49 protein-coding genes (1 of these 49 running past the window's edge) are annotated in these 57,671 nt (G+C 73.7%); 35 read left to right on the top strand and 14 right to left on the bottom strand.

Going from position 1 to position 57,671, the window contains the following annotated elements; translation table 11 throughout:
- From ACYVJE_RS19065 to ACYVJE_RS19030, 8 genes are all read left to right on the top strand, one after another.
- Window positions 1-52 carry the final stretch of a peptide ABC transporter substrate-binding protein gene (locus ACYVJE_RS19065; protein WP_461145513.1) on the top strand. Its footprint begins 1,568 nt before the window's first position, so only the last 52 of its 1,620 coding nucleotides appear in the window; its start codon lies beyond the left edge, outside the window; it ends in the stop codon at window positions 50-52.
- 117 nt (window positions 53-169) lie between these two features.
- Window positions 170-1,096: an ABC transporter permease gene (locus ACYVJE_RS19060; RefSeq protein WP_459157192.1), complete on the top strand. Its 927-nt coding sequence runs from the start codon at window positions 170-172 to the stop codon at window positions 1,094-1,096.
- A gap of 1 nt (window position 1,097) precedes the next feature.
- Complete coding sequence (locus tag ACYVJE_RS19055) at window positions 1,098-2,063, top strand: ABC transporter permease (RefSeq protein WP_461145559.1); 966 nt, start codon at window positions 1,098-1,100, stop codon at window positions 2,061-2,063.
- 84 nt (window positions 2,064-2,147) lie between these two features.
- A complete protein-coding gene (locus tag ACYVJE_RS19050) occupies window positions 2,148-3,086 on the top strand; it encodes an ABC transporter ATP-binding protein (RefSeq protein WP_461145558.1) in 939 nt (312 codons plus the stop codon).
- Window positions 3,079-4,080, top strand: a complete 1,002-nt coding sequence (locus ACYVJE_RS19045) for an ABC transporter ATP-binding protein (protein WP_461145512.1) — start codon at window positions 3,079-3,081, stop codon at window positions 4,078-4,080. The genes ACYVJE_RS19050 and ACYVJE_RS19045 overlap by 8 nt, the downstream gene beginning before the upstream one ends.
- Before the next feature lie 131 nt (window positions 4,081-4,211).
- Entirely contained in the window at window positions 4,212-5,279 is a 1,068-nt protein-coding gene (locus ACYVJE_RS19040) for a TNT domain-containing protein (protein WP_461145511.1), read from the top strand.
- The gene (locus tag ACYVJE_RS19035) at window positions 5,276-5,584 is read left to right on the top strand and encodes a hypothetical protein (protein WP_459157188.1); all 309 of its coding nucleotides are present in this window, start codon (window positions 5,276-5,278) and stop codon (window positions 5,582-5,584) included. Before ACYVJE_RS19040 ends, ACYVJE_RS19035 begins: the two co-directional genes overlap by 4 nt.
- Before the next feature lie 277 nt (window positions 5,585-5,861).
- A complete protein-coding gene (locus tag ACYVJE_RS19030; protein ID WP_459157187.1) occupies window positions 5,862-6,722 on the top strand; it encodes an endonuclease domain-containing protein in 861 nt (286 codons plus the stop codon).
- A gap of 250 nt (window positions 6,723-6,972) precedes the next feature.
- Here the strand turns inward: ACYVJE_RS19030 and hisN are convergent, their stop codons facing one another.
- A complete protein-coding gene (gene hisN / locus ACYVJE_RS19025) occupies window positions 6,973-7,758 on the bottom strand; it encodes a histidinol-phosphatase (protein ID WP_461145510.1) in 786 nt (261 codons plus the stop codon).
- A 213-nt stretch (window positions 7,759-7,971) separates the two neighbouring features.
- Here hisN and ACYVJE_RS19020 point away from each other — a divergent pair, with 213 nt between their 5' ends.
- Together ACYVJE_RS19020 and ACYVJE_RS19015 are read left to right on the top strand one after the other, a co-directional pair.
- Window positions 7,972-8,646: a response regulator transcription factor gene (locus tag ACYVJE_RS19020; protein WP_459157186.1), complete on the top strand. Its 675-nt coding sequence runs from the start codon at window positions 7,972-7,974 to the stop codon at window positions 8,644-8,646.
- 3 nt (window positions 8,647-8,649) lie between these two features.
- A complete protein-coding gene (locus ACYVJE_RS19015; protein ID WP_461145509.1) occupies window positions 8,650-9,927 on the top strand; it encodes an ATP-binding protein in 1,278 nt (425 codons plus the stop codon).
- A 57-nt stretch (window positions 9,928-9,984) separates the two neighbouring features.
- On the opposite strand, the gene ACYVJE_RS19010 is transcribed toward ACYVJE_RS19015, so the two are convergent.
- The gene (locus ACYVJE_RS19010) at window positions 9,985-10,521 is read right to left on the bottom strand and encodes a GtrA family protein (protein WP_459157184.1); all 537 of its coding nucleotides are present in this window, start codon (window positions 10,519-10,521) and stop codon (window positions 9,985-9,987) included.
- Between the two features lie 70 nt (window positions 10,522-10,591).
- The gene (locus ACYVJE_RS19005) at window positions 10,592-13,177 is read right to left on the bottom strand and encodes a sigma-70 family RNA polymerase sigma factor (RefSeq protein WP_461145508.1); all 2,586 of its coding nucleotides are present in this window, start codon (window positions 13,175-13,177) and stop codon (window positions 10,592-10,594) included.
- 301 nt (window positions 13,178-13,478) lie between these two features.
- Between ACYVJE_RS19005 and ACYVJE_RS19000 the strand changes: the two genes are divergently transcribed.
- Both ACYVJE_RS19000 and purE read left to right on the top strand, forming a co-directional pair.
- Entirely contained in the window at window positions 13,479-14,663 is a 1,185-nt protein-coding gene (locus ACYVJE_RS19000) for a 5-(carboxyamino)imidazole ribonucleotide synthase (protein WP_461145507.1), read from the top strand.
- Window positions 14,664-14,746: 83 nt separating this feature from the next.
- On the top strand, window positions 14,747-15,265 hold the full coding sequence (purE, locus tag ACYVJE_RS18995) for a 5-(carboxyamino)imidazole ribonucleotide mutase (protein WP_459157181.1): 519 nt from the start codon (window positions 14,747-14,749) through the stop codon (window positions 15,263-15,265).
- Between the two features lie 52 nt (window positions 15,266-15,317).
- Here purE and ACYVJE_RS18990 read toward each other — a convergent pair whose 3' ends face one another.
- Window positions 15,318-16,043 carry a TIGR03089 family protein gene (locus tag ACYVJE_RS18990; protein WP_459157180.1) on the bottom strand — a complete coding sequence of 242 codons (726 nt, stop codon included), beginning with the start codon at window positions 16,041-16,043 and terminating at the stop codon, window positions 15,318-15,320.
- A 196-nt stretch (window positions 16,044-16,239) separates the two neighbouring features.
- Complete coding sequence (locus ACYVJE_RS18985; RefSeq protein WP_461145506.1) at window positions 16,240-17,700, bottom strand: LCP family protein; 1,461 nt, start codon at window positions 17,698-17,700, stop codon at window positions 16,240-16,242.
- A 757-nt stretch (window positions 17,701-18,457) separates the two neighbouring features.
- Here ACYVJE_RS18985 and rfbB point away from each other — a divergent pair.
- The 4 genes from rfbB to ACYVJE_RS18965 all read left to right on the top strand — a co-directional run bounded on the left by rfbB (window position 18,458) and on the right by ACYVJE_RS18965 (window position 22,736).
- The gene (rfbB, locus tag ACYVJE_RS18980) at window positions 18,458-19,453 is read left to right on the top strand and encodes a dTDP-glucose 4,6-dehydratase (RefSeq protein ID WP_461145505.1); all 996 of its coding nucleotides are present in this window, start codon (window positions 18,458-18,460) and stop codon (window positions 19,451-19,453) included.
- The gene (gene rfbD, locus ACYVJE_RS18975; RefSeq protein ID WP_461145504.1) at window positions 19,450-20,373 is read left to right on the top strand and encodes a dTDP-4-dehydrorhamnose reductase; all 924 of its coding nucleotides are present in this window, start codon (window positions 19,450-19,452) and stop codon (window positions 20,371-20,373) included. Before rfbB ends, rfbD begins: the two co-directional genes overlap by 4 nt.
- Window positions 20,374-20,571: 198 nt before the next feature.
- On the top strand, window positions 20,572-21,699 hold the full coding sequence (locus tag ACYVJE_RS18970; protein ID WP_461145503.1) for a glycerophosphodiester phosphodiesterase: 1,128 nt from the start codon (window positions 20,572-20,574) through the stop codon (window positions 21,697-21,699).
- Window positions 21,700-21,833: 134 nt separating this feature from the next.
- A complete protein-coding gene (locus tag ACYVJE_RS18965; RefSeq protein WP_461145502.1) occupies window positions 21,834-22,736 on the top strand; it encodes a glycosyltransferase family 2 protein in 903 nt (300 codons plus the stop codon).
- A 121-nt stretch (window positions 22,737-22,857) separates the two neighbouring features.
- On the opposite strand, the gene ACYVJE_RS18960 is transcribed toward ACYVJE_RS18965, so the two are convergent.
- Complete coding sequence (locus tag ACYVJE_RS18960) at window positions 22,858-23,406, bottom strand: hypothetical protein (RefSeq protein ID WP_461145501.1); 549 nt, start codon at window positions 23,404-23,406, stop codon at window positions 22,858-22,860.
- Between the two features lie 189 nt (window positions 23,407-23,595).
- Here ACYVJE_RS18960 and manB point away from each other — a divergent pair, with 189 nt between their 5' ends.
- Together manB and ACYVJE_RS18950 are read left to right on the top strand one after the other, a co-directional pair.
- Window positions 23,596-24,723, top strand: a complete 1,128-nt coding sequence (gene manB / locus ACYVJE_RS18955) for a mannose-1-phosphate guanylyltransferase (RefSeq protein WP_461145500.1) — start codon at window positions 23,596-23,598, stop codon at window positions 24,721-24,723.
- 10 nt (window positions 24,724-24,733) lie between these two features.
- Window positions 24,734-25,636 (top strand): DNA-3-methyladenine glycosylase family protein, encoded by a 903-nt coding sequence (locus ACYVJE_RS18950; protein ID WP_461145499.1) that lies wholly within the window; start codon window positions 24,734-24,736, stop codon window positions 25,634-25,636.
- Between the two features lie 171 nt (window positions 25,637-25,807).
- Here the strand turns inward: ACYVJE_RS18950 and ACYVJE_RS18945 are convergent, their stop codons facing one another.
- The 4 genes from ACYVJE_RS18945 to ACYVJE_RS18930 all read right to left on the bottom strand — a co-directional run bounded on the left by ACYVJE_RS18945 (window position 25,808) and on the right by ACYVJE_RS18930 (window position 29,535).
- Window positions 25,808-26,356, bottom strand: coding sequence for an NUDIX hydrolase (locus ACYVJE_RS18945; protein WP_459157171.1), 549 nt, complete (start codon window positions 26,354-26,356; stop codon window positions 25,808-25,810).
- Window positions 26,353-27,717, bottom strand: a complete 1,365-nt coding sequence (locus tag ACYVJE_RS18940; protein ID WP_461145498.1) for a coenzyme F420-0:L-glutamate ligase — start codon at window positions 27,715-27,717, stop codon at window positions 26,353-26,355. The genes ACYVJE_RS18945 and ACYVJE_RS18940 overlap by 4 nt, the downstream gene beginning before the upstream one ends.
- A complete protein-coding gene (cofD, locus tag ACYVJE_RS18935) occupies window positions 27,714-28,715 on the bottom strand; it encodes a 2-phospho-L-lactate transferase (RefSeq protein ID WP_461145497.1) in 1,002 nt (333 codons plus the stop codon). The genes ACYVJE_RS18940 and cofD overlap by 4 nt, the downstream gene beginning before the upstream one ends.
- Before the next feature lie 73 nt (window positions 28,716-28,788).
- Window positions 28,789-29,535 carry a site-2 protease family protein gene (locus ACYVJE_RS18930; RefSeq protein WP_461145557.1) on the bottom strand — a complete coding sequence of 249 codons (747 nt, stop codon included), beginning with the start codon at window positions 29,533-29,535 and terminating at the stop codon, window positions 28,789-28,791.
- Between the two features lie 959 nt (window positions 29,536-30,494).
- Between ACYVJE_RS18930 and ACYVJE_RS18925 the strand changes: the two genes are divergently transcribed.
- On the top strand, window positions 30,495-30,809 hold the full coding sequence (locus ACYVJE_RS18925; protein ID WP_459157168.1) for a WhiB family transcriptional regulator: 315 nt from the start codon (window positions 30,495-30,497) through the stop codon (window positions 30,807-30,809).
- A gap of 140 nt (window positions 30,810-30,949) precedes the next feature.
- Window positions 30,950-33,103 carry a hypothetical protein gene (locus ACYVJE_RS18920; protein WP_461145496.1) on the top strand — a complete coding sequence of 718 codons (2,154 nt, stop codon included), beginning with the start codon at window positions 30,950-30,952 and terminating at the stop codon, window positions 33,101-33,103.
- Here the strand turns inward: ACYVJE_RS18920 and ACYVJE_RS18915 are convergent.
- Entirely contained in the window at window positions 33,064-33,537 is a 474-nt protein-coding gene (locus tag ACYVJE_RS18915; protein WP_459157166.1) for a metallopeptidase family protein, read from the bottom strand. The genes ACYVJE_RS18920 and ACYVJE_RS18915 overlap by 40 nt on opposite strands.
- A 133-nt stretch (window positions 33,538-33,670) precedes the next feature.
- Between ACYVJE_RS18915 and ACYVJE_RS18910 the strand changes: the two genes are divergently transcribed.
- From ACYVJE_RS18910 to ACYVJE_RS18885, 6 genes are all read left to right on the top strand, one after another.
- A complete protein-coding gene (locus ACYVJE_RS18910; RefSeq protein ID WP_461145495.1) occupies window positions 33,671-34,048 on the top strand; it encodes a DUF3499 domain-containing protein in 378 nt (125 codons plus the stop codon).
- A 191-nt stretch (window positions 34,049-34,239) separates the two neighbouring features.
- Window positions 34,240-35,589, top strand: a complete 1,350-nt coding sequence (locus ACYVJE_RS18905) for a phosphomannomutase/phosphoglucomutase (RefSeq protein WP_461145494.1) — start codon at window positions 34,240-34,242, stop codon at window positions 35,587-35,589.
- A gap of 45 nt (window positions 35,590-35,634) precedes the next feature.
- Window positions 35,635-35,853 (top strand): Trm112 family protein, encoded by a 219-nt coding sequence (locus tag ACYVJE_RS18900; RefSeq protein WP_461145493.1) that lies wholly within the window; start codon window positions 35,635-35,637, stop codon window positions 35,851-35,853.
- Entirely contained in the window at window positions 35,850-36,935 is a 1,086-nt protein-coding gene (locus ACYVJE_RS18895; protein ID WP_459157162.1) for a hypothetical protein, read from the top strand. The genes ACYVJE_RS18900 and ACYVJE_RS18895 overlap by 4 nt, the downstream gene beginning before the upstream one ends.
- A gap of 109 nt (window positions 36,936-37,044) precedes the next feature.
- Window positions 37,045-38,298, top strand: a complete 1,254-nt coding sequence (gene manA / locus ACYVJE_RS18890) for a mannose-6-phosphate isomerase, class I (RefSeq protein ID WP_461145492.1) — start codon at window positions 37,045-37,047, stop codon at window positions 38,296-38,298.
- Between the two features lie 283 nt (window positions 38,299-38,581).
- Window positions 38,582-40,108: an amino acid permease gene (locus tag ACYVJE_RS18885; protein WP_461145491.1), complete on the top strand. Its 1,527-nt coding sequence runs from the start codon at window positions 38,582-38,584 to the stop codon at window positions 40,106-40,108.
- A 366-nt stretch (window positions 40,109-40,474) separates the two neighbouring features.
- Here ACYVJE_RS18885 and ACYVJE_RS18880 read toward each other — a convergent pair whose 3' ends face one another.
- Window positions 40,475-43,267 carry a hypothetical protein gene (locus ACYVJE_RS18880; protein WP_461145490.1) on the bottom strand — a complete coding sequence of 931 codons (2,793 nt, stop codon included), beginning with the start codon at window positions 43,265-43,267 and terminating at the stop codon, window positions 40,475-40,477.
- 337 nt (window positions 43,268-43,604) lie between these two features.
- Here ACYVJE_RS18880 and ahcY point away from each other — a divergent pair, with 337 nt between their 5' ends.
- Window positions 43,605-45,107 carry an adenosylhomocysteinase gene (gene ahcY, locus ACYVJE_RS18875; protein WP_461145489.1) on the top strand — a complete coding sequence of 501 codons (1,503 nt, stop codon included), beginning with the start codon at window positions 43,605-43,607 and terminating at the stop codon, window positions 45,105-45,107.
- A 45-nt stretch (window positions 45,108-45,152) separates the two neighbouring features.
- Window positions 45,153-45,800 (top strand): dTMP kinase, encoded by a 648-nt coding sequence (locus ACYVJE_RS18870; RefSeq protein WP_461145488.1) that lies wholly within the window; start codon window positions 45,153-45,155, stop codon window positions 45,798-45,800.
- 7 nt (window positions 45,801-45,807) lie between these two features.
- Here the strand turns inward: ACYVJE_RS18870 and ACYVJE_RS18865 are convergent, their stop codons facing one another.
- Window positions 45,808-46,278: an OsmC family protein gene (locus tag ACYVJE_RS18865; RefSeq protein WP_461145487.1), complete on the bottom strand. Its 471-nt coding sequence runs from the start codon at window positions 46,276-46,278 to the stop codon at window positions 45,808-45,810.
- A 259-nt stretch (window positions 46,279-46,537) separates the two neighbouring features.
- Here ACYVJE_RS18865 and mtrA point away from each other — a divergent pair, with 259 nt between their 5' ends.
- From mtrA to secA, 6 genes are all read left to right on the top strand, one after another.
- Window positions 46,538-47,215, top strand: a complete 678-nt coding sequence (gene mtrA, locus ACYVJE_RS18860) for an MtrAB system response regulator MtrA (protein ID WP_459160069.1) — start codon at window positions 46,538-46,540, stop codon at window positions 47,213-47,215.
- A 178-nt stretch (window positions 47,216-47,393) separates the two neighbouring features.
- Window positions 47,394-49,169 carry an MtrAB system histidine kinase MtrB gene (gene mtrB / locus ACYVJE_RS18855; RefSeq protein ID WP_459157155.1) on the top strand — a complete coding sequence of 592 codons (1,776 nt, stop codon included), beginning with the start codon at window positions 47,394-47,396 and terminating at the stop codon, window positions 49,167-49,169.
- Complete coding sequence (locus ACYVJE_RS18850; RefSeq protein ID WP_461145486.1) at window positions 49,166-50,932, top strand: LpqB family beta-propeller domain-containing protein; 1,767 nt, start codon at window positions 49,166-49,168, stop codon at window positions 50,930-50,932. The genes mtrB and ACYVJE_RS18850 overlap by 4 nt, the downstream gene beginning before the upstream one ends.
- A gap of 84 nt (window positions 50,933-51,016) precedes the next feature.
- On the top strand, window positions 51,017-51,784 hold the full coding sequence (locus ACYVJE_RS18845) for a ComF family protein (protein WP_461145485.1): 768 nt from the start codon (window positions 51,017-51,019) through the stop codon (window positions 51,782-51,784).
- Between the two features lie 483 nt (window positions 51,785-52,267).
- Window positions 52,268-53,077, top strand: coding sequence for a ribosome hibernation-promoting factor, HPF/YfiA family (gene hpf, locus ACYVJE_RS18840; RefSeq protein WP_459157152.1), 810 nt, complete (start codon window positions 52,268-52,270; stop codon window positions 53,075-53,077).
- Between the two features lie 194 nt (window positions 53,078-53,271).
- On the top strand, window positions 53,272-56,196 hold the full coding sequence (secA, locus tag ACYVJE_RS18835) for a preprotein translocase subunit SecA (protein WP_461145484.1): 2,925 nt from the start codon (window positions 53,272-53,274) through the stop codon (window positions 56,194-56,196).
- A 46-nt stretch (window positions 56,197-56,242) separates the two neighbouring features.
- Here the strand turns inward: secA and ACYVJE_RS18830 are convergent, their stop codons facing one another.
- Window positions 56,243-56,692, bottom strand: a complete 450-nt coding sequence (locus tag ACYVJE_RS18830) for an Rv3235 family protein (RefSeq protein WP_461145483.1) — start codon at window positions 56,690-56,692, stop codon at window positions 56,243-56,245.
- Window positions 56,693-56,835: 143 nt separating this feature from the next.
- Here ACYVJE_RS18830 and ACYVJE_RS18825 point away from each other — a divergent pair, with 143 nt between their 5' ends.
- Complete coding sequence (locus ACYVJE_RS18825; RefSeq protein ID WP_461145482.1) at window positions 56,836-57,288, top strand: HAD-IA family hydrolase; 453 nt, start codon at window positions 56,836-56,838, stop codon at window positions 57,286-57,288.
- Window positions 57,289-57,671 lie beyond the last annotated feature (383 nt).

Below are 57,671 nucleotides of genomic sequence, written 5' to 3'. Positions count from 1 at the left end.
CGTCCAGTTCGACATGAGCCTCGACCTGGAAACGGTGCGCCTCAAGGAGTGACGCGCGAAGCCGCGGGTCCGGTCGCCACCCCGACCGGGCCCGCGGTGCGCGCCCACATCGCGCCCCGGCAGCTGCCGGGGCACCGTTGGCACACCACCGTTGTCGAGGAGGTTCGGCGTGGGGCGTTACATCCTGAGGCGCCTGCTCCAGTTCATCCCGGTGTTCATCGGGACCACGTTCATCATCTACGCGCTCGTGTGGGCGCTGCCGGGTGACCCGTTCGCCGGCCGCTGCGGCGAGCGAGCCTGCCCGCCCGCCTACGTCGCCGAGATGACCGAGAAGTACAACCTGGACGATCCGCTCGTCATCCAGTACGTCAAGTACCTCGGCCAGCTGCTCCAGGGCGACTTCGGCGAAACCTACTCCGGGCTGTCCGTCGGACAGCTCGTCGGCGACGCCTACCCGGTCACGATCCGCCTGGCCGTCGTCGGCCTCGCCTTCGCCGCCGTCATCGGCGTCGCCGCCGGTGTCCTCACCGGACTGCGCGGCCGCGGCCTCGTGGACAACCTCGTGCTCGTCTCCACGCTCTTCCTCATCTCGCTGCCGGTGTTCGTCACCGGCTTCGTGCTGCAGGTGCTGCTCGGAACCGAATGGGGGATCATCAACCCCAGCGTGAGTTCCCAGGCCAGGTGGGGAGAGCTCATCGTGCCCGGATTCGTGCTGGGCAGCCTGTCCATGGCCTACGTGGCGCGGCTGACCCGCACCAGCATCATGGAGAACAAGCGCGCCGACTACGTCCGCACCGCGCACGCGAAGGGCCTGGCGCCGCGCCGCGTGGTCGGGGTGCACCTGCTGCGGAACTCGCTCATCCCCGTGATCACGTTCATGGGCACCGAACTCGGGGCGCTCATGGGCGGCGCGATCGTCACCGAGGGCGTGTTCAACATCAACGGCATCGGCGGCCTCGTCTTCGACGCCATCCAGACGAAGGAAGGCGTCACCGTCACCGGCGTGGTGACGCTGCTGGTGCTCGTGTACCTGCTGATGAACCTGCTCGTAGACGTGCTCTACGCGGTTCTCGATCCGAGGATTCGCTATGACTGAGATGCGCTCGTCCTCCACCGAGCAGACGACGGAAACCACGCAGCGCGCGGATCCGGCGGCACCGGCCCCGGGGCGGCCGGCCGGCGGGAGCGGGGAGAAACCGCGCGGGCTGTGGGGCGACGCGTGGCGCGACCTGCGGCGCAGACCGCTGTTCCTCATCGGCAGCGTCCTGCTGGTGCTGCTGCTGGTCATGGCGGCGTTCCCGCAGCTGTTCACCTCCGTCGACCCGACGCACCAGGACCTGCTCCGAGCCCGGGAAGGCCCGTCGGGCGAGGCGTGGTTCGGCTACGACTCCCAGGGGCGCGACATCTTCGCGCGCTGCATCTACGGGGCCCGCACCTCGATCATCGTCGGCATCCTGGCGACGACGCTGACCGTCCTCATCGGATCGGTCGTCGGGCTGGTCACCGGCTACTTCGGCGGCTGGCTGGACAGCCTGCTGTCCCGGTTCGCCGAGATCTTCCTGGGGCTGCCGTTCGTGCTCGGCGCGATCGTCATCCTGACCACGCTCAACCCGGCCGCCCAGCAACCCAGCGCGACGCGGATCATCACGCAGGTGATCGTGTCGATCTCGGTGCTGTCCTGGCCGATCTCGATGCGCATCATGCGCTCCGCGGCGATCTCGGCCAAGCAGCAGGACTACGTCAAGGCCGCTCGCGCGCTCGGCGCCGGGCCGCTGCGGATCATCCGCCACCACCTGCTGCCGAACACGATCTCGCCGGTGCTCGTCTACGCCACGATCGCGCTCGGCGGATTCATCGGCGCCGAGGCCACGCTGTCCTTCCTCGGCGTCGGGCTGCAGTCACCGGTCGTGTCCTGGGGCGTGATGATCGCCGACTCGCGGGACTACATCTCCGTGGCACCGCACCTGCTGTTCTTCCCGGCAGCGTTCCTGGTCGCCACCGTGCTGGCGTTCGTCATGCTCGGCGACGCGGTGCGCGACGCCCTCGACCCGAAGCAGAAGTAGGAGAAGATCGTGTCTGCACAGGACAGCAACGCGCCCGGCGCGGATCCCCTGCTCGCGGTCGACGACCTGCACGTCGAGTTCCGCATGCGCGAGAGCACCGCCCACGTGCTCAACGGCGTGAGCTACCGCGTCCGGCCCGGCGAGACCCTGGCCGTGCTCGGCGAGTCCGGCTCCGGCAAGAGCGTCACCGCGCAGACCGTCATGGGCATCCTGGACATGCCGCCCGGCGTGGTCACCGGTGGTTCCATCCACTACCGCGGGGAGGACCTGCTCGCCGCGGGCGAGCAGCGGCGCCGGCAGCTGCGCGGCGAGTCCGTGGCGATGATCTTCCAGGACGCGCTGTCGGCGCTGAACCCCGTCTACACCGTGGGGTTCCAGATCGGCGAGCAGCTGCGCCTGCGGCGCGGCATGTCGCGGCGCGACGCGACCAAGCGGGCCGCGGAACTGCTCGACATGGTGCGCATCCCCAACGCGAGGCAGCGCGTGCGGGAGTACCCGCACCAGTTCTCCGGCGGGATGCGGCAGCGCGCCATGATCGCCATGTCGCTGGCGCTCGACCCGGAGCTGCTCATCGCCGACGAACCCACCACGGCGCTGGACGTCACGGTGCAGGCCCAGATCATGGACATGCTCGACGACCTCCGCCGCGAGCACGGCATGGGGATGATCCTCATCACCCACGACCTCGGCGTCGTCGCCGAGATCGCCGACCGCATCGCGGTGATGTACGCCGGGCGCGTCGTCGAATCGGCCGACGCGAAGGAGCTGTACCGGCGTCCCGCCCACCCCTACACCGAAGGGCTCATGCGCTCCATCCCGCGGATGGACACCAAGGAGTCCGAACTGGACAGCATCCGCGGGATGCCGCCGAGCCTGTCCGCGATCCCCGCCGGGTGCCCGTTCCACCCGCGGTGCCCCCGCGCGGAGCAGCGGTGCTCGGTGGAGGTCCCCGCGTACCACGAACCCGAGCCCGGCCGGATCAGTGCCTGCCACTTCGCCGAGGAGTTGATGAGCCGTGCCTGAACCGATCCTCGAAGTGCGCGATCTCGTCAAGCACTTCCCGATCACCCGCGGGGTGCTGTTCCGCAGGACGATCGGCCACGTGCGCGCGGTCGACGGGGTGTCGTTCGACCTCAACCGCGGCGAAACGCTCGGCATCGTCGGCGAGACCGGTTGCGGCAAGTCGACCCTCGCGCAGGTGCTGATGCACCTGGAACGCCCGACGAGCGGGCAGGCCCTCTTCGAGGGCCGCGACATGTTCCGGATGAGAACCAGCGAGCTGCGCGGGCTGCGCCGCGACATCCAGATCGTGCTGCAGGACCCGTACACCTCGCTGAACCCGCGGCGCACCGTCGGCGACATCGTCGGCGAGCCCTTCGAGATCCACCCGGAGGTCGCGCCGAAGGGCGACCGGCAGCGGCGGGTGCAGGAACTGCTCGAGGTCGTCGGGCTCAACCCGGAGCACATCCAGCGCTACCCGCACCAGTTCTCCGGCGGACAGCGGCAGCGCATCGGGATCGCGCGGGCGCTGGCGCTGCGGCCGAAGGTCATCATCTGCGACGAGCCGGTGTCCGCACTGGACGTGTCCATCCAGGCGCAGGTGATGAACCTGCTGGCGCAGCTGCAGTCCGAGTTCGGCCTGTCGTACATCTTCATCGCGCACGACCTCGGCGTCGTCCGGCACCTGTCCGACCGGATCGGGGTGATGTACCTCGGGCGCATCGTGGAAACCGGCACCGAGCAGGAGATCTACGAGCACCCGCAGCACCCGTACACGCAGGCGCTGCTGTCGGCCGTGCCCGTGCCCGACCCGTCGGTGCGCGAGCAGCGGGAGACGATCCGGCTCGTCGGCGACGTGCCGAGCCCGGCCGACCCGCCGTCCGGGTGCCGGTTCCGCACGCGGTGCTGGAAAGCGCAGGAGGTGTGCGCCGAGCAGGACCCCGCTCTCGAGCGGCAGGGCGGTCAGCACGACGTGGCCTGCCACTTCGCCGAGGAGCGGCCCGCGGTCGTGTCCTGACCGGCCGGTCCGTCCTGCCCCGCGGTGCGCGGCCGCGGGGCAGGGCTGCGCGCGCCGGTCGGCTCGGGTGGCTCTCCTCGCCGCGTGGCTATCCTGACCGCGGGGAAACGACGGCGAGGGAGGCTGCGGCCGTGTCCGACCGAGCAGCGCGCGACGGCGAGCCCGACGCGTCCGACACCGGGCCGATCGCGGTGCCCGGGAGCTCGCCGGCCGCCGACACGGGTCCGGTGCCGCTGGCCGCTCCCGGTGCGGAACCGCGGACCGCTCCCGGGCGGGCGCTGCCCCCGGCCGGCGAGCCCGCCGGTGCCGCGGCGAGCCGCGCACCGCACCGCGGAGCGGGGCAGGTGCGCCCGCGCGCCGCGTTGCGTCCCGCCGCACCCGGCATCCCGCCCGTGCCGCAGCGCCCCGTGCCGCAGCGTTCGGGGCGCGCCCCGCGCACGCCGCGCAGCGCGGAGGCGACCGCGTTCGTGCTGCACCAGTTCCCGCTCGGGCACATGCCCGTCTCCGCCAGCGCCCCGGCGCGTCAGCACGCGGTGGACGAGGGGGCCGGGCAGCGGGGCGTGCTGCCCGCGGCGCCGGAGCAGGAGCCCGCGGTGCGCGCGGCAGGAGGGGGCCTCGGCCCGGGAATCGCGCTCCCGGCGGAGCTGTCCGCGGACGATCCCGGTGGCGGGCTCGAGCCGTCTGAGTGGGACCGCACCTACCGCGACAGCGCGGGCGGGTACGTCTGGCCCGAGCCCGGACAGCCGGGCTCGGCGGAGTCGCTGCCCGAGGGGGCCGAGGTGGACCTGCTCGGCACACCGGTGCGGCGCCTCGTGTTCGCCGCGGGCACGCCGTTCGCCGAGCGGGCGCAGCCGCCCGAGTACCGCGGGCGGTCCTACCGCCGGTTCCGCGTGCGGCTCGCGGTGCCGGTGGTGCGGGAGGAGGCGCAGGCGTGGTTCGGCCAGCCCGGTGGCGGGACCCGCTACGTGCTGCCCCGCTCGGTGGTCGAGCTCGTGGCTTCGGGGCATCTGGTCGAGGTCGCGGGGGACTGCGGCGCCGGGTCCTCCTCCGGGGAGGCACCCGGAGGGTCCGGTGCTTCGGAGCGGGCGGATACTCGGGGACAGGTGGCCGGTGCGAACGACCCGCTGGACCCCCTGACCGCGTCGACCGGAGTGCGGTTCGGCCCGGAGGGGGAGTCGGGTAGTCAGGAGGTTCGGTGAACGCCGAATCGGTGCTCGGGTGGCTGCGTGCCATGAACGTGCCGGCGGAGCTCGTGTCGGTCGGAGCGGAGGCCGATGACGCGTGGTGCCTGCTGCGTTCCGAGGCCGAAGGTGCGTCCACGTGGGACGTGTTCTGGCGGGAGCACGGAAACCGCTACGACTGGGCGCGTTTCGACGACGAGCAGGTGGCGTGCTTCTACCTGTTCGGCCGGTTGACCTGGACCCAGGCCCTGCGCGGTGTGGTCGGTCCGCTCGACACCACCCCCACTCCCGCCGGTGGTACCGAGCTCCCCCCGCCCGAGTAGCCCTCGTTCGGCCGCCGCTCCCGCCCTGTCCCTGTGCTCTGCCCCCGCTTTGTGCTGCCTGCCCCTGCCCCTCCCCCTGCCTGCCCCTGTGCGGCGACCGGTACTTCGTTCCCCGGGCGCCCCGCAATCTGGACTCGTTCCAGAGAGCGCAATTTTCATGAAAATTGTGAGTTGTCCCCACGCGGATGGAGCACAATCCTTCCACAGGGGGTCGAGTTGTCCACAACTTTCCGCAGCAGTGAAGATTTTCGGCCGGTGCAGGCAGCAAGCTGGCGTCATGACGCCGTTGTCCCTGCCGAAGGTGAACGAGTCGGGGCTGTTCACTCGGGCTGAAGCTCTCGCCGCCGGATACACCGACCACGATCTGCGCGACCCGAAATACCGCCGGGTCATCCACGGGGTGTACGCGCTTCGCGAGGTGCCGCCCTCGCATGCGCTGACGTGTCGCGCCGCGAGCATGGTGCTCCCACCGGGCGCCGTGTTCATCAGCCGCTCCGCAGCCACGCTGCACGGCGTCGAACTCGCCCACGCCGGGGAGAACGTCGAAGTGCTCGGCGGCCGCCGCTACCGTCACCAGGGCGTCTACCCCCGGGATCTGCAAACTGCGCCGGATGAGCACGAACCGTGGTACGCCATGCGCCTAGCCACCCCGGTGCGCGCGGCTTTCGACCTGCTGGCCCGGTTTCCGCTGGAGCGGGCGGTCGCGTACACCGATGCGCTGGTGCACAACCGCGTGGTGCGGGTGGACGAGATCGCGCGCTTCATCGCCGAGAGGCGGTACTACGGGGTGCGGTACGCGGAACGCGCCTTCCCCTGCCTGGACGGGCGCGCCGAGTCGATCCCCGAGTCCGTTCTGCGGCTCGTCCTGGTCCGCGAGGGGTTCGCCCCGGTCCCGCAGCATCCGGTGTTCGTGGGCGGGGAGTTCCTGGCTCGTCTGGATCTCGCTTTCCCGAAGCGGAAAGTGGCCGTCGAATACGACGGCATGTGGCACTCCGACGTGGTGCAGGCCCGTCACGACCGCGAGCGGCGCGCACGGCTCGCGGTGTACGGGTGGACTGTCATCGTGGTGAACGGGCACCGGCTCGCAACGGACCGCAAGGGCATCATCGCCGAGGTGCGCCACGCGCTCGGGGCGTAGGTGCGGGCGCACGAACGCTCGGAGGTGCGCAAAGCGAAATCTGGACTCGTTCCAGAGAGCGCAATTTTCATGAAAATTGTGAGTTGTCCCCACGCGGATGGAGCACAATCCATCCACAGGGGGTCGAGTTCTCCCCAGGTGTGCTCATCGGATGGGGTGGTCGTGGGGTGCGACTGCATCGCGGGGCTCGCATCGGGTGGCGGGCATCGCGTGGGGCGCGACTGCATCGCGGGGCGGGCTCGTGCGGTGGTCAGTCCGGGCGGAGCTCTTCGAGCGCCGCGTCGTGCAGGAGGCCGTTGGTGGACAGCGCGTTCCCGCCGTCGATCCGCGCGAGACCGTCGAGGTCGGTGAACCGCCCGCCCGCCTCCTCCACGAGCAGCCGCACCGCCGCGACGTCCCAGGTGTTCACGACGGGTTCCGCGGCGATGTCGAGGACGCCCTCGGCGACGAGGCAGTGGTGCCAGAAGTCGCCGAACGCCCGCGACTCCCAGCAGGCGTCGAGCAGCCGCAGGTACGCCGCGCGGGTGCGGTGGTTGTCCCACTCGGCCAGGTTCGTGGTGGACAGGTAGGCGTCCGACAGCTCGCCCACGGCCGAGACCCCGAGGCGCTCGGCCCCGCCCGCCGGGGAGTTCGCCCACGCGCCCGCACCGGCACCGGCCCACCAGCGCCTGCCGAAGGCGGGAGCGCTGATCACCGCGACCCGCGGGATCCCGTCCTCGAGCAGCGCGAGCAGGCTGGCCCACGCGGGTACGCCGCGCAGGAAGTTCTTCGTCCCGTCGATCGGGTCCAGGATCCACGCGCGGCCGGCGCCGATCTCCCCGCCGCGCTCCTCGCCGACCACTCCGTCCGCCGGGCGCTGCTCGGCGAGCACGCCGCGCACCGCGTCCTCCACGGCCAGGTCGGCGTCGGTGACCGGCGTCCTGTCGGGCTTGCTGTCGACGGTGAGGTCGCGCGAGCGGAAGCGCTCCAGCGTGATCCGGTCCGCCCGGTCGGCGAGTTCCAGGGCCAGGTCGAGGTCGCGCTCGTCACCACTCACGCGGAGCACCCTACCGGGGCGCCGGCCGGCCCGTGCCGCGGAGACCGCTCGGGGTCTCCGAATGCGCTGCGCTTCCACCTCGCCACTCTCCGCGTGCGGAAACCCGCGGAACTTCCGGGCGAACGGAGCGTTGCGGCAGGAAGAACGCGCTGCGCAACACCGCGTGGTCAGCGCACCACCGACGCGGTCCGCAGTGGCCACTAGGCTGGAATCGTGAGTGTGGTCCTACTGGCGGAAGACGACCCGGCGATCGCTGAGCCGCTGTCGCGCGCCCTGCAACGCGAGGGTTACTCGGTGCAGGTGATCGAGGACGGGCCCGGGACGCTCGAAGCAACTTCCGCGGGAGGCGTCGACCTCCTCGTGCTCGACCTGGGCCTGCCCGACATGGACGGGCTCGAGGTATGCCGGCGGTTGCGCGCCCAGGGGCGCGGCCTGCCCGTGCTGATGCTCACCGCGCGCACCGACGAGGTGGACTTCGTCGTCGGGCTCGACGCGGGCGCCGACGACTACGTGGCCAAACCGTTCCGGCTCGCCGAGCTCATGGCCCGCATCCGCGCGCTGCTGCGCCGGGGCGCCCCGGACACGCTCGAGGCGTGCGGCGTGCGGCTCGACCTCACCGCCCGCCGCGTCCTCGTGGAGCAGCAGGAGGTGCAGTTGGCCAACAAGGAGTTCGAGCTGCTGCGGGTGCTGATGCAGCGCGCCGGGCAGGTCGTCAGCAGGGAGGAGATCCTGGAGCAGGTCTGGCCCGAATCGGACCGCAAGGGGAGCAAGACGCTCGACATGCACATCTCCTGGCTGCGCCGCAAGCTCGGCGACGGCAACGGGCGCATGGACGAAACGCACATCGCCACCGTCCGCGGTGTCGGATTCCGCTTCAACACGGACTGAGCCATGCGCCGCCGGATCCTCCGCGCCACCCTGCTGGCGGTCGCCGTGACCGCCATCGTGCTGGGCCTGCCGCTCGGGTTCAGCGCGTTGAAGCTCGTGCAGGACATCACCAGCGCCGGCCTGGCCACCCGCGCCCAGCAGATCGCGACGCTGCTGGACGAGCAGATCGCCGCGCACCGGCCCATCAACCTGGACGCGGCGCGGTTGGCCGTTCCGGACGGGGCCCGGCTCGTCGTGCGCACGCAGCAGCACGACTACACCTACGGCCCCGACCCGGGGGAGAACCCGATCGTGGAGAGCGTGCCGATGGTGCAGAGCGGCACGGTGACGATCGCCGCGCCGAGCCAGCCCGTGCGCATGCAGCAGCTGCAGGTCGCCGGCCTGTTGCTGCTGCTGGTGGTGTTCTCGGCCGCGACCGGGATGATCGTGGCCACGGTGACCGCGCGACGGTTGGCCGACCCGCTCAGCCACGTCGCCGCCCGCGCCGCGCGCCTCGGCGCGGGGGACTTCCGCGCCGACCCCACCCGGCACCAGGTGCCGGAGCTCGACAGGGTCGCCGATGCCCTGGACGCCTCGGGGGCGGCGCTGTCGCAGCTCGTCCAGCGCGAGCGGGAACTCGTCGGGGACGTCTCGCACCAGCTGCGCAGCAGGCTGACCGCGTTGCAGCTGCGGCTCGAGGCGCTGAGCACGATGGAGGACCAGGAGGTCGCCGAGGAGGCGGGTGAGGCGCTGGAGCAGGCCGAGCGGCTCTCCGCGGTGCTGGACGACCTGCTGGCCGCGGCCACGGAAGCGCGGGCGCGGGAGGCGGAGCCGCTGGACGTCACGGCGCTGCTCGAGGAGGTCGCCACCGAGTGGCGCGAACCGCTGCACGCGGAGAACCGCTCGCTGCGCACGCGGGTCTCGGACGGGTTGCTCGCCCGCGCCACGCCGGAACGGCTCCGCGAGGCCATCGGCGTGCTGCTGGACAACGCGCGGCGGCACGGCAAGGGGACCGTGACGCTCGCCGGGAGGCAGGGCAGCGGCACCGTGGTGATCGATGTCAGCGACCACGGTCAGGGCGTGCCCGATGATCTCGTGTCCCACGTGTTCGAGCGCGGATTCTCGGGAGCGGGCTCCACGGGCGTGGGGCTGGCGCTGGCGCGGGCACTGGTGGAGGCCGACGGCGGCCGGATGGAACTGAGCCAGTCGCGTCCGGCCGTGTTCACCATCTTCCTGCCGCTGGCCAGGGCCGACGACGTGCTCGGCGTGCCGTGGAACGCGGACCGGTCCACACCGCGGTGACGCCGCGCCGGCGAACGCGCTCGTCGGCGGCTCCGCCCGCCCGGGGCGCGGCGCGGATCAGCGGGTGAGCTCGTGCACCGGGGCGACCCCGCCCGCGGGGTGCGGCGCGGCGGTGCTGCGCGGGAAGACCCAGCGGCGGAACGCCCACCAGCGGAACAGCATGCCGAGCAGGATGCCGATGATCTGCCCGGAGGTGAAGTCGGCGAGCTCCTCGACCAGTCGCGTGGTGTACGGGGTGTGCAGGTGCAGCAGGTGCCGCGAGATCCACAGCGGGGCCGAGTACATCCCGACGGCGAGCCCGCTGACCACGAAGTACAGCAGCGCCTCGTGCGGGGTGCGGCGGCCGCCGCGCGTGCGGAACGACCACTCGCGGTTGAGCACGTAGGACGCGAGCGTCGCGACCGTCACCGCGAGGACCTTCGCGGTGACGGGCTGCGCGGCCAGCACCGTGAGTTTCAGCAGGTAGAACAGCGCGGTGTCGAGCACGAACGTGGCCGCGCCGACGGTGCCGAACTTGAGGAACTCGCGGTGCCGGATCGCCAGGTCGCGCACGCGGCGGGGAAGTCGTCCCAGCGCCAACTCCACGGTGGACACGCCCCGAGTCTAGGAACCGGCCGGTGGGCCGGTGTCCTCACCCGGAGCGGGCGAGGACGTGTGCCCTCCGTCACCCGCCATCCTCGGGCTCCTTGCCGTTCGTCGTGCTCTCCGGCGGGGCGTTCCCGCGCGACGGCCCGTCGGAGCTCGGCGGCTCGCCGGAGGAGGTCTCCTGCGTCCCGCTGGTCGGGGTTCCGCTCTCCGGGTTTCCGCTGGCCGGAGTTTCGTTGCCCGGGGTTTCGCTGGCCGGGGGTTGCGACGGCGTCCCCTCCGGATGTTCCGAGCTCGGCGTCTCCGAGGGGGACGGCGTCGGCTCGGAGGTCGTCGGTTCCGGGGGTGGCGTCGTCGGCTCGGGTTCCGTGGTGGGCGGTGTGCCCGACGGCGCCGAGGGCCGCGGCTCCGCCGGCGTCGACGGGGACGGTTCCGCCGGGCGGCTCGGTGTACCCGGGGTCGACGTGCCGGGGGTCGGCGGTGCCGGCCGCGCGGGCGTCGCCGGCGCGGGTGTGGTCACCAGCGGGCTGGGGGACGGAGTGCCAGGCGGAGTCGTCGGCTCCGGCGGGTGCGGCGGCATCGGAGGCCACGGCGACCACGCGTGCAGCGTGGCCGCGTCCTGGTCCTCGGCCGTGCCGAGCTGCGCCCGCGCGTGCACCGCCACCTCCCGGCCGGGCGGGGCCCAGTCGTGCGGCCACGACGCCGGATCCGCCGACGGCCGGTGCGGGAGGACCGGTTCGGTGCGCAGCCAGGCGTGAGCGCGGAACGACTCACCGGGGGTGAGCTCGTCCGAACAGCGCAGGCGGTGCTCGGCGACGCGGTCGCAGCGCGCCGACCACCCCGCGAGCTCGACTTCCTCCGGCAGCCGCACGAACACCTCGGCGCGGTCGGTGCGCTGGCCGGTGTTGTGCACCTGCAGGCTCGCGCGGCTGCTGCGCAACCAGGGGACCTCGTCCCAGGCGGTGATGCGCACGGCGACGCCGTCGCGCGGCGGGTCCGGTGCCACCACGACGGGCACGCTCGGGAGGGTGACGTGCACCTCGTTGCCGGAGCCGATGCGCGCCCGGATCTGCCCGCCCGCGGCCCCCTCCGCGGCCCGGACGCGGAAGTCGAAGCGCACCGACTCGCCGGGGGCGAGGCCGCGCGCGGTCGAGCACCGCAGTTCCGAGGCGGTCTCCGCGCAGGACACGTCCGAGCCCGCGGCCCGCGCGGGCACCGCGGCGGGGGAGGTGCTCGCCGGTGCGGTGGCGGCGGGCGTCACCGACGCGGGGGCCGTCCCGGCGGGCGCGGTGCTGCCCGGGGACTGCGCGCCGGGCAGCTCGGCCGACACGCCGTCCGGCAGGGCGAGGGTCACGGTGACCGGTTCCGAGGTGCCGTCGCCGTCGTTGCGCACGGTGATCGGCAGGTCGGCCGGATCACCGCCCGCCACGAGCCGCACCGGCTCGGCCGGCCCGGTGGCCGCGAGGTCCTCCTCCGGCGGCGCCGGTTGCGGCGCGGGTGGTTCCGGCTGCGGTTGCGGTGGCGGCGGCTGCTCGGCCGGCGGTTGCGGTGCCGGAGGCTGCGGTGCCGGAGGCTGCGGTGCCGGCGGTGCCGGCGGCGGGTCCTGCGGTTCGGGCTCCGGCGGCGGAGGAGGCTCGGGCGCCTGCGGCCGCTCCACCGGTGGTTGCGGTGGTGGAGCGGCAGCGGGCCGGGGCATCTCACCGCCCCCCGCGGCCAGCGCCAGGCCGATCGCGGCGAGGAACCCGCCGGCGGAGAGCGCTGCCGTGGCCGTCTGCCGCGGCCCCGAGGTGACCGCCCCGCCGGCCCCTCCCGCGCCGGCCGCGGCGCCCGCGGTGACGCCACCCGCGGTGCCTCCGGCCGCCCACGACAGGTAGCCGGTCGTGGCGGCGAGGCCGAGCAGCGCCGGCGGCAGGGTCCCGCGCAGCGTGTCGTTGATCGCGACGAGCTCCCCGGCCCGCGCGTGGCAGCGCTCGCACTCGTCGAGGTGGGTCTCCACCTGGGTGGTCTCGCGGCGGGCGAGCTTGCCGCGGGCCCAGGCGCCGAGACGTTTGGCCGTGGAGCGGCAGCGCACCGGGGCCCCCTCGGTGTCCAGCTGGCCGAGGTGGACCTGGAGGTACTCCTGCCGCAGCCCCTCGCGGGCCCGGTAGACCAGGGCGGACACGCCGTTCGGGGTGAGCCCGAACTGCGCGGCGACGTCGGCGGGCGTCTGCTGCTCGATGACGACGTGCCACAGCACCGCCTGCCAGCGCTCCGGTAACCGCTGGAAGGCCTGGGTGATGAGCGTGCGCTCCAACCCGGCCACCGCGGTGTCGGTGAACGGCACGCTGATGTCCGCACCGGGCACCGCGCCGACGTCCTCGGCCGGGTGCTCCCGCGACTTGCGCGTCCGGTCGTAGGCGGTGTGCCGGATGGTGGTCAGCAGGTAGGCGCGGAACGCGTCGGTCGGCCCCCGGCCGGAGCGCAGCACGTCGAGCACGCGCGCGAAGGCCTCGGCGACGAGGTCGTCGGCATCGGTGGAGCTGCGCGCCACGGTCCGGGCCATGTTGTGCGCCGCTTCGACGTGGCGCTCGTAGAGCTGCGCGTACGCCTCGGTGGACCCGCTGCGCACGTCTTCGATCAACGTCGCGTCGCTGCGGTCCTGCACCTTCGTCGGGGGGCTCGCCACGCCGCACCTCCCTCGCCGCCGCTCACTTCGCCAGCGGGCAGTGTCCCCCGGGCCGCTCGGCGATCTCCGGGCCCCGCCTGCTTGCCGGGGCGCCATCTCGGGGCCGCCCGCTTCCGCCGACGCCGCCCTGCGCCCGGTCCGCGCACATTGTGATCGACAGTGTGCCGTGCGCACCATCCCGCCCGCCGAACCGGGTGCGTGTCGGCGGGTGCGTTCGGGTGAACACGGCTCGGCGTGAGGCATGTCGCGATGTGCGCTCCCCCATCCGGGCAGCGGCGCCGGGCCGCCTACGCTGGTCGCCGTGGACCAGCGCACCGGAACCCCCGTTGTCGGCATGATCGGTGGCGGCCAGTTGGCCCGCATGACCCACCAGGCGGCGATCCCGCTCGGCCAGTCGCTGCGCGTGCTGGCCGCGTCGCCGGACGAGTCGGCCGCGTCGGTGGCCTCCGAGGTGCGGATCGGCACGCACACCGACCTGGACGCGCTGCGCGCCTTCGCCGCCGAGTGCGACGTCGTCACCTTCGACCACGAGCACGTCCCCGGCGAGCACCTGCGCGCGCTCATCGCCGAGGGGCACGCGGTGCACCCGGGTCCGGACGCGCTGGAGCACGCGCAGGACAAGCTGGTGATGCGCCGCCGGCTGGCGGACATGGGCGTGCCGGTACCCGCGTTCGCGGAGATCACCGAGGTCGAGCAGCTCGTCGCGTTCGGGCAGGAGCACGGCTGGCCCTGCGTGCTCAAGGCCGCCCGCGGCGGGTACGACGGTCGCGGCGTGTGGGTGCTCGACGACGCCGACGAGGCGCGCCGCACCGCGGAGGAGCTGCTGGGCGAGGGCGTGCCGCTGCTGGCCGAGCAGCGCGTGGAGCTGCGCCGGGAGGTGGCGGCCGTGGTGGCGCGCTCCCCGTTCGGGCAGGGCGCGGCGTGGCCGCTGGTGGAAACCGTGCAGCGCGACGGCATCTGCGTGCAGGTCGTGGCGCCGGCACCGGACGTTCCCGCGGAGCTCGGCAACGAGGCCCAGGACCTGGCGCTGCGCATCGCCGAGGAGCTCGGCGTCACCGGGGTGCTCGCGGTCGAGCTGTTCGTCACCGGCGACGGGATCGTGGTCAACGAGCTGGCCATGCGCCCGCACAACTCGGGGCACTGGAGCATCGAGGGGGCCCGCACCTCGCAGTTCGAGCAGCACCTGCGCGCCGTGCTGGACTACCCGCTGGGCAGCACCGATCTGACGGCGCCGGTCGTGGTGGTGGGCAACGTGCTGGGGGCGCCGGAGGCGCCGGGGATGAAGCTCGACGAGCGGCTGCACCACCTGTTCGCGCGGTTCCCGCACGCGAAGGTGCACTTCTACGGCAAGGCCGAGCGCCCCGGCCGCAAGATCGGGCACGTGACCGTGCTGGGGTCGGAACCGGATGCGGTGCGCCGCGAGGCGGACCTCGCGGCGCACTGGCTGTCGCGGGCGGAGTGGCCCGACGGGTTCAGCATCCACTGATCGGGCCCATCCACCGAACGGACGCGGAGAATGGGCCGCGACCGCGCGCGGCGCGGGAGCGGTGCGATCGACGGGAGCGGAACGTGGCGGACAACCCCCAGGTCGGCGTGATCATGGGCAGCGACTCGGACTGGACGGTCATGTCCGAGGCGGGAGCGGCGCTGCGCGAGTTCGACGTGGACTACGAGGTCGGCGTCTACTCGGCGCACCGCACGCCGCAGCGGATGCTGGAGTACGCGCAGGGCGCGGCCGACCGCGGGCTCCGCGTGCTCATCGCCGGGGCGGGCGGCGCCGCCCACCTGCCGGGCATGGTGGCCGCGGCCACCGTGCTGCCGGTGATCGGCGTCCCCGTGCCGCTGAAGTACCTGGACGGCATGGATTCGCTGCTGTCGATCGTGCAGATGCCCGCCGGGGTGCCCGTGGCCACCGTCTCGGTCGGCGGAGCGCGCAACGCGGGGCTGCTCGCGGTGCGGATGCTCGCCGCCGACGCGGGTGAGCGCGGTGCCCGGCTGCGCGGGGCGATGGCGCGGTTCCAGTCCGAGCTCGGCGACGCGGTGCTGCACAAGGACGCGGCGCTGCGTGAGCGCGCCGCCGAGCAGTGAGGACTTCGGGCTCTGCTGCCGCTTCCGCGGACGTGCGCGCTGGAGTGCTCGCTCAGCCGAGCACGGCGGTGACCTTCTCGGACTCCCGGCGGCGCTGCCACTGCGCGGAGTCGAGCTGTTCGGCGTGCGCGCACTGCACCAGTGATGCGCCGCCGGTGGCCAGCACGGACAGCAGCCCGTCGAGCACCCCGCCCGGCACCGACCAGTCGCGTGTGGACAGGACCCGGTCGGTGGCGCTCAAGCCGTGCTCGGCGGCCTTCTCCCGCGCTTCGGCCAGCACCTGCGCCACCGTGCGCCCGGCCAGCGCCGGGGCGTCGTCGCCGACGGGCGCCAGCGGCAGGAACTCGTCGCCGTGCGCCCGGATGTCGCCGATGTAGTCCACCGCGTCCGCGCGCAGGTCGCGCAGCGGCGCGCCCAGCGCGTCCAGCCCGACGGCCGCGATCGTGCGCGCGCCGACGCCGCGCTGCACCGCCTCGGCGGGGACGAACGCCACGTCCGCGTCCTGCACCTCCGGCACGACGTGCGCTCCGCACCACCAGGCGCCGAGGAACACGCCGACCGTCTGCCAGTGCGCGGGCAGGTCCACGGCGACGGGGGCTCCCGGTTCGACGTCCCACTCGTCGACCAGCCAGTTCGCCGTTTTCGCCGCCCAGTTCGCCGTGGTCGCGCGGGAGAGCTCCACCCGCGCTCCGGTGGCGTCGTCGTAGAAGGTGATCAGCGGTTTCGGTGAGCTCGCGCGCACGAGCGGTTGCAGCAGGGCGTCGGTGATCGTGGCCATGCGGCCAGGTTAGGGAGTCCGCGGACCGGTCGGCGTCGCGGGGCGGGTGGGGACCGGGCAGCTCCGCCGCTCGCCCGGCTGGGCTGGTGCGGCGGCGCGGAGGCCGCCGCACCGCGCCCAGCAGGGGCGGTGCGCCGCACCGCGTTGATGCGGTGCACCGCTGCCCGCGGACGCAGCGGAGGACCGGGGCGGGAGCTCAGTCCACGCAGGGGATCTGCCCCGCGCTGATCTCCTGGTCCGGGCTGTCCGATCCGCCCGTCACCGGCTGCTGGGCGGAGCCGTTCTGCTGCGCGGCCGGGCCCCCCTGCTGCCCGTCGAGCTGGACGGTGCCCGCGCCGCCGATGCCGCTGGCGCCCGGACCGGAGTAGTCCGAGGCCAGGTAGACCTCCGTGCTGCCGGGGGAGAGGTTCTCGCTCACCTGCACGTCGATGCCGCCGAGCTGCTCGGACATCCGCTGGCCCGTCTGCTGCTCGCCGGGGGCGACGTAGACGACCGAGGAGTCCATGGACTCGGCGTTCGCGGTGCCGTTGACGGTGTAGCCGGCCTGCTCGAGCGTGTCGCCCACGCTGCCGGCCAGGCCGTCGATGCCGGCGGCGTTGTACACGCTGACCTGGACGTCGGCGTTGGCCTGCTGCTTCTTCTCGCGCTCGGCCCGCTCCTGCTCGCGCTTCGCCGGCGGCAGCATCATGTCCTCGGCGAACTGCTGCACCTCGGAGGGGTTGACCTCGACGTCCTCCTCGCCCGCCTCGCCGACCATGTGCACCGGGACGGTGTGGAACTCGATCTTGTTCGGGTTGATGCCCTGCAGCTTCTGGGCGAAGCCGAGCACGTCGGAGGCGAGCTGGTCGTCCAGGACGACCGACTTCTGCACCGATTCGATGAGGTCCGAGAGCTTGGCCGGGTTGGCCAGGGTGCCGCTGGAGATGACCTTGTTCGCCAGCGCCGACATGAACACCTGCTGGCGGATGCCCCGGTCGAGCTCGTTGGTCAGGCCGTGGCGCTGCCGGACGAAGGCCAGCGCGTCCGAACCCTGGATCGTCTGGCGCCCGGCCCGGAAGTGCGCTCCCGAGTAGGGGTCGTTGACGGGGTTGTTCAGGCACACCTCGACGCCGCCGATGGCCTTGGTGACCTCGTAGAAGCCGAACAGGTTCACCTCGGCGTAGTTGTCGACGGACGCGCCGGTGAGCTCGCTGACCGTCTTGATGAGGAACCGCTGCCCGGCCAGGGTGGATTCGCGCTCGATCCTCTTCTGGTCGGTCACGCCCTGCTGCCGGAGCTCGTCGGCCTTGGCCGCCTTGGCGTTGGCCAGCGCCGAATTGATCTTGTTCTCGCCGAACGGGCCCTGGTCGACGAGCGTGTCGCGGGGGAAGCTCATGACCACGGCGCGCTGGCCGTTGTTCGGGATCCGCACGAGCATGATGGTGTCCATCAGGTCACCACCCTCGTCGTCGGTGGTGCGCAGCTTCTCCAGGACTTCCGGCGGGAGCGGGTTGCCCTCCGCGTCCGTGCGCGAGTCGTTGCCGGTCAGCAGGATGTCGGTGGAGCCGTCGGGGGAGTTGAACCCCGCTCCGGTCACGTTGCCGCCGGTCGAGCTGCCCATGAAGCTGCGGAAGTGCGCCCAGGCGAACCCGGTGGTGGTCAAGATCACGATGGACATCACCGCGACGATCGTGCGCACCGCGTAGCGCCACCGGCGGCCCCCGCCGGAACCCCCGCGGCCCCCGCCGGAGCCCCGGGGGCGCTGCCACGTGTCGTCCGGCGGAGCGCCGTCACGCGCGGCCTGCCGGCGGCGGCCCGACTCCCCCGGGCGCGCGGCTTCCGGCCGTTCCCGCGGCGCCCGGTCCTGGGGCGGCCGTTCCTGCGGCGGGCGTTCCCGGGGCGGACCAGGGGGTTTTCCCGGGGCTTCGCGGCCGGGAGGAGGCTGGTCGCCGGCGCGCTGCCCGCTCGGCCGGTTCTGCGGGCGGCCGGCGGGGCGGCCGCCTCCCGGAGGCGGAGCACCCCCGCCGCGCGGGGGAGGGGCACCGCGCTGGTCGCCTGCGGGACGGGCGGAGCGCCCCGGGGGGCGCTGCGGATCGCCCTGTCCGTGCGGTCCGGCCTGCCCGTGGGGGCCGCCTGGCCGCCGAGGCCCGTCCTGCACGCATCCTCCTTGGCCTGGACGCCAGCAAATCGGAAAAAAGCCTGAAAGCATTACAGCTTTCAGGTGTGATTCGTGTCCTGGTCGAGTGCAGGCTAGCGGTGATCGGCCTCCCGCCGCCGCCCTCCCCGAGAGCCAGTGACGTCACTCATACTGATGAAAACCGGTGCCATGTGTCGACGGGGAGGCGGCCCGCGGGGGAGTTCCGCCTCCGTGGCACACTGCCCGTGCTCGGGGTGCCCAGCCGAATTCCCGGGGCACGCGAATCTTGTGAGGTGTCATGCGCATTCTGGTGACGGGCGGAGCGGGTTTCATCGGATCGCGCTACGTGCGCGAACTGCTGAACGGTTCCTACCCGGCGTTCGCCGGGGCCGAGGTCGTCGTGCTGGACAAACTCACCTACGCCGGCAACGAGCAGAATCTGGGCGCGGTTTCCGGTCATCCGCGATTCGAATTCGTCACCGGGGACATCTGCGACCGCCCGCTCGTGGACGACATCATGCGCAGCGCGGACGTCGTGGTGCACTTCGCCGCGGAGAGCCACGTGGACCGGTCCATCGCGGGTTCCGACTCGTTCGTGCGCACCAACGTCCTGGGCACCAACACGCTGCTGGACAGCGCCGCCCACGCCGGGGTCTCCCGGTTCGTGCACGTCTCCACCGACGAGGTGTACGGGTCCACCGACACCGGCTCCTGGCCCGAGGACCACCTGCTCGAGCCGAACTCGCCCTACTCGGCGGCGAAGGCCGGCTCCGACCTGCTCGCGCGGGCCTACCACCGCACCCACGGCCTGCCGGTGTGCGTCACCCGGTGTTCGAACAACTACGGGCCGCACCAGTTCCCCGAGAAGATGCTGCCGCTGTTCATCACGAACCTCCTCGACGGCGCGGCCGTCCCGCTCTACGGCGACGGGGAGCACACGCGGGACTGGCTGCACGTCGCCGACCACTGCCGCGCCGTCCAGCTCGTCGCCGAGTCCGGCCGGCCCGGCGAGATCTACAACATCGGCGGCGGCACCGAGCTTACCAACCGGGCGCTGACCGAGCGGCTGCTGGAGCTGTTCGGCAAGGACTGGTCGCACGTGCGCCACGTGCCCGACCGCAAGGGCCACGACCGGCGGTACTCGGTGGACGACGACAAGATCGCCCGCGAGCTCGGCTACGCGCCGAGCGTGGACTTCGACACCGGGCTGCGCGCAACGGTGCAGTGGTACGCCGACAACCGGGCGTGGTGGGAGCCGCTGAAGCGCCGCGCGGAGCTCGCGGAGGCACCGTGACCGCACGACTCGCCGTGCTCGTGCCGGGAGGGCGCGGGCAGCTGGGCAGCGAACTGCGCCGCGTCCTCGGCCCGCAGCAGCACTCCCTCGTGCACGCACCGGGCTCCGCGGAGCTGGACCTGACCGACGCCGAAGCCGTCGGCGACGCGGTCGACGCGTTCGCCGAAGCGGCCCGGGACGCCGCGCTGCGGCCCGTGGTCGTCAACGCCGCCGCCGACACCGCCGTCGATCGGGCCGAGAGCGACCCCGAGCACTCCTGGGCCGTCAACGCCCGCGGCGCGGGCCTGCTCGCCGAGCGCTGCCGCGCGCGCGGCCTGCCGATGGTGCACGTCTCCACCGACTACGTCTTCTCCGGGGACGGCGAGCGCCCCTACGAGCCCGACGACGAGACCGGCCCGCGCACCGCCTACGGCCGCGCCAAGCTCGCCGGGGAGCGCGCCGTGCTGGGCTCCGGGGCCCGCGCCTGGGTGGTGCGCACCGCGTGGGTCTACGGCGCGCGGGGCGGCAACTTCGTCAAGACCATGGGCAGGCTCGCCGCCGAGCGCGAGACCGTCTCCGTCGTCGACGACCAGGTCGGCTCGCCCACCTGGGCCGCGGACCTCGCGGCGGGGCTGCTCGACCTGGCCGGGCGCATCGCCGGCGGGCGGGCGCCCGGCCGGAACGTCCTGCACTGCACGAACACCGGTCAGGTGAGCTGGTACGAGTTCGCGCGGGCCGTGTTCGGCGAGCTCGGCGAGGACCCCGCCCGCGTGCACCCCTGCAGCAGCGCCGAGCACATCCGGCCGGCGCCCCGCCCGGCGTACTCGGTGCTGTCCCCGCACGCCTGGCAGCAGGCCGGACTGGCGCCGCTGCGGGACTGGCGGGAGGCGCTGACCGCGGCGTTCCAGCAGGACGGCGACGCCTTCACCACCGCGGGGTGACCAGAGCGGTTTCGCGGCTCGCCAAGTCGTCCCCTCCGTCGCGGGCGGCCGCCCGCGCGCCGCGACCTCGCCGTTCATCTCCGGAGCACCCGGAAGCAGCACCCGCGTGACCTCCTCGTCGCGCGCCTCGGGAAAGATCCCGGAGCGCACGCACAGGACCCGGTCGCCGCCCGCCGGCGACCGAACCCAGGAGGGCACATGACGATCCGGGGACGCCTGACAGCGCTCGTCCTCGCCGGTACCGCGACGTTGGGGCTGGTCCACGTCCCCGCCGCAGCGGCGCCCGCCACCGGCTCGGCGGCCGGGGCGGAGGGAACAGCCGAGGTGTTCGGGCACCGCGGCGCGTCCGGGTACCGGCCGGAGCACACCCTGGTCTCCTACGCGCTGGCCGCGCGCACGGGCGCCGACTACATCGAGGTGGACCTGGTGTCCACGAAGGACGGCGTGCTCGTCGCGCGGCACGAGAACGAGATCAGCGGCACCACCGACGTCGCCGAACACCCGGAGTTCGCCGACCGCAGGACCACCAAGACCATCGACGGCGAGGAAGTCACCGGGTGGTTCACCGAGGACTTCACGCTCGCCGAGCTCAAGACCCTGCGCGCCGAGGAGCGCCTGCCCGGTTTGCGGCCGCGCAACACCGTCTACGACGGGCAGTTCGAGGTCCCCACGTTCGCCGAGGTCCTCGACCTGCGGGAGCGGTTGTCGCGCGAGCTCGGCAGGGAGGTCGGGATCGCGCCCGAGACCAAGCACCCCAGCTACTTCGGGAGCATCGGCCGGCCCCTGGAGCCGGGGCTGGTCACCGCGCTGACCCGGCGCGGGTTGAACACGCCGCGCGCCAAGGTCGCGGTGCAGTCCTTCGAGGTCGGCAACCTCGAGCGGTTGGACGAGGTGCTGCGCACCGACCTCGTGCAGCTCGTCCACCACGAGGGCGCGCCGCAGGACTTCGTCGAGTCCGGCGACCCGCGCAGCTACCGCGACATGGTCACCCCGGAGGGGTTGCGGGACGTGGCAGCGTACGCGGACTGGGTGTCCCCCTCGCAGCAGATGATCCTGCCCACCGACGAGGACGGCCGGCTGACCGGTCCGACCGCGCTCGTCGACGACGCGCACGCCGCCGGGCTCGATGTCGCGCCCTACACGCTGCGCGCGGAGAACCACTACCTGCCCGCGGACTTCCGCTCCTCGGACGATCCGGCCGAATGGGGCGATGTGCGCGGCTACGGCGCGCTGCTGCTCGAGCAGGGCGTCGACGCGCTGTTCGCCGACCAGCCCGACGTGGCCGACCGGATCCGCGAGGGGGCCACCGCCGCGGCGGGGGCCTGATCCCGTCGCGGCCCCCGGGGCCACCGCGAGGAGCGGTCGCTGCGGTGCGCCTGCCGCGCGCAGGCGCGCGGTACTGCCGGCGCGCGGTTCCGGCGGCGCGACCGGGCGGGGACGCGCGCGCGGCGTTCGGCAGAATGTTGCGGGTGAGCGCGCGCGAAACCCGGAGCTACGGCGAGGACCTCGCCGTCGTCGTCGTGACCTACTCGCCCGGCGAGACCCTCGAGCGCATGCTGGACACGCTGCACGGGTCCGCCGAACACCACGGGGCCACCGAATGCCGGGTGCGCGTGGTCCTCGCCGACAACGGATCCACCGACGGCGCCCCCGAGCGGGCGGCGCAGCGACCGGACGTGCAGCTCGTGCGCACCGGCGCCAACCTCGGCTACGGCGGCGGCGTCAACCGCGGCGTCGCCGAGCTCGGGGAGGAGTTCGGCTGGGTGGTGTTCGCCAACGCCGATCTCGAGTGGGCGCCGGGCTCGCTGGACGAACTGCTCGCCGCGGCCAAGCGCTGGCCGCGGGGCGGGGCGTTCGGACCGCTCATCCGCGAACCCGACGGCAGCGTCTACCCCTCGGCGCGGCTGCTGCCCTCGCTCGGCCGCGGTGCCGGCCACGCCGTGTTCGGCCGCGTGTGGCCGGGCAACCCGTGGACCCGGGCCTACCGCCAGGTCGCTGCGGGACGCGCCGAGCGCACCGCCGAGTGGCTGTCCGGCTCGTGCCAGCTCGTGCGCCGCGAGGCCTTCGATTCGGTCGACGGGTTCGACCCGCGGTACTTCATGTACTTCGAGGACGTCGACCTCGGCGACAGGCTCGGCCGCGCCGGGTGGTTGAACGTCCACGTGCCCAGTGCGGAGATCACGCACATCGGCGGGCACGCCACCTCGCGGGTCTCCGCGCGGATGCTGGCCGAACACCACCGCAGCGCCTACCGCTACCTGGCCGACCGCTACCGCGGGCCGCTGCACGCCCCGCTGCGGGCGGCGCTGCGCGCGGGACTGGCGCTGCGCAACGAGGTCCAGGCCCGCGCTGCGCGCAGGTGATCCGGCCCGTCCCGGCAGACCCGGCACGGCGAGGGCGCGACGCCGGCCCGCCGCAGCGCGCCCGCAGCTGCAGATCCGCGGAGCGGGGCCCGCCGCAGCGGGGCGTGCCCGCCGGCGTGCGTCACCACCGGGGCGGGCGCTGCTCCGATGCCGGCGGGCCGAACTCGCCGGGCTCCCGCTGCACCCCGTGCGGGTTCTGCGGCAGCACGGTGCTCTCCTCCTCGGGCCAGTCCGGTGCGGCGTACGGGTCCTGCTCGGCCGCGCGGGGATCCGGGTGCACGGCGTAGGGGTCCGGCCGGTCGGAGGCGTCCCGCTGCGGGGAGGGGTGCTGCGGCGGCTGCGGGGGAGGACAGGGCGCGGTGGCGGACTGCGGGGAGAACGGCTGCGTCCCGGGTGCCTGCGGTTGCCCGGCGGCCGGCCGTTCCGGCCCGGTCCGACCGCGCTGCTCGTGCTCCTGCCCGACCTGCCCCGCGCCGGGCTGTCCCGGTTCGGGTGGGGTCGCCTCGGGCTGGGTCGGCAGCTGCGGCGCCGTGGGAGGCTCCTCGTACAGGTGCAACCGGACCGTGGCCTCGGCGTCCATCGGGGAGGTCGCGTTGTCCGGGGTCACCACGCCGCCGTCCCGCGCCCGCGCGCGGGCGAGGGCCTCGTCGGCCCGATCGTGCGGGTCCATCGGGGTCCCACTCCGTCCTGCGCCGGGTTCCGCGTCACCGGTCCCGCCGCGCGGTCAGGCGGGCCCTGTGCTCATTATGACGCCGCAACTGTCAGAGTGTTCCCCCCAACGGGTTTTCGGGCGCGTCGCACGCGCGCGGTGCGGGCGCGAAGCCGCGTCCCGCCAGGTCGAAGGAGGAGAGTACCTGACATGTCCGCCGATGCGCAGGAGCTCACCGGCCGCGCCGGAGCGGGGGGACGCCGGCCGGAGGCGGCCGGAGCGGACGCCGTCGTGCTCGTGGGCGGTCAGGGCATGCGGCTGCGCCCGCTGACGCTGTCCGCGCCGAAGCCGATGCTGCCGCTGGCCGGTGTCCCGTTCCTGCGCCACCTGCTCGCCCGCATCCGCGACGCGGGCATCGAGCACGTGATCCTCGGCACCTCGTACCAGGCGGAGGTCTTCGCCGACCACTTCGGGGACGGCTCCGCGTTCGGCCTCGAGCTGGACATCGTCGTCGAGGACGAACCGCTGGACACCGCCGGGGCGATCCGCAACGTGTCCGACCGGTTGCGGCACGACGACGTGCTCGTGTTCAACGGCGACGTGCTGTCCGGGGTGGACCTGCCGGGGCTGCTGCGCAGCCACCGCGAAGCCGCGGCCGACGCCACGCTGCACCTGGTCCGCGTGGCCGACCCCAGCCACTTCGGCTGCGTGCCCACCGACGCGGACGGGCGCGTGACCGCGTTCCTGGAGAAGACCTCCGAGCCTCCGGTGGACCAGGTCAACGCCGGGTGCTACGTGTTCCGCCGCGAGGTGGTCGAGGCGATCCCGGCCGGCCGCCCGGTCTCGGTGGAGCGCGAGACGTTCCCGCAGCTGCTGGCCGCGGACGCGCACCTGCACGGCCACGTCGACTCCGCCTACTGGCTCGACATGGGCACGCCGGAGGCGTTCGTGCGGGCCGGTGCCGACCTGGTGCGCGGGGTGGCCCCCTCGCCGGAGCTGCCCGGGCCGCCGGGCGAGGCGCTCCTCCTCGACGGTGCGCAGGTGGACGCCGGGGCGGTCGTCGACGGCGGGAGCACCGCGGGGCGGGGCAGCCGCGTCGACGCGGGCGCGCGCGTGTCCGGCTCGACCCTGTTCGACGGGGCGCACGTGGCGCGCGACGCGGTCGTCCAGCGCTGCATCATCGGGGCGGGCGCGCGGGTCGGCGCCGGTGCGGTGGTGCGCGACGCGGTCATCGGCGACCGTGCGAGCATCGGTGCCGGATGCGAACTCCTCGGCGGAGTGCGGGTGTGGCCGGACGTGGAGCTGCCCGCCGGCGGCGTCCGCTTCTCCGCGGCGTGAATCGAGCGCGATGACCCGACGAACCCGGCACCTCGGCCAGGGGTGCGAACCGGTGCGCGTCCTCGCGCCGCTGCGGCGCGGCACCGGCGATCCGGCGATGCGCGCGGACGGCGGCGAGCTGTGGTGGGCCTGCACCACCGCCGCCGGCCCGGCGAGCCTGCGCGTCGCCCGCGACGCGGACGGCACCGTGCGCGGCAGCGCCTGGGGCGAGGGCGCGGAAGCGGTGCTCGACGGTCTGCCGCGGCTGCTCGGGCAGCACGACGACGTCAGCGGTTTCCGCCCGCGGCACGAGGTCGTCCGCCGCGGCTGGCGCGCCGGGCGCGGCGTGCGGATGTGCGCCACCGGCCGCGTGTGGGACGTGCTGCTGGCCGCCGTGCTGGAGCAGAAGGTCACCACCCGCGAGGCGTGGCGGTCGTGGCGGGAGCTGTGCCGCCGGTTCGGCACGCCCGCGCCGGGGCCGGTGCCGGACGGCCTGCGCGTTCCGCCGACTCCGCGGCAGCTGCGGGGCCTGCGCGACTGGGAGTGGCACCGCGCCGGGGTGGACGGGATGCGGCGGCGCACGCTCATCGCCGCGGCCGCGGTGGCCGACCGGGTGGAACGCGCCGCGGAGCTCGGCGGCGGCGCCGGGCGCGACCTGCTGCGCCACGTGCCCGGCATCGGGCCGTGGACGGCGGCGGAGGTCGCGCAGCGCGCCTGGGGCGATGCCGACGCGGTCAGCCTCGGCGACTACCACCTGCCCGCGATCGTCGGCGCGGCGCTCCTCGGCGAACCCGTGGACGACGACGGCATGCTCGAAGCGCTCGCCCCGTACGCGGGGCATCGCCACCGCGCGGTGCGGTGCCTGCTCGAAGCCGGTGCGCGGCGACCGCGCTCCGCGCCGCGCACGCCCGTGCGCGACTACCGCGCGATGTGACGAGTCCCGCAGCGTGCCCGCTCGGCTGTGCGTGCGTTTCGCGGGAAATGGACGCACCCCCGGTCGGGTGGGGTGCGACTGGAAGGCGGCGGGGGAAGCGGAGCAACCGCCCCGCGAGCTGTCCCCGCGGGGAGTCGCTCGACGACACGGCCGAGAGCGGCGGGGAGGCCCTCAGCCGGCTGCCGCGGTGCGCGCGGTGGCCGCGGCGACGGGCTCGGCGACGTCGGACTCCGCGGGCAGCGCGCGCACCGGCCACCAGCGCAGGTCCAGCGACTCGGCGCTGCGCGCGGGCCGGGCGCCCGCCGGCGCGCGCACCGCGAAGCGCACGTCGAAATGCCGCGTCGGCGCCCCCAGCGAGCAGGTGATCGGGTGCAGGTCCAGGTGCACCGGTCGCGGGTCGATCACCAGCCCGTCCATCCCGGACTCCTCGGTGGCCTCGCGCAGCGCCGCGCCGCGCAGCGTCGCGTCCCCGGGCTCGCAGTGCCCGCCGAGCTGCAGCCACCGGCCCACCCGCGGGTGCAGCGTGAGCAGCACGTGCTCCCCCGCGGCGTCGAACACCACGGCCGAGGCCGTGACGTGCCCCGGCGCGCACTCCCGCCGGCAGGCGTCCGCGCGCGCCTCCAGCAGTGCCAGGAAGGCCTGCCGCAGCGTCTCCTGCTGCGGCTGCTCGGGGCGCCACGCCCCGAGCACGTCCAGCGCGTCGCCGTGCGGTCCGCTCACTTCTCGACCAACCCCCCATCGTCCGGGTCGCGGGGCGGCCGGGGTTCCGGAGCGGGTTCGGCCGGATGACCGAGGGCCACGCTGCCCAGCGGTTCCCAACCGGGCGGCAGGTCGAGCGCGGCGCGCACCGTTTCCGGGCAGAACAGCGTCGAGGACACCCAGCACGAACCGAGGTCCTCGGCCGCGAGCGCCACCATGAGCCCCTGCACCGCAGCACCGGCCGCCACGGTGAACATGGACCGCTCGGCATCGGCGCGCCGCTCGTCCGGGTAGTCGTGCGCACCGTCGCGGACGAGGAACGGCACCACGATCTCCGGGGCCTCGTAGAGCAGGTTGCCGCGGTTCACCCGGCGCTGCGCGGCCTCCTCGCCGAGCCCGTCGGCGCGCAGGTCGGCCAGCCAGGCCTGGCGCATCGCGTCCAGCAGTTTGGTCCGCAGTGGACGCTCGCGCAGCCACACGAAGCGCACCGGCCGCGTGTGGTGCGGTGCCGGCGCGGTCAGCGCCGCCCCCACGGCGCGGCGCACCGCCTCCGGGTCGACCTCCGCGTCGGAGAACGACCGCACCGAGCGGCGCAGCAGCACGGCCTCCCTGCGCCCCTGGCGCAGCGCTTCCTGCGTGCCGAGGCGGAAGAGGTCGTGCTCGACCGGCCGCACCAGGTCGCGCGCGCTGGCCCGCTCGTCGGTCATCGACAGCCCGCGCACCACCGCCACGGGGGTGCCGCCGAGCTTGCCCTTGACCAGGTCGCCGGCGGCGGCGGCCTCGTCGGCCACGGCGACCTCGGTGACGCTGAGCGTGTTGCCCTGGACGTCGACGCTGCCGGCGTACTGGTGCAGCGCCTCCACCCCGGCCGCGCCGATCGCCACGTCGGTCTGCCCGTTGCGCCAGGTGCGGCCCATCGTGTCGGTGATGAGGACGCCGACGCGCACGCCGAGCCGCTCGGCCAGCCCCTCCCGGATGCGGCGGGCGGAGGCGTCCGGGTCGGCGGGCAGCAGCGCGATCTGGTCGTCGGCCACGTTCGACGCGTCCACGCCCGAGGCGGCCTGCACGATCCCGAGCTGGTTGCGGGTGATCAGCGTGCGGCCGTGGCGGGCGAGCACCGCGGTCGACTCGGAGAGCACGAGCTCCCGGCGGAGCGCGTCGCGCTGGTCGGGGTCGCGCGGGGCCTGCACGATCCGCCCCTCGGCCTTGGACAGGATCTTGCTGGTGATGACGAGGACGTCGGCATCGGCCAGCCACGGCGCGGCGGCGGCGATCGCGGCCGCGACGTCGTCGCCCGGGGCGAACTCGGGCAGCCCCGGCACGGAGTGGACGGTGATCCCGCCCGGCGCTCCGTGGTCGCCGCTGGTGCCGTTCGCGGTCATCGCGGCACCTCCAATCCGGCGGCGTCGAACGCGGCGCGCACCATCTCCGCGGTGGCGTCCACATCGGACATCACCAGCGGGGTCTCGCGCACCCGCACCCCGCCGACCTCGCCGGCGTCGCCGGGGTGCACCAGCCACGTGTCCAGGATGCCCCCTTCCGCGCGCGCACCGTAGTGCGCGGCGACGGCGGTGGCCGTGGACTCCACCCCGATGGCGCGCAGGCAGGAATCGGCCATGCCGCGCAGCGGGCTGCCGCCGATGATCGGGGAGACGCCCACCACCGGAGCGGAGGTCTCCCGCAGCGCCTGGCCGAACCCGGGGACCGCGAGCAGCGTGCCGATGCTGACCACCGGGTTGGAGGGAGCGACGAGCACCAGGTCGGCCCCGCTGAGCGCCTCGCGCACGGCGGAGCTGGGGGTGGCCTCCTCGGCGCCGACCGGGACGATCGCGCGCGCCTCGGGGCGCGCGCCGTAGCGGATCCACCACTCCTGGAAGTGCACGGCGCGGGCCTCGCCGCTGTCCGGGTCCTCGATGGCCACGTGCGTCTCCACGCGGTCGTCCGTGGCGGGCAGCAGCTGCACTCCCGGCTGCCACCGGGTGCACAGCGCGCGCGTGACGTCGGTGAGCCCGTAGCCGGCGCGCAGCATGCGCGAGCGCACCAGGTGCGTGGCGAGGTCGCGGTCGCCGAGCCCGAACCAGCTCGGTTCCGCGCCGTAGGCGGCGAGCTCCTCCTTGACCGACCAGGTCTCGTCGACGCGGCCCCACCCCTTCTCCGGGTCGATGCCGGAGCCGAGGGTGTACATGCAGGTGTCGAGGTCGGGGCACACGCGCAGCCCGTGCAGCCACAGGTCGTCGCCGACGTTGACCACGGCGGTGACCTCGTGGGCGCTGCTGCCGGCGTCCTCCGGTCGCCCGTAGGCGGGTAGTCCGAGCGCGGACTTCACTCCCAGCAGGAAGCGGGCGCCTCCGACTCCGCCGACCAGTACTACGACGTTCACGAGCGCGATCCTCGCACGAGTTCCACCCGAGCGGACCGCGAACCCGGTACGGGTCACAGTCCGGGCGGCGGGCCTACAGCCAGAAGCGGAACAGCTCCATGCCGGTGATCGCCAGGGTGGCCTCGCCGCCGACGAGGGAGTACAGCGCGAACGCGGCCCGGAAGAACAGGGTGCCCACGCCGGGGAGGAAGAAGATCGCCGCGACCAGGATCAGCGGTGCCCACGGGCGCGCCTGCGCGCCGAACCGCCGGGCCTGCGGGGACAGCCACGGCTCCCACAGGCCGTACCCGTCCAGCCCGGGGATCGGCAGGATGTTCAGCACGAACGCGATCACCTGGAGGAACGCCAGGTAGGACAACCCGGCCGCGGTGCCCCACGGCATCGGCGCGAAGATGACGATCAACGACAGCGCGAGGCCGATCAGCAGGTTGGCCAGCGGCCCGGCCGCCGAGACCACCGATTCGGTGCGCCGGTCGCGCAGCGCGGCGTGGTTGATCCACACCGCCCCGCCGGGCAGCGGGATTCCGCCGAGCGCGACGAACAGCAGCGGCAGCACGATGCTCAGCACCGGGTCGGTGTAGCGGCGCGGGTCGAGGGTCAGGTAGCCCTTCAGCCGCACTTCGCGGTCGCCACCGCGGTAGGCGGTGATCGCGTGGCCGAACTCGTGCAGGCACAGCGAGCTCGCCCACCCGCCGATGACGATGAGGACGATGCCGGTGATGCGCACGGGCTGGTTGTCGACGGCGGCCAGCGCGCAGCCGAGACCGGTCAGCGCGAGCAGGCCGAGGAAGATGGGGCTGACTCGTACCGCGGGATTCATCACGCGGCCCAGTGTTGCTGTTCCCCCGCGACCGCGAGTGCGCGGGGCGGGTGTGCCGGCCTCGCCCCGCGGCGCGTGCGGCCGCTGAGCGTGCGCGCGGACCTCCCGTTGGGTCGGGTGGGCGAGTCCTCGGCCGTTGGCCGTTGCGCGCGTGCGCGCGGGGAACTCCGCGGTCCGCCCGGACGAGTGGGAGAGGGCTGCGCGCGGGCGGGGCCGCGTGGAGCGCGCCGCGCCGGTGCGCGAGCGCCGCTGAGGTGGACGTGCGCGGAAGCGGCGAGGCGCGGGTCGCGGAAGGCGGGCCGCGGTAAGGCGGGTCGTGGAAGACGGGCCGTGGAAGACGGGGCGGGGCCGCGGGGACCGACGCGCGCCGGTGTGTCGGGATGCGGGCGCTCCGCGGGGGTCGGTGCTCGAATTGCTGGGCACGGCACCGGTGGTGCGGCGGCGATGAGCGCTCGTCCCACCGGTCGGGGGTGCGGTGCTTTCTCAGACGGCATGCCGCGCCGAGCAATGATATGCCTTGATCATGCGGATCAGCGCTGCACGACCGAGCTGAGCTCTCGCCTCGCGCGAACCGCGGTGTGCGCCGCGGTGCTCGGCGGGTTCGGCGTTGTCCCCCTACGGAAGGTTGCCACTTGACCGCAAGGAGCTACCCGGGTGTAATCACAGCAATGTCATTCAACGTTCGGGCGACGTCCGCAGGGGTGACTCGGAACTAATCCGGGGCGGACGTGACGTCCACGACGGGCCGGATTGTGGGAGTAGTTCGGTCGCGCGTAGGTCGGTCGGATTTCGGAAACGGTCAAGCCGAACGGAGTGGCCGACGCGGCGTCATACGTGCCCGCTGCAGTCGTCGGTACCAGTGCCGCCGATGGGCGAGCGAGGAGAGAAGTCCAGGAGTGCGCCCGGGAACGCCCTCTGGGGAGAGGTGCGGGAACGGGAGAATGACGGGGGAGATAAGAATGGTGGAGTCGAGCGCGGACCGTTTGTTCGGTCAGGGGGATGCGCGCGTCGCTGAACTCGACGTCCTGTCCCAAATCGTGAACCTGCCCGGTGAGGAACCGCAGTGGCAGGAGCGCGCGCTGTGCGCGCAAACCGACCCGGAGGCGTTCTTCCCGGAAAAGGGCGGATCCACGCGGGAGGCGAAGCGAATTTGCCAGGGCTGCGAGGTCCGCGACGAATGCCTGGAGTACGCCCTGGAGCACGACGAGCGTTTCGGCATTTGGGGCGGATTGTCCGAACGGGAGCGCCGGAGGCTGAAGCGCCGGGCGAGCTGACCCTCTCCGGTCGGGTGCGGTGGGGGTTCGCCGCGCGTCGAGCGGTCAGCCGCTGAACGGTCCACTGTGGAAACGCTGAGTCGGTTCGCAGCACCCGGTGCGGGTGGAGCTCGCCCGATGCGGCGCACTAGCCTGCGGCCGTGCCGTTCAGCCCGCGCCGCCGCGCACGCGAATTCCGCGCCGCCCCGCCCGTGGTGCTCACCACCGTCCTCGTCGCGCTCGCCGTGCTCGCGCACGGCGTGCTCGCGGCCGAACCGCGGTGGGATCCGGCGCTGCACGGTGGACGCCTGTCCCCGGTGGCGGACTGGTCGACGACCTGGCGGGACTACCTGGCCTCCTGGCACGCGTGGTGGGGCGGAACCGCCGCCCCGGCCCCGGTCTCGCTGCTCGTGCTCGCACTGCTCGGCACGGTGCTGGCGGGGCCGGCCACCGTCGCGGCGGGGCTGCTGCTGCTCGGGATGCCGCTGGCCGGCCTGTCGGCCTACCTCGCCGCGCGGGCGATCACCGCGGACGGCCGGCGGCGGGCCGTGCTCGCCGGCGCCTACGCCGTGTTCCCGGCGGCCGCGGTGTCGGCCGGGCAGGGGCGGCTGGACGTGGTCGTGGCCCACGTGCTCGTCCCGCCGGTGCTCGCCGGGCTCGCCACCGTGCTCGGCGCGGTGCGCCCGCAGCGCTCGTGGCTGACCGCGGCGTGCCGGACCGCCCTGGCGGCGGCCGCCCTCGGTGCGTTCGCACCGCTGCTGCTGCTCGTGCTGCTGGCCCTGGCGGTGCTCGCCTTCGTCCTCGTGCCCGCGGGCGGGCGCGCCGGGGCCGGGCCGGACGGCGCGCACGAGTCCGCAGCGGACGTTCCCGCGGCGCCGCGGGAACGCGCGGCCGGGCTGGTCGCGGTGGTGGTGCTCTCGCTGGCCTGCTTGCTGCCGTGGTTGGTGAGCCTGCCGCGGAACCCGGGGGTGCTGCTGCACGGGCTCGGCACGCGGGTGCGGGAGCCGGAACCGGGGGGCTGGCTGCTGCTGACGAGCCCGGACGGTTCGGTGATGACGTGGTTCGGCGTGCTGCTGCCGCTGGCCGCCCTCGCCGCGGTGCTCGGCCGGTCAGGGCTGCTCGGCCGGTCAGGGCCGCTCGGGCGGCGCGAGTCGCACGAGCGGGCCGGCCGCGGTCTGCTGCCGCCGATCCTCCTGCTCGGGTGCGGCTGGGTGCTGGCCGCCGTGGTCGGCGCGGTGTCCGCCCCGCTGGTCGGCTCTGCGCAGAGCTCCCCCGGCTGGACCGGGGGGCCGCTCGTGCTCGTGGCCGCGGGCAGCTGCTGGGCGCTGCTGCGCGCGTGGACCGATGCGGAGGTCCGCGAGCCGGGGTCCTGCGAGCCGGCGCGGTCCGGCGTGCGGAGCGGGCTGCGCGGCTTCCCCGGCCCGCGGAGCGCGCTGCGCCGGGTGGGGCTGCGGCGGGCCGCGGGGGCGGCGGGGGTGCTCCTCCTCGGCGCTGCCGGGGCGGTCGCCGCCTCCGCGGGGCCGTTGCGCGCCGTGGAACCGCTCGACCGCGGGCTCGCGTCCGAACTGGCCGGGCCGGGATCGGTGCTGCTGCTCGACGCCGGCGGCGGCCCGCGCCTGGTGCGGGAGGTGCCCGCGCGGTACGGCGTGGACGGCACGGCACCGGTTCCCTCGACCTCGGAGTGGGTCGAGCGGGTGGAGCGCCGGGTGGAGCGGGCGCGGCCGCAGGAGCTGCGGGAAGCGGTGGCCACCGCCCGCACGCACGGGGTGGGCCACCTCGCCGTGCGCGATCCCGCACCGCTGCTGCGCCACGCCGGCGATCTCGTCAGCGCCCGCGGGAAGCTGCCGGACGGGCGGAGCGCGCTGGGGCTGGAGGGGGAGGTGAGCCCGGTGCGGCTGCTCGGCCCCGATCTGTCCCGGCAGTCGCGGCTGACCGACCGGCTCGCCCCCCGAGCCCGTCCGCGCGAGGTGCCCGCCGAGCTGGACACCGCGCTCGCCCCGGGCGTCACCCTGCGCGTCTCGGACGGCGGCGCCGGGCGGCAGCTGGTCTTCGCCGCGGCGGACGAACCGGGCTGGTGGGCGCGTGTGGACGGTGAACCCGTCGGGCTCGCCGGGGCGTGGGGCGGACAGCTCGCGGTGCCGCTGCCGGAGCACGCCGCCCGGGTGGAGCTCGGCTTCGCGCACGGCCCCCGGGTGGCGCTGCTCGTGGCGCAGGCCGCGGCGATCGCGTTCACCGCGGCGGGGGCGTTGCCGGAACGGCGCTCCCGCAGGGGGCCTCAGCGGCCTTCGATCACGTCCGGGTCGAGCCCCAGGTAGTGCGCGATCTGCTCCACGAGCACGTCGTGCAGCAGGTCGGCCATGTCGGTGCCGTCGCGCGCCCGCGTCTCCAGCGGGCGGCGGTAGAGCACGATCCGCGCCCGGGTCGGCAGGCCACGCCTGTCCACACCGGCGGGCACCAACCGCGCCAGCGGCACGTTGGAGTCGACCACCACGTCGTCGTCCCACACGAGCTTGTCCGGCGCGGTGGTGGTCAGCTCCGGGACCTCGTCGACGGCCACGTCGAGCTCGGTGAGCTCCGCGTGCCAGCGCTTCTCGATCGGCTCGAGCGCTTCCAGCACGAGCGCGTCGAAGATCTGCGAACGGCTGCGCGCGATGGGGACGGAGGAGGGGTACAGCGGCCCGCGCAGTCCCCGCCCCCTCCTGTCGCGGCGGGCCAGCCGGCGACGTCGAGATCCACGTGCTGTCACCACGGGACGAGGGTACGCCTCCACCCGCTGTCGGGGAGTGACCCATCCGGAGGGCAGCGGGCCGAGCGGCACCGGTGCGGGCGTTTTGCGCGTGGCCTCCGGCGGGGACTGGACGAAGGGCGCTATCGTGCGTGTCGTGCGGAGCGTGAGGCGGTGTTCGCGAGCCGGGTGTGCGAACCCGGCCGTAGCCACGCTCACCTATGCCTACGCCGATTCCACCGCGGTGGTCGGTCCGCTCGCCACCTACGCCGAGCCGCACAGCTACGACCTGTGCGAGGAGCACGCGACGCGGCTGACCGTGCCGAAGGGCTGGGAGGTAGTGCGGCATGAGGGTGAGTTCGCTGCGGTGGAACCCACGGACGACGACTTGACCGCGTTGGCCGAGGCCGTGCGGGAGTCGGGGTCGGCGGATGCGGAGGTGGCGGCGGCCGAGGCGGACACGCGGGTCGCTTCCCGGGGAAATCGGCGGGGGCACCTGCGTGCGGTGCCCGACCCCGCCGAAGAGGGCCAGTGATGCTGCCCGTGCGCGTCGAGGCCCCTCGGCCGGGAGTTCGTCCGAGCGGGGGAGCAGCGGTTGCTGTGCGCGGAGCCGCGACGGACCGATCCGAGTGACGAACGGCTCGTGCCGTCCGGCGCGGACCACAGGTGCCGAACGCGCCGGTAGGCTTTGCCCTGGTCGTGGTGAACAACGCGGGAGGGTGAAGCGTGCGGGACCTGTCGGAGATCGTCAAGGCCTACGATATCCGCGGTGTCGTGGATGAACAGCTGGACACCGGCGTGGCGGCCGAGATCGGCGCCGCGTTCACGCGAGTCGTCGGAGGTTCGGCGGTGGTCGTCGGGCACGACATGCGCGAGTCCTCGCCGCGGTTGGTGTCCGCGTTCGCCGACGGGGTGACCGCGCAGGGCCTCGACGTGATCAACATCGGCCTGGCCAGCACCGACATGCTCTACTTCGCCTCCGGGCAGCTGGACCTGCCGGGGGCGATGTTCACCGCCAGCCACAACCCGGCGCAGTACAACGGCATCAAGCTCTGCCGCTCCGGTGCCGCCCCCGTGGGGCAGGACAGCGGGCTCTCGGAGATCCAGGAGCTCGTCGGGCGGGGCGTGCCGGAGTTCCTCGGCCAGCGCGGTTCGGTCACCGAGCGCGACATGGTCGCCGACTACGCCGCGTTCCTGCGCGAGCGCGTGGACCTCAGCGGCAGCCGTCCGCTGCGGATCGTCGTCGACGCGGGCAACGGCATGGGCGGGCGCACCGTGCCCCCGGTGTTCGAGGGGCTGCCGATCGAGATCGAGCCGCTGTACTTCGAGCTCGACGGCACGTTCCCGAACCACGTGGCCAACCCCCTCGAGCCGGAGAACCTGGTGGACCTGCAGCGGCGGGTGCGCGAGGTCGGCGCCGACGCGGGGCTGGCCTTCGACGGGGACGCCGACCGCTGCTACGTCGTCGACGAGCGCGCCGAGCCCGTGTCGCCGAGCGCGATCACCGCGCTCGTCGCCGCGCGGGAGCTGGCCAAGGAACCCGGCGCCACCGTCATCCACAACTTGATCACCTCGCGGGCGGTGCCCGAGATCATCGCCGAGAACGGCGGGAAGCCCGTGCGCTCGCGGGTGGGGCACTCGTTCATCAAGCAGACCATGGCCGAGACCGGGGCGATCTTCGGCGGGGAGCACTCGGCGCACTACTACTTCCGGGACTTCTGGCGCGCCGACTCCGGGATGCTCGCCGCGCTGCACGTGCTGGCCGCGCTGGGCGAGCAGCCGGAGCCGCTGTCGCGGCTGATGGCCGACTACGCCCGCTACGCCGCCTCCGGGGAGATCAACTCCACCGTGACCGACCAGCACGAGCGCATGCGTGCCGTGGCCGAGGAGTTCGGCGGTCGCCCCGGCGCTCGGACGGACGAGCTCGACGGACTTACCGTGGAGTTGCCGGGCGGTGCGTGGTTCAACCTGCGCCCGTCCAACACCGAGCCGCTGCTGCGGTTGAACGTGGAAGCCGGCGACACCGGGAGCATGGCCGCGCTCCGGGACGAGGTCCTCGCGATGGTCCGCGCGTGACGCGCGCCCGCGATCCGGGGTGCTCCGGCGAGGTTGGGAGGAAACGTGGCCGTTGAACTGGATCCGCAACTGCTGGAGATCCTGGCCTGCCCGGGTGACCGCGGCCCGCTGCGCACCGGGGCTGGGCCCGGGGGTGAGGCCGATGCGCTGACCTGCACCACCTGCGGCGCGGTGTTCCCGGTCCGGGACGGCATCCCCGTGCTGCTGTGGGACGAGGCGCAGCTCCCGCCCGCAGCGGCCGGAAGCGGCGGGGAGCAGGGGTGACCGCCGTGCTGGACGACACGCTCTTCGAGGACCCGACGCGGCTGCTCGACGTGGACCGGCGGGAGCTGCTGCGGACTGCGGCGCTCGCCGGGGCGCAGGTGCGCTCCGCCGCCGAACGCGCGGCGAGCGCGGGCGTGCCGGACTTCGGCGGGGAACGCCCCCGGGCCGTCGTGCTGCTGGCCCGCCCGGGCCTGGGCATGCGGGTGTGCGAGGTGCTGGCCGCGCTGGCCGGGCGGGCGTCCGTGCCGATCGTGGTCGCCGAAGCGCTGCCCGCCTGGGTCGGCGCGCTCGACGCGGTGTTCGTGCACGCGGCCGACCAGGGCGACGCGGATCTCGCCGAGGCCGTGGACACCGCCTCCCGCCGGGGTGCGCGGGTCGTCGTGGTCGCCGAGGAGGAAGGCCCCGTCGCGGCCTCCGGTGCGGGTCGGGCGCTGCTCGTGCCGCCGACGTTCCCCGTGCCGGAGGAGCTGTCGTTCGCCCACGTGTTCGCCGTCGGGCTGGTGGTCTTCGCCGAGCTGGGGCTGCTCACCGTCGACGTGGAGGCCCTGGCCGCGGAGCTCGACAGCATGGCCGAGCAGTCCCACCCGGCCAAGGAGTCCGTGGTCAACCCCGCCAAGACGCTGGCGCTGCGGCTGGCCGACCGGACCCCGGTGCTGTGGGGCGTCGATCCGGTGAGCACGGCCGTCGCCCGGCACGGCGCGTTCGTGCTCGGCTGCCACGTCGGCGTGCCGTGCGCGGTGGCGGACTACTCCGAGGCGGTGGCGCAGCGCACGCTGCACCGCATGGCCGGTGAGGCCGGATCGGCGACCGCGCTGTTCGCCGATCCGGAGGAGGACGAGGAGTACCCGCTGCGGGTGTTCCTCGTCAGCGCCCGCCCCGATGAGCGCGGTGTGCACGCGGAGCTGGGCGCCACGCGGGACCTGCCGGGGGCCGACCTGGTGACCCCGGACGAGTCCGTCGCGGCCGATCCGGTGCTGCGGGCTGCGGTGCTGGCGGTGCAGCTCGACTTCACCGCGGTCTACCTGGGGTTGGCCGCGGGAACGCTGGACGGCCCGAGCTGGAGCACGGTGGCCGCCTCGTAGCGGGCGCCTCCGGGGCGAGCCCGGGACCGCGGGCGGTGCATGATGCGATGGCCAGGTCGGGCGCGGCGCGCGACCGCCAGCAGGAGAGGACGAGGAAGCGAGAACCACTGTGGAGTTATTGCGGAACGCGGTGCGCCCGTATGCCTGGGGCTCGCGTACCGCGATCGCGGAACTGCTCGGCCGCCCGGCGCCCGCGCCGCACCCCGAAGCGGAGCTGTGGATGGGCGCGCACCCGCAGGACCCGTCCCGCGTGGTGCGCGCCGACGGGTCCGAGGTCTCGCTGCTGTCGCTGCTGCAGGACGACCCCGATCACCACCTGGGCGAGCAGTGCGTGCGCCGGTGGGGCGAGCGGCTGCCGTTCCTGTTCAAGGTGCTGGCCGCCGACGAGCCGCTGAGCCTGCAGGCGCACCCCTCCGCGGAGCAGGCGGCCGCGGGGTTCGCGCGGGAGGAGGCGGCGGGGATCCCGCGCAACGCGCCGAACCGGAACTACCCGGATCCCACGGCCAAACCGGAACTGGTGTGCGCGCTGACCGAGTTCCACGCGCTGGCGGGTTTCCGGGACGCGCAGCGGACGGTGCGGCTGCTCGACGCGCTGGACGTGCCCGACCTGCGCCCGCACCGGGACCTGCTGGCCGCCCAGCCCGGACCGGCCGGGCTGCGGGCGCTGTTCACCACGTGGATCACGCTGCCCGAGCACTTCCTGCGGCAGGTGCTGCCGCAGCTGCTGGACGCCTGCGTGGCGCACGTGCGCCAGCACGGCGAGTTCGCCGCGGAGTGCCGCACCGTGCTCGAACTCGGCGAGGCCTACCCGAACGACGCGGGCGTGCTGGCGAGCCTGCTGCTGAACCGGCTGGTGCTGCAGCCGGGCGAGGCGATCTTCCTGCCCGCGGGCAACCTGCACGCCTACCTGCGGGGCACCGCGGTGGAGATCCTGGCGAACTCGGACAACATCCTGCGGTGCGGGCTGACGCCGAAGCACGTGGACGTCCCGGAACTGCTGCGGGTGCTGGACTTCGGCTGCGGCGACATGCGGGTGCTCAAGGGGGAGTCGCTGGACGCGAACCGCATGGTCTACCCGGTGGGGACGGACGAGTTCGAGCTGTGCCGCCTGGACTGGACGGAGGCCGAGTCGAGCGCTGTCGAACTGGGCGCGGCGAGCCCGCAGATCCTGCTGTGCACCAGGGGCGGTGTGCGCCTGCGGCGGGCGGGCGCGCGCGGCGGCCACCGGGTCGACCTCCCGCGCGGGCGGTCGGTGTGGCTGCCGGCCGGTGACCCCCCGGTGGAGGTCCTCCCGGCGGAGCTGGACGCGGACGGGCAGGCGCAGGTGTTCCGCGCGGCGGCCGGAGTCGCGCCGATGCGGTGAAACACCCCGCCGGGTGCACTGCTGCCGGGCACACCGCCGGACGTCCGCGCCCCCACCGGGGCGCTGCTCCGAACGGAGGCCCACGATGCGGGAAGCGGAGCACCCGCCGCACCCGGGTGCGCACCCCCGCTGGAGCTTCCGCCGGCGCCGCGGCGCGCGCCGGCGAACGCGATCACAAGTAGCTAACGAAACACGCGGGGGAACCGACCGCCCGCATTTCTCCCACGTCGTTCGGGGGATAAGGTTCCCATCTGACCACTTGGGACGACAAAGGGAGGCGGCAGTGCCAGGCACGGGCCTGTGGCGCACCAAGTCGGTTGAACAATCGATCTTGGAGACCGACGAACCGGATACGAAACTACGCAAGAATCTCGGCACCTGGGACCTGATCGTCTTCGGTGTCTCCGTCGTCATCGGTGCGGGCATCTTCACCGTGACCGCGCGCACAGCGGGCGACGTCTCCGGCCCTGCCGTATCACTGGCGTTCGTCATCGCGGCGATCGCGTGCGGACTGGCGGGCTTGTGCTACGCCGAGTTCGCTTCCACCGTGCCGGTAGCCGGGAGCGCCTACACCTACTCGTACGCGACGTTCGGCGAGTTCGTCGCGTGGATCATCGGGTGGGACCTGGTGCTCGAGTTCGCCGTCGCCTCCGCGGCGGTGAGCAAGGGGTGGTCGAGCTACGTCGCCGAGGCCTTCGGCCTCATCGGGCTGGAGGTGCCCAACGCGATCGACCTGGGCCCGGTGCAGTTCGACTGGGCCGCGGTGCTGCTGGCCGGCGTGCTGACCCTGCTGCTGGCGGTGGGGACGAAGCTGTCCGCGCGGGTCAGCCTCGTGATCACCTCGATCAAGGTCGGCGTGGTGCTGCTGGTGATCATCGCCGGCATCGCCTTCATCAACGCGGCCAACTACACCCCGTTCATCCCGCCGGCCCAGTCGGAGACCGAATCGGGGCCGGCGCTCGAGCAGTCGCTGTTCTCGCTGCTCGCCGGTGGCGAGACGAGCACCTACGGCGTCTTCGGCCTGCTGGCGGGCGCTTCGCTGCTGTTCTTCGCGTTCATCGGGTTCGACGTGGTCGCCACCACCGCCGAGGAGACGAAGAAACCGCAGCGCGACGCGCCGCGCGGCATCCTCGGCACGCTGCTGATCGTCACCGTGCTCTACGTCGCGGTCTCGCTGGTGCTCACCGGCATGGTCCCGTACACGGACCTGGCCACCCAGGACGGTGAGCAGTCCACACTGGCCACCGCGTTCCAGATCAACGGGGTGACCTGGGCGGCCTCGATCATCACGCTCGGCGCGCTCATCGGTCTGATCACCGTGGTCATGGTGCTGCTGCTGGGGCAGGTGCGCGTGCTGTTCGCGATGTCCCGCGACGGGCTGGTCAGCCGCAAGCTGGCCAGGACCAGCGAGCGCACCGGCACGCCGGTGCGGGCCACGGTGCTCGTCGGCGTCGTCGTCATGCTCGCGGCGGGCTTCTTCCCGGCCGAACGGCTCGAGGAGATGGTCAACGTCGGCACGCTGTTCGCGTTCGTGCTCGTCTCCGCCGGCGTGATCATGCTGCGCTACAAGCGTCCGGACCTGCCGCGCGGCTTCCGCGCGCCCGGGGTGCCGTTCGTGCCGATCCTGGCGATCATCGCCTGCCTGTGGCTGATGCTGAACCTGACCGCGCTGACCTGGGTCCGGTTCCTGGTGTGGATGGCGGCCGGCATCGTCATCTACTTCCTGTACGGGTACCGCAACTCGCGCCTCGGCCGCGGCGAGCTCCGCGAAACGAGCTCCGACGGGGGCGGTTCGGCCAGCGGCGACTGAGCCCCGGCGACTGGGCCCCGGCGACTGGGCCCCGGCGACTGGGCCCCGGCGACTGGGCCCCGGCGACTGGGCCGCAGCGGCTGAGCTGCTGCGGCCGGGCCGCGGGAACTGGGCGGCGGGAACTGGCTCGCGGCCGGCACGTGCGGACGGCGCCACCGCTTCGGCGGTGGCGCCGTCGTCGTTTCCGGGGTTCCCGCGGGGGAGCCCGTCCCCCGAACGGATTCCCGGAGATCGCCGCGATCGCGGCGACGCCCTCCGCGGGCTCCGGCGCCGCGGGCGCCGCCCGCGTGGCGCGCCGTCGCACCTCTGCGGGGCTCCCGCCGCCGCGCCCGTACCGGCGCTGCCGTGCTCTGCTCCAGCGGGGTGCTACTCCAGCGGGTGCAGGCCCTGCGCGCGCTCCCACGGCGCGGTGCGCCCGGCGGGCTCGGACACCTCGGGCAGGGGGAGCGGTCCCTCGGCTGCCGTCGTCCCCGGCCGCGCGGAGGCGTCCTCGGCGGCCGGTTCCTCCGGCGCGGCGAGCTCCTGCACCGGTCGCTCGGCCGGTCGCTGCGCACCGACCTCCTCCGCGGCGCGCTCGCGCTGCGGCACCGCGTCGACCGCACCGCCGGTGCCGGCCCGCGCGGTCTCCGGAGCGGGTGCGGCATCCACCGCAGCAGCGGCGTCCTGCCCGGGCGCTGCCTCGGCCGGTTCCTCGGCGGGCTGGGCGGGGGCAGGGCCCTCCTGCGCCGCTCCGTCACCACCGCGGACGGTCACCGCGGAGCGCCGCTGCGGGCCGCGCCCGGTGTCACCCCGCGGTCCGGGACCGGTGGCGCCGAGCACCGACTCGTGGAACGCCGGCCCGGCCTCGGCGTCGCCCGGTTCCAACCCGGCCGCCATGGCCACCGCGCGGTCCCACTCCGGATCGCCCGCGTAGTCGGTGTGCCGCAGCACGCCCGGCACCCAGCGCCGGTGCGAGACGGGACCGCGCTGCGGGTCGGGCAGCCAGTGGTCCCCGCCCAGCACGAGCGCTCCGGTCGGTCCGCGCGCGGCCGGCGGCAGGGGCCCGGAGGTGCCGTCCGGGCGGTGCCCCACGCCGAGCAGCGTGCCGGCGTAGACGTGCCTGCCCCACGTGGTCACCGCGCCGCCCATCGGGTCGGTGCCGCGGCACAGCGCGCGCCAGCGCCCGCCGAGCGAGCCGGCCAATTCGCCGAGGGCGTCGTGCGAGACCGCCGCCGGGAACGCCCGCGGATAGGCCCACTGCAGCTGCGAACCCGCGGTGACCAGGCCGACGCGGTCGCGGTCGGCCGGGGGCAGGTTCGCCAGCAGCCGCGAGGTCGCCACGGCGACGAGCAGGCTGCCCTGGCTGTGCCCGACGAGCACGACGCGCGTGTTCGGGTCGGACAGGTGCTCCTGGGCGCGGGCGACCAGCTCGGGGATCACCTTCAGCGAGTAGCACGGCGGCACCACCGGGTGCGACTCCCGCGGCCAGAACAGCGTGAGGTCGCACAGCACGCCCAAGTAGCGCGCGGCGTGCCGCTCGGTGGCGGCGACGAAGACCATGCGCAGCAGCCCGGCGGCCAGCCCGGCGAGGGTCACCACGCCGAGTCCCGCGAGCCAGCCCGCCCAGGCCGCGTTCGGGAGCCCGGCCAGCCGCAGCGCCGCCGTTGCGGCCGCGGCGACCAGCAGCACCCCGGCGAGCGCGAGGAACAGCGCGTACCCGTGGCGCCGCTGCACCCGCGCCCACAGCCACGCGGACGCGGCCTCCTGGCGGTCGCGGTAGCGGCCCGCGTGCAGCAGCCCCACCTCGGGCGGCACCGAGTCGCCGGAGAGCACGGACCGCCAACGCCGCAGCAGCAGCCACGGGACCCCGACCAGCGCGGCCACGCCCAGCAGCACCGCAGCAGTGCCCCACAACGTGGTCACGTCCTGGTACGGGCGGGGCAGCACGAGCCCCTCCGAGCCGAGGACGTGCCGCAGGCTCAGGGCGAGCCCGGCCCCGAAACCGGTGCCCAGCATCGCGGCGAGGAACAGCACGGGGGCGGCGAACCACCCGCCGGCCCACGGCCGCATCCGCCGCGGCAGCGGCTTCCACAGCGGTGCGGCCAGCCGTGCCGCCGGGACCAGCACCAGCGCCGCGGCCAGGCACGTGGCGCCGAGCAGCGCCGTGAGCGCGTCGATCGTCGGACCGGACCCGGGCAGCGGTCCGCTCGTGCCGGCCGGAGCCACGGCCGCGGCCAGCACCAGCGCCGCGGCCAGCGCTTGCAGCGCACGCCGCGGGACGCGTCCGAGGAGCACGCGGCGGCGCGGGCTCGCGGACCACATGTCCTCCGGGTCGTCCAGCGCCGCGGCCCCGAGCACGCAGCACACCAGCACCGCGGCGCTCGCGATCCACCGCGGGTCGCTCCGCACCTCGAACGGGCCGCCCAGCAGCAGCAGGGCCACCGCGGACAGCGCGGCGCTGATGTGCAGGGCCCGCAGCGCGGGGGCCTCCGGATCGGCGACCACGTTGCCTCCGGGCAGCACCGGCGCGCGGGCGGACGGGCGCGGCGCGCCGTGCCGCGCGCCGGCGGAGCTGCCCGTCGTGATCGTCCAGTTCTTGCCGGCCAGGCGCTGCATGAGCAGGATCACCAGGCCGACCGGAGCCAGTCCCAGCCAGAGCCGCAGCAGGTCGAACTCGCGTGCTGCGGGCGGGACCGCGGCCAGGCACCCCGATCCCGGCCGCAGGCACTGCGCGGCGAACAGGTCCGCGGTGACCACGGTCAGCTGGGCGACGAACAGCATCGTCAGCGCGAGCGCCGCCACGCGCACGAGGGCCCGGGCGCAGTGCCCGGCGACGCGGCCGGCGCGGCTCTCCGGGCGGACCGGCGGCAGCATCCAGTGCGCCAGGTTCGCCAGCGCGAACGGGAAGAGCAGCGCCCAGGTGGCCTTGCCGAGGCCCCCGGAGGTCATGCCGCCCCAGACGTAGCCCTCGAGGACCCGCGGCACGGTGCGGTTGCCGTCGCGCAGCGCGGGACCGGGCACGGGCCGGCGCAGCCGGTCGGCCGGGCGGACGACACGGCCCACGCCGTCGCCCGCGACATCGACCGCGTCGACCGAATCGGTCAGCTTCGGGCCGGTGGCGCCGAGCACGCCGTGTACCCGCAGCTCCACCACGCGGGTGTCCTGCTCGGGTGCGTGCACTGGAATCCTCCCGCGTGTCCGGGGACTGCTGGTTCGTGGGCGCTCTCGTCCGGCACCACCGCTGCGCAGCGGCGGCGCTCAACCGCGGCGCCGCCGGAGCGCAGTGACGGGCACGGTGGGTGCGTGATCACGTCCGCAGTGATTCTGCACCCGCGTGCGGAGAACCGGCGACCGCCGCGCATCGATTGTGATCGTCGTCCGGGGCGCGTGTCCCGCATTTCCGGCCGCTCGTGTCCGCCCGCGCCGGGAACGCCGCGCTCGCGCACCGGAACAGGCTGGCCACCCGGGGTAGCATCGGGGTGATGTGCGTGGACCGCGGGGGGAGAGCGGCGGTGCGATGACTTCGGAGAAGACCAGCGCGACCTCGGACGACACCAGCGCGGGGCCGAACGAGCACCGCACGGAGAACGGGGTCGAATTCGCGGTCGCGGACCTCTCGCTCGCGCCGCGGGGGCGCGAGCAGATCCGGCTGGCCGAGCACGAGATGCCGGGGCTGCGCGCGCTGCGCCGGGAGTACGCCGAGGTCCACCCGCTGCGCGGGGCGCGGATCACCGGATCGCTGCACATGACGGTGCAGACCGCGGTGCTCATCGAAACGCTGGTCGCGCTGGGGGCCGAGGTGCGCTGGGCCTCGTGCAACATCTTCTCCACCGACGACGCGGCGGCGGCAGCGGTCGTCGTCGGCAGGTACGGCACTCCGGACGAGCCCCGCGGTGCGCCCGTCTTCGCCTGGGAGGGCGAAACGCCCGAGGAGTACTGGTGGTGCCTCGACACCGCGTTGAGCTGGCCCGGCGGCGGGCCGAACATGATCCTCGACGACGGCGGCGACGCGACGGCGCTGGTACACCAGGGCGTGCGCTACGAGCGGGCCGGGGCGATCCCCACCGCGGACGAGAACGACCCCGAGGAGTACAAGGTCGTGCTGGAGCGGCTGCGCGCCTCGCTGGCGGCCGACACCGACCGGTGGACCCGCCTCGCGGGGGAGGTCCGCGGCGTCACCGAGGAGACGACGACCGGGGTGAACCGGCTCTACCGGCTCGCCGCCCAGGGCGAGCTGCTGTTCCCGGCCATCAACGTGAACGACTCGGTGACCAAGTCGAAGTTCGACAACAAGTACGGCATCCGCCACTCCCTCGTCGACGGCCTCAACCGGGCCACCGACGTGCTCCTGGGCGGCAAGACCGCCGTGGTCTGCGGCTACGGCGACGTCGGCAAGGGAGCGGTGGAGGCGCTGCGCGGGCAGGGCGCGCGCGTGGTCGTCACCGAGATCGACCCGATCAACGCGCTGCAGGCCCAGCTCGAAGGCCTCCAGGTCGCCCGCCTGGAGACCGTGCTGCACGAGGCGGACGTCCTCATCACCGCCACCGGCAACACCGGCGTCATCACCGCCGACCACCTGCGCCGGCTCAAGCACCAGGCGATCGTCGGCAACATCGGCCACTTCGACGACGAGATCGACGTGGCCGGTCTGGCCAGCGCCTCCGACGTGCGGAAGGTGCGGATCAAGCCGCAGGTCGACGAGTGGGTCTTCGACGACGGCCACTCGGTGCTGGTGCTCTCCGAGGGGCGGCTGCTCAACCTGGGCAACGCGACGGGGCACCCCAGCTTCGTGATGTCGAACTCCTTCGCCAACCAGACCATCGCCCAGGTCGAGCTGTTCACCAACTGGCGCGAGTACGACCGCGAGGTCCACCGGCTGCCGAAGTCGCTGGACGAGAAGGTCGCGCGGATCCACGTGCAGGCCCTCGGCGGCGAGCTGACCCGGCTGAGCAAGGAGCAGGCCGAGTACATCGACGTGGAGGTGGAGGGGCCCTACAAGCCCGACCACTACCGGTATTGAAGTCCGCGCGCACCGCTCGGACCCGGTGCTACTAGTCTCGGGCGCGTGGGTCGTCTCATCGTGATCGAGGGCGTCGACGGCGCCGGCAAGCGCACCCTGGCCGAGGGGCTGGACGCGGAGCTGCGGCGCCGCGGGTGCTCCGTGAGCCGCTTGGCCTTCCCCCGCTACGAGGCCGACGTGCACGCCGCGCTCGTCGGCGAGGCCCTGCGGGGGGCGCACGGCGATCTCGCCGCGTCGGTGCACGGCGTTGCGGTGCTCAACGCGCTGGACCGCCGCGCCGCCGTCGAGGAGCTGCGCTCCCGGCTCGACGCGCACGACGTGCTGCTGCTCGACCGCTACGTCGCGTCGAACGCGGCCTACGGAGCCGCGCGGCTGCGCGAGGACGCCCGCGGCGACTTCGTCCACTGGGTGGAGGATCTCGAGGTGCGGCGCTTCGCCCTGCCGGCCCCCGACCACCAGCTGCTGCTGCGGGTTCCCGTGGACGTGGCGGCGCAGCGCGCCGAGCACCGCGAGCTGACCGAAGTGGACAGGCAGCGGGACGCGTTCGAGTCGGACGACGCGCTGCAGCGGCGCTGCTCCGCCGTGTACGCGCAGCTCGCAGAGAGCTCCTGGTGGTCGCCCTGGACCGTCGTGGACGGCGTCGCCGAGGTCGATTTCGCCGCGCTGGCCCGGAACTGCCTCGGCGAGGGCTGAGGAGCGCTCAGCCCGCCACGGTGATCCGCGGTTCGTGCCGCACCGGGAAGTTCACCGAGTTCGCGATGAAGCACTTCCGGTGCGCCTGGGCGTGCAGCTCCTCCGCGGTGGCGAGCACGTCCTGTTCGGACACCTGCACCTGCGGCCGCAGGAGCACCTCCCGGAACCGCCCGGAGCCGTCCCGCTCCTCGACCATCGTCCCGGACGCCGCGTCCCGGTAGGCGGTGACCACGACGCCGCTGTGCGCGCACAGCCCCAGGTACCAGAGCATGTGGCACTGCGACAGCGCGGCGAGCAGCATCTCCTCCGGGTTCAGCAGCTCCGCGTCCCCCAGGAACGACGGATCGGCCGAGGCGCGCAGCGCCGGCTTGCCGACCACCTCCACCAGGTGCTCGCGGCCGTACTCGCGGTAGTTCGCGGTGCCGCCGCCGGCGTTGCCCGTCCACGTGACGGTGGCGGTGTAGCGGTGTTCGGGCACTTCCCCTCCATGCCGTGGACGACGGCCGCACCGGTACGCATACGATCCGTTCGCGGAGGTGCGGTACGCGACCATTCTCGCCCGCGTGTCGTCCACAGTGGCGCCTCCGGGTGCGGGATGCGGGTCACGCGTGGCTTGCTCCGAACGGCGGTACCGCCGGTCCCGGCCCGGCGCGGGGGCGAGCGACCAGCGAAGACCCGGCGGAACGATGTGCGGGGATTGCAACGGGAGGGGAGTGACGAGTGCGACCATGAACGACATGAAGGCGCGCGTGCTCGTGGTGGACGATGATCCGGCCCTGGCAGAGATGCTGACGATCGCGTTGCGCGGCGAGGGGTTCGACACGGCCGTCGTCAGCGACGGCACCAAGGTGATGCCGGCGCTCCGGGAGCTCAAGCCCGACCTCGTGCTGCTCGACCTGATGCTTCCCGGGATGAACGGCATCGACGTCTGCAAGGCCATCCGCACCGAGTCCGTCGTTCCCGTGGTGATGCTCACCGCCAAGAGCGACACCGTGGACGTGGTGCTCGGCCTGGAATCGGGCGCGGACGACTACGTCGTCAAGCCGTTCAAGCCGAAGGAGCTCGTGGCCCGGCTGCGCGCGCGGCTGCGGCGCACGGACGCGGAGCCCTCCGAGGTGCTGGCCATCGGCGACGTGTCCATCGACGTGCCCGGCCACGAGGTCACGCGCGACGGCGCGGCGATCTCGCTGACGCCGCTGGAGTTCGACCTGCTCGTGGCCCTGGCCCGCAAACCGCGGCAGGTGTTCACCCGCGAGGTGCTGCTGGAGCAGGTCTGGGGGTACCGCCACGCGGCCGACACGCGGCTGGTCAACGTGCACGTCCAGCGGCTGCGCTCGAAGGTCGAGCGCGACCCCGAGCGGCCCGAGATCGTGCTGACCGTGCGCGGCGTCGGGTACAAGGCCGGACCGCCGTGAGCACCGGGCACCGGCGTCCGCCGCGCGCCGGTGCCCGGTGCCGCCCGGCGGGGCGGTGCGGGACCGCGCGGCGCGCACGGCATCCTGGACGAGCCCGGCTGCGGGATGCCGTGGCGGACCGGTCCGGTGCAGGTCGCCGAGTCGACCGGTGCTCGTGCGTGAGCAGAAGGCGGAGCACGTGAGCGTGTGGGCGCGTAGACCGCGGACGGCGCGGCAGTGGGTCCTCCGCGTCCGGGAGGAGATCCGCGAGCGGTGGCACCGCTTCGAAGCGGTGTGGCGGCGCTCGCTGCAGCTCCGCGTGGTCGTCAGCACGCTCGCGCTGTCGCTGGTGGTGGTGCTCGTGCTCGGCATGGTGCTGCAGACCCAGATCACCACGCGGCTGCTCGACGCGAAGGAAGAGGCCGCGATCTCGCAGACCGAGTACAGCCTGCCGGTCCTGGAGCGCGAGCTCACCGCCGTCGACCCGAACTCGGACAACGTGCACGAGCAGCTCGAGGCCGCGCTCAACCGGCTGACCACGTCGAACACGGGGCGGTCCACCGAGTCCGCCGCGGGCGCGTTCGACCCGGTGCTGGTGGACGGGCACGCGCTGGCCGAGCGCGGGCGGCAGCCCTCCGCCGGCCCCGTGCAGAACGTTCCCGAGGGGCTGCGGCGCAACGTGGAGCGGGGCCAGCTGGCCACCCAGATCACCACCGTCCACAACGAGGGCGAACCGGTGACCATGCTCGCCGTGGGCAGCCCGGTGGGCACCGCGACGCGCCCGCTGCAGGTGTACCTCCTCTTCCCGCTGACCGCGGAGCGCTCCACGGCCAACGTCGTGCAGAGCACGCTGCTCGCCTCGGGCGCCGTGCTGCTGGTGCTGCTGGGGGCGATCACCAGCCTCGTCACCCGCCAAGTGGTGCGCCCCGTGCGGCAGGCGGCGCAGAACGCCGAGGAGCTCGCCGAGGGCGACCTGGACAAGCGCATGCGCGTGATCGGCGAGGACGACATGGCGCGCCTGGCCGAGTCGTTCAACGAGATGGCCGACAGCCTCAAGCAGCAGATCACCCAGCTCGAGGAGTTCGGCCAGCTGCAGCGCCGGTTCACCTCCGACGTCTCGCACGAGCTGCGCACCCCGCTGACGACCGTGCGCATGGCAGCGGACGTGCTCTACGCCTCGCGCGAGGAGCTCCCGCCCGGCCTCTCCCGGTCGACCGAACTGCTCACCGACGAGCTCGACCGGTTCGAAGCGCTGCTGGCCGACCTGCTGGAGATCTCCCGCCTGGACGCGGGCGTGGCCGACCTCTCCTCGGAGCCGCTCGACATGGGGGAGGTCGCCGACCGCGCCGTGAACTCCGTCCGCGGCATCGCCGAGACCAGCGGCGTGCCGCTGCGCCTCGTCGTGCCCGAGGCCGGCGGCGAGCAGCGCGAACACCTGCACGTGCTCGCCGACGTCCGGCGGGTGGAGCGCATCCTGCGCAACCTCGTCGCCAACGCCGTCGACCACGCCGAGGGCGAACCGGTCGAGATCGAGGTGGCGGGCAACGAGCAGGCCGTCGCCGTGACGGTGCGGGACTACGGCGTGGGCCTGCGCCCGGGGGAGGCCGAGCTCGTCTTCACCCGGTTCTGGCGAGCCGACCCGGCGCGGAACCGGCGCACCGGGGGAACCGGACTCGGCCTGTCGATCAGCCACGAGGACGCCCGGCTGCACGGCGGGACGCTCGACGCCTGGGGGGAGCCGGGCCACGGCTCGTGCTTCCGGCTCACCCTGCCGCTGCGCCCCGGGGAGGCGTTCGAGGCGAGCCCGCTGGGCATGCCGGACCGGCGCAGCATCGCCGCCCCGGATGCGCTGCTGGCCGCAGGCGTCGACGCCCCGCGGGAGGAAGACACGTCCGCCGAAACCGATGCGCTCGAGGCCGAGTACCGCGACGAGGGGCCGGCCCGGTTGTCCGAGCAGGAACGGGAGTCGTCATGACCCGGCGCGCACAGCCCCGGCGCTCCGCTGCGGCGGGAGCCCGGACCGGGCTCCGCGCCCTGGCCGCGGCGCTGGTGCTCGCGGTGTCCGGGTGCGCCACCATCCCGGAGCACTCCGAGCCGCGCGGCGTGCGGTGGATGGAGGAGGGCAACACCTCCGGCCACGTGCAGAAGCCGCGCGAGGGCGCGGACCCGCTGCAGCTGGTGCGCAGCTTCGTCGGCTCGGCCGCCCCGGAGAACGAGCACGAGGCCGCGCGGCTGCACCTCGCTCCGCAGGCGCGCGCGGACTGGTCGCCGAGCGCGGGGATGCTCATCGTCGACCAGGTGGACACCGTCCCGGTGCCGAACGAGCGGCCGCTGCCGGAAGGGGTGCAGCTCGTCGGGCTGCGCGCGGAGAAGGTCGGCCGGTTGTTACCCGACCGGTCGTTCACCCCCGAGCAGGGGGAGTTCCGCACCCGGATGCGCGTCGAGCGGCAGGACGACGGGCAGTGGCGGATCGCCACGCCGCCGCCGGAGCTGGTCGTCACCCGCGACTCGTTCGGCGCCACCTACCGCTCGGTCTCGGTGTACTTCCTCGACTCCGAGGGCACCGGGGTGGTCCCGGACGTGCGGTACGTGCCGTCGCAGCCGGCCAGCACGTTGCCGCGCCGGGTGATCGACCTGCTCATGATGGGGCCGTCGGAGTCGATGCGCCCCGCGCTGCGCACCGGCCTGCCCAAGGGGGTGCGGCCGAAGACGAACGCCAGCGAGTCCGCCGACGGGGCGCTCGAGGTCAACTTCAGCGACCTGGGGGGCGTCCCGCCGGAGACCCGCCGGCTGATCGCGGCCCAGGTGGTCTATTCGCTGCAGAGCGTCAGCAGCGCCCGGGTGCGGCTGAAGGAGGAGGGCACGCCGCTGCTGCCGGACCGCCCCGAGCTGCGCCCGGCCGATGTGCGCTCGTACGTGCAGGAGCGTTCGGACGCGGTGAACCAGCCGGGGCTGGCCGTGGTCGACGAGAGCTTGGTGCACCTCGACGAGCAGGCGAAACCGGTCGCCGGCCCCGCGGGCAACGGGGAGTACGACGTGGTGCGGGCGGGTGTGTCGCCGGACGGCAGCAGGCTCGCCGCGGTGACCCGCCGCCCCGGTGGTGTGGTGCTGCGCGCCGGTGGCGAGGGCTCGGCGCAGGGCGGGTCGCAGCTGCCCGAGCTGCACGTGGCCGGTGCGTTCATGAGCAAGCCGGAGTGGCGGGGCAGCGGCGAGGTCTGGACCTCGGTGGACGGCCGCCGGGTCGTCCGCGCGGTCGCCACCGACTCCGGCTGGGACCTCGGGCGCGTGGACGTGAGCGCGCTGGGGGAGGACCCGAAGATCAGCGACCTGCGGCTCTCGCCCGGCGGCGCGCGCGCCGCGCTCGTCAGCGACGGGGAGCTCGTCGTGGCCGCGGTCGCCGAGGTCGACGGGCGGATGACGCTGTCGCGGCCCACGCGCCTGCCCGCGCCGGGGGGAACGCGCATCAGGGATGTCGAGTGGCGGAGCAACGACGGGCTCGTGGCCACGACCGACAGCAACCGCTCCCCGGTCTACAACGTGTCCGTCGACGGGCTGTACTGGACTCCGTACACCGCGTCGAACCTGGGGCAGCCGGTGAACGCGGTGACGGTCGCGCCCGGCGGCCGCGTGATCGTGGCCGACCGCAGCGGGTTGTGGGAGTCGCAGGACTCCGATGACGTCTGGGGGCTCATGCCGGTACCGATCGGCGGTGCGTCGATCCCGTTCTACCCGGGCTGAGCGCTTCCAGCAGGACTGCGCCGGGGTGTCCTGCCCGACGTGCGCCGGTGAGTCGGGCAGGGCGGGACCCGCACCCTCGGCGGCATGCGTGGGAACGAGAACTCCGCCGGCCGCGGCTCGGCGGGCCGCGGTGCCGCGCGCTCCGCACGCGCCCGGCCGCGGCTGCTCGACCTCGTCCTGCCCGTGAACTGCGCCGGGTGCGGACGGCAGGGGACGCACTGGTGCCTCCCGTGCGCGGGGGAGCTGTCCCGGCCGCACCGCGTGCGGCTGCCCGTGCTCGGGCAGCGGCCACCCGTGTACGCGCTCGGGGTGTACCGCGGTGCCGCGCGGCGGGCCGTCCTCGCCTACAAGGAACGCGGCCGGCGGGTGCTCGCCGGTGTCTTCGCAGAACGGCTGGCCGCGGGCGTGCGCTTCGCGCACGCGGGACCCGGGCCGTGGTGGATCGTCCCCGCGCCGTCCCGGTGGTGGGCGGCGCGTCGCCGCGGTGGTGCGCACATGCTCCGGGTCGCGCGGGAGCTGGCGCGGCGGCTGCGGGCGGACGGGTGCGCCGCCGAGGTGCTCGACTGCTTGCGGTTGGGCCCCGGTGCGGTGGACGCCGCGCGGCTCGCGCACGCCGACCGCCCCGCGAACCTGTCGGGGCGGCTGCGGGCGCGTCCGCCCCGACGTCCGCCGCCGGGCGGGGTGCTGCTCGTCGACGACGTGATCACGACCGGAGCGACGGTCGCGGAATCAGCGGCGGTGCTCGACGGGGTGAGGTGTGCTCCGGAGCTGGTGCTGTCCGTGACCGCGGTGGACCCCCGTGCGGCTGGGCCCGGGCGGCCGCTGCGTGCTCCGGGTGGTCGGCCGCGATGACGAGCGTTCACCTCAGCAGTAGGCCTATCGTGTGGTATGGGACGCGTCCGTTCGTCCGCTCGGAACCCGGTTGACCGGGGCGACGTTGGCCGGGAGAAGCACGGGCGCGATCCGTGCGGTGGCCCGGAACTCCGGAGTCCGCGGCCGGGGAACGGGGGAACGCCCAGCCGTCGGGGACGGGTGCCGGCGTCCGCGCGGATCCGCCCCCGTTCGCACCACCGGGTTACCGCGGGCAGTGGTCTCGAGCGCGCTCGGTGGTCGCTTGACATCGCCCGACTCGGGGGGTGTCACAAACCGATAAACCGAGATAGCGTGCCATCCATCACACACCACCGGCGGCGGAAGGAGTGACAACCCCATGTCCGTGGCGCCGGTCGCGTAGTGGTCTTCCCGGGGAGTTCGCTCCGCTCGAACCTCCCCGCCGTCCTCGCCGGCGCCGACCGAGCACACGTCTCCTGTGCCAGTGATGAACGGAGGTCGTGAATGGACATCGTGGTCAAGGGGCGCAACGTCGAGGTCCCCGAGCACTACCGCGAGCAGGTCGCGGAGAAGCTCAGCAGGCTCGAGAGGTACACGCGCAAGGCGATTCGCACCGAGGTGGAGCTGTTCCACGAGCGCAACCCGCGCCAGGCGAAGAACTGCCAGCGGGTCGAGCTCACCCTCGTGGGCAAGGGGGGTCCGGTCCGCGCCGAAGCGGCGGCGGGCAACTTCTACGCCGCGCTCGACGCGGCCGCGGGCAAGCTGGAGAACCGCCTCCGCCGGATGCACGACCGCAGGAAAGTGCACTACGGCCAGCGCAACCCCACTTCGGTCGCCGAAGCGACGTCCGCCATGGCACATCGCCGAGTGGTCACGGAACGCACACCGGGGGCGCCCTCGCCGGACGGAAGCACCGTCCTGCTGGAGACCCCCGAACACGCCGCCGAGAACAACCCCGAAGCCGTGCTCACGGAGGAAGCCGGCACCAAGCCGGAGGAGCGCGCAGCGGAGCCCGAGCTCCTCAGCGAGAACACGCCGGAGGTGGCCGCAGAAGTGCCGGAGCAGCGCATGGAGGCGGGCAACGGGTACTCCGCCGGAGGGTACGCAGCAACGCAGGAGTACGAACCGGGCCGCATCGTTCGCGAGAAGGAGCACCCGGCGAAACCGATGACGGTGGACGAGGCGTTGTACCAGATGGAGCTGGTCGGCCACGACTTCTACCTGTTCTCGGACGCCGACAGCGGCAAACCGAGCGTCGTGTACCGCCGGAAGGGCTTCGACTACGGGGTCATCCGTCTGGCCGAGTCAGCGTGAACGCGACGGCTGCACCCTGAGCGGATCGCAGCCGAGCAGCTTGTCCCCCGCGTACGGTGGTGCGCGGGGGACAGTTGCGTTCCGCGTCAGCTCGGGGCCCGACGCGGCAACCCGGGTCCCCCGTTGCTGGTGAGTACGATGGCCGTAAAGCGTCCGTGACGGGCGCGTCACGATCAGCGAGTGAGGTCGACCGGATGGTCCTGTCCCGACTGCTCCGCGCCGGCGAGGGCAAGATGCTCAAGCGTCTGCGCGCCATAGCAGCGCACATCAACGAGCTCGAAGATGACACCGTCGCGCTGTCCGACGCCGAGCTGCGGGGCAAGACCGACGAGTTCAAGCGCCGCCACACCGATGGCGAGTCCCTGGACGCCCTGCTGCCCGAGGCCTTCGCCGTCGTCCGCGAGGGCGCGCGCCGCGTGCTGGGGCAGCGGCACTTCGACGTGCAGCTCATGGGTGGTGCCGCGCTGCACCTCGGGCAGATCGCGGAGATGAAGACCGGTGAGGGCAAGACCCTGACCTGCGTGCTGCCCGCGTACCTCAACGCCATCGCGGACAAGGGCGTGCACGTCATCACGGTCAACGACTACCTGGCCAAGCGCGACGCGGAGTGGATGGGCCGCGTCCACCGGTTCCTCGGGCTGACGGTCGCACCGCTGCTGGCGGACATGACCCCGGAGCAGCGCCGCGGCGCCTACGAGGCCGACGTCACCTACGGCACGAACAACGAGTTCGGCTTCGACTACCTGCGCGACAACATGGCGTGGAGCCTCGACGACTGCGTGCAGCGCGGGCACAACTTCGCCATCGTCGACGAGGTCGACTCGATCCTCATCGACGAAGCCCGCACCCCGTTGATCATCTCCGGCCCGGCCGACCAGTCCTCCCGCTGGTACCAGGAGTTCGCGCGGCTCGCACCGATGCTCGAACGCGACGTCCACTACGACGTCGACGAGCGCAAGCGCACCGTCGGCATCACCGAGGAGGGCGCCCAGCTCGTCGAGGACCAGCTGGGCATCGAGAACCTCTACGAGGCCGCGAACACCCCGCTGGTCGGGTTCCTGAACAACGCCATCAAGGTCAAGGAGCTGTACAAGCGGGACAAGGACTACATCGTCCGCAACGGCGAGATCCTCATCGTCGACGAGTTCACCGGCCGCGTGCTCGCCGGCCGCCGCTACAACGAGGGCATGCACCAGGCCATCGAGGCCAAGGAAGGCGTCGAGATCAAGGCCGAGAACCAGACGCTGGCCTCGATCACGCTGCAGAACTACTTCCGCCTCTACGACAAGCTCTCCGGCATGACCGGTACGGCGCAGACCGAGGCGGCGGAGTTCCAGTCCACCTACTCGCTCGGCGTCGTGACCGTGCCCACGAACGAGCCGATGATCCGCAAGGACCAGCCGGACGTCGTCTACAAGACCGAGGCCGCCAAGTTCGACGCGGTCGCCGAGGACATCGAGGAGTGCTACGGGCGCGGGCAGCCGGTGCTCGTCGGCACGACCAGCGTGGAGCACTCCGAGTACCTGTCGAAGCTGTTGACCAAGCGCGAAGTGCCGCACAGCGTGCTCAACGCCAAGCACCACGAGTCCGAAGCGCTGATCATCGCCGAGGCGGGGCGCAAGGGCGCGGTGACCGTGGCGACCAACATGGCCGGCCGGGGTACCGACATCGTGCTCGGCGGCAACGTCGACCACCTCGCCGACGTGGAGCTGCGGCAGCGCGGCCTGGACCCGGTGCACACCCCGGAGGACTACGAAGCGTCCTGGCAGGGCGCGGTCGAGGAGATCAAGAAGCAGGCCGAGGACGAGGCCGACGAGGTCCGCGAAGCCGGCGGGATGTACGTGCTCGGTACCGAGCGGCACGAGTCCCGGCGCATCGACAACCAGCTCCGCGGCCGGTCCGGCCGCCAGGGCGACCCGGGGCAGTCGCGGTTCTACCTCTCCCTCGGCGACGAGCTGATGCGCCGGTTCAACTCGAACATGGTCGAGACCATCATGACCCGGTTCAAGGTGCCGGACGACGTGCCGATCGAGGCCAAGATGGTCACGCGTGCCATCCGCAGCGCGCAGACCCAGGTCGAGCAGCAGAACATGGAGATCCGCAAGAACGTCCTCAAGTACGACGAGGTGATGAACCAGCAGCGCTCGGTCATCTACTCCGAGCGGCGCCGGGTCCTGGAGGGCGAGGACCTGCGCGAGCAGGTGCGCCTCATGCTCTCGGACGTCATCACCGCCTACATCGACGCGGAGACCTCCAAGGGCTACGCCGAGGACTGGGACTTCGAGAAGCTCTGGAACGCGCTGAAAACGCTGTACCCGGTCTCGCTGGACTGGGAGGAGCTGCTGGACACCGAGTCGGACCTCAACCGGGATCGCCTGCTCGAGCTCCTCGTCGAGGACGCGCGCGAGGCCTACGACAAGCGCGAAGCGGAAGTCGAGGGCAAGGTCGGCCCCGGCGCGATGCGGGAGCTGGAGCGCCGGGTGGTGCTGAGCGTGCTGGACCGCAAGTGGCGCGAGCACCTCTACGAGATGGACTACCTCAAGGAGGGCATCGGCCTGCGGGCGATGGCCCAGCGCGATCCGCTCGTGGAGTACCGCCGCGAGGGCTTCGACATGTTCCACGCCATGCTCGAGGCGTTGAAGGAGGAGTCCGTCGGGTTCCTGTTCAACGTGCAGGTCGAAGCCGCCGAACCGGAGCAGCCCCAGCAGTCCTCCGGGGATTCGGCCGCGCAGGCCGACGGTGCCGGCAAGGCGGCCGCGACCGCCACGGCCGCGCCGCCGCAGACGCAGCAGGAGCAGCAGGGCGGTCGGCACCAGGCCCGCGAACCCCGTGCGAAGCGGGCGCAGCCGACTTCGGCGGGGCCGGCGCTGAGCCAGCTCAGCAACCCCGTCGGGGGTGACGGGCAGCAGCCGGCCCCCGCGCTGACCGGCAAGGGTCTGGACTCCCCGCAGCAGCAGGGCCTGAGCTACTCCGGTCCGTCGGAGGACGGTGGCGTGCAGCGCAGCGGCGGTGAGAACGCCTCGGCCCAGAACGGGGAGTCCGGGCAGGGCGGAACGCGCCGCGAGCGCCGCGCTGCCGCCCGGGCGGAGGCGAAGAAGAACAAGTCCCGCAAGCAGTAGTCCGCGGGCAGTAGTCCGCAGGGAGTCCGCGCAGCGGCCGGTGTGCTCAGACGAGTGCGAACCGGCCGCACCGCCACTGCTCGCCCCGGCGCTCCGCGGTGGAGATCAGGGCGCGGGTGCGCTCGGTGGTGTCGACGATCCAGCACATCTCGACGCGCTGGTCGGTGATCAGCGAGGTGTGCACCGAGCGCAGGCGGTAGTTCGGCGGTGGGGCGGAACTGGTCGGGCGCCGGGCTGCGATCCAGGCGAGTCCCTCGTGGGTGAGCAGGTCCCCGAGCACCGCCGGACGGCGTCGGCCGTTGAGCACTTCGAGGACGAGTTCGGCCGTGCGCGCGGCGAGCGCTGCCGAGCTGCGTTCGGAAACGCGCAGGGACCCCGCCGGTGGATGGGCTCGCTCGTGCCGCACCCGCGGGTGCGGCACGTCGGGACGTGCCTGGGCGCTCGCACGTCCGCGCTGCTGCGGGACGGCGCGGGTGGGTCGCGTTGCCGTGCTCATCGTGGTGCCTCCCGGGAAGGTGCTCGTGCGATCTCGTCACCCTGCAAGAGCGCACATCGGGTGCGATCCGGTCAGCTACGCGGCGGATCTGCCCGGGACGGGTGAGCCCGTGGGCTGGGGCGCGCTGCGCTACGGTGCGCTGCGTGGGACCGAGCGCGCTGATCGTGGACTGGGGCGGTGTCCTCGACGACCCGGGGGACGGATATCCGGTCGACGGGGACCCCGTCGAAGGGGACCCGGTCGAAGGGGCGGAGGCCGGGACGCCGGTGCTGGCTGCCGTGCGCGGCCTGCGGTGCAACGGCATCGCCGCGGCGCTGATGTCGAACAGCGCGTCCCGGGAGGGGCTGCCGGTCGCGGATTTCGACGTGGTGGCCGTCTCGGGCGAGCTCGGAGTCGCGAAGCCGTCCGAACGGATCTACCGCCACACCGCGGAGGCCCTGGGGCGCTCGCCCGCGGAGTGCGTGGTCGTCGACGACCTCCGCTCGAACGTGGACGCCGCGCTGAGCCTCGGGATGGCGGGCGTGCACCACACCGCTGCGGACCGAACCGTGCTCGAGCTCGAGGCGCTGTTCGCGGTCGCCCTGACGCGGCCTTGAACCGCCGGTGACCCCCTGGTGAATCGCTGACCTGGGATTTCATTTTTCCGGGGGGTGGGTGTCGGTGGGGGTGCGGTGGTCGTGTAAATTGTTTCGTGCCGGCGACGGAGCGGGCCGATTCCCTGTGCGGCGTTTGGGTTTCCGGGTGGAAGCTCGGGCGTGCTGGGGTGTGGTCGGTGCGTTGTCCGGTGGGTTGTTTGAACAATGCGAGTGGAAATCGGTGGTGCCGTCTGGTGCCGCGGTGGTGGCCTCGTGATGGGGTGCTGCTGGTGGTGCTGGGTGCGGGCGACCCCCCGGGTGTGGGGGGTGGTTGGCGGGTGCTAGGGTTTTTGCTCGGGAGATGCCGCCGGTTCGGTGGTGTGTTCTTTGAGAACTCGACAGCG

Source organism: Salinifilum aidingensis, assembly GCF_054782015.1.
Note: the sequence above shows the minus strand (reverse complement) of the source record. Positions and strands in the feature narration are given on the sequence as shown.

Excerpts from the sequence above, each read along its gene's own strand:
- ACYVJE_RS19055 (WP_461145559.1), top strand. The coding sequence starts at position 1,098 with ATGCGCTCGTCCTCCACCGAGCAGACGACGGAAACCACGCAGCGCGCG.
- ACYVJE_RS19050 (WP_461145558.1), top strand. The coding sequence starts at position 2,148 with ATGCGCGAGAGCACCGCCCACGTGCTCAACGGCGTGAGCTACCGCGTC.
- ACYVJE_RS19030 (WP_459157187.1), top strand. The coding sequence starts at position 5,862 with ATGACGCCGTTGTCCCTGCCGAAGGTGAACGAGTCGGGGCTGTTCACT.
- ACYVJE_RS19015 (WP_461145509.1), top strand. The coding sequence starts at position 8,650 with ATGCGCCGCCGGATCCTCCGCGCCACCCTGCTGGCGGTCGCCGTGACC.
- ACYVJE_RS18990 (WP_459157180.1), bottom strand. The coding sequence starts at position 16,043 with ATGGCCACGATCACCGACGCCCTGCTGCAACCGCTCGTGCGCGCGAGC.
- ACYVJE_RS18985 (WP_461145506.1), bottom strand. The coding sequence starts at position 17,700 with ATGTCCATCGTGATCTTGACCACCACCGGGTTCGCCTGGGCGCACTTC.
- rfbB (WP_461145505.1), top strand. The coding sequence starts at position 18,458 with ATGCGCATTCTGGTGACGGGCGGAGCGGGTTTCATCGGATCGCGCTAC.
- ACYVJE_RS18970 (WP_461145503.1), top strand. The coding sequence starts at position 20,572 with ATGACGATCCGGGGACGCCTGACAGCGCTCGTCCTCGCCGGTACCGCG.
- ACYVJE_RS18965 (WP_461145502.1), top strand. The coding sequence starts at position 21,834 with ATGTTGCGGGTGAGCGCGCGCGAAACCCGGAGCTACGGCGAGGACCTC.
- ACYVJE_RS18960 (WP_461145501.1), bottom strand. The coding sequence starts at position 23,406 with ATGGACCCGCACGATCGGGCCGACGAGGCCCTCGCCCGCGCGCGGGCG.
- manB (WP_461145500.1), top strand. The coding sequence starts at position 23,596 with ATGTCCGCCGATGCGCAGGAGCTCACCGGCCGCGCCGGAGCGGGGGGA.
- ACYVJE_RS18950 (WP_461145499.1), top strand. The coding sequence starts at position 24,734 with ATGACCCGACGAACCCGGCACCTCGGCCAGGGGTGCGAACCGGTGCGC.
- ACYVJE_RS18940 (WP_461145498.1), bottom strand. The coding sequence starts at position 27,717 with ATGACCGCGAACGGCACCAGCGGCGACCACGGAGCGCCGGGCGGGATC.
- ACYVJE_RS18930 (WP_461145557.1), bottom strand. The coding sequence starts at position 29,535 with ATGAATCCCGCGGTACGAGTCAGCCCCATCTTCCTCGGCCTGCTCGCG.
- ACYVJE_RS18925 (WP_459157168.1), top strand. The coding sequence starts at position 30,495 with ATGGTGGAGTCGAGCGCGGACCGTTTGTTCGGTCAGGGGGATGCGCGC.
- ahcY (WP_461145489.1), top strand. The coding sequence starts at position 43,605 with ATGACTTCGGAGAAGACCAGCGCGACCTCGGACGACACCAGCGCGGGG.
- mtrA (WP_459160069.1), top strand. The coding sequence starts at position 46,538 with ATGAAGGCGCGCGTGCTCGTGGTGGACGATGATCCGGCCCTGGCAGAG.
- ACYVJE_RS18850 (WP_461145486.1), top strand. The coding sequence starts at position 49,166 with ATGACCCGGCGCGCACAGCCCCGGCGCTCCGCTGCGGCGGGAGCCCGG.
- ACYVJE_RS18845 (WP_461145485.1), top strand. The coding sequence starts at position 51,017 with ATGCGTGGGAACGAGAACTCCGCCGGCCGCGGCTCGGCGGGCCGCGGT.
- hpf (WP_459157152.1), top strand. The coding sequence starts at position 52,268 with ATGGACATCGTGGTCAAGGGGCGCAACGTCGAGGTCCCCGAGCACTAC.
- secA (WP_461145484.1), top strand. The coding sequence starts at position 53,272 with ATGGTCCTGTCCCGACTGCTCCGCGCCGGCGAGGGCAAGATGCTCAAG.
- ACYVJE_RS18830 (WP_461145483.1), bottom strand. The coding sequence starts at position 56,692 with ATGAGCACGGCAACGCGACCCACCCGCGCCGTCCCGCAGCAGCGCGGA.